This is a genomic window from Flavobacterium sp., assembly GCF_035456085.1.
In the GTDB taxonomy this organism is placed as follows: Bacteria; Bacteroidota; Bacteroidia; order Flavobacteriales; family Flavobacteriaceae; genus Flavobacterium.
The window spans coordinates 1-57,671 of sequence record NZ_DATIDY010000101.1; the positions used below are offsets into that span (position 1 = coordinate 1).

General features: G+C 34.0%; 41 protein-coding genes and 1 tRNA gene. 26 read left to right on the plus strand and 16 right to left on the minus strand.

Annotation, left to right across the window (positions count from 1 at the left end; genetic code table 11):
* The 3 genes from VLC96_RS07610 to VLC96_RS07620 all read left to right on the plus strand — a co-directional run.
* A partial coding sequence (locus VLC96_RS07610; protein ID WP_325261848.1) for an O-antigen ligase family protein occupies positions 1-1,111 on the plus strand: 1,111 nt, incomplete at its 5' end.
* Between the two features lie 47 nt (positions 1,112-1,158).
* Positions 1,159-2,166 (plus strand): glycosyltransferase family 4 protein, encoded by a 1,008-nt coding sequence (locus VLC96_RS07615; RefSeq protein ID WP_325261850.1) that lies wholly within the window; start codon positions 1,159-1,161, stop codon positions 2,164-2,166.
* Positions 2,167-2,208: 42 nt separating this feature from the next.
* Positions 2,209-3,603, plus strand: a complete 1,395-nt coding sequence (locus tag VLC96_RS07620) for an exopolysaccharide biosynthesis polyprenyl glycosylphosphotransferase (RefSeq protein ID WP_325261852.1) — start codon at positions 2,209-2,211, stop codon at positions 3,601-3,603.
* Between the two features lie 131 nt (positions 3,604-3,734).
* Here the strand turns inward: VLC96_RS07620 and VLC96_RS07625 are convergent, their stop codons facing one another.
* Together VLC96_RS07625 and VLC96_RS07630 are read right to left on the minus strand one after the other, a co-directional pair.
* Complete coding sequence (locus VLC96_RS07625) at positions 3,735-4,874, minus strand: lipoprotein N-acyltransferase Lnb domain-containing protein (protein WP_325261854.1); 1,140 nt, start codon at positions 4,872-4,874, stop codon at positions 3,735-3,737.
* 44 nt (positions 4,875-4,918) lie between these two features.
* Positions 4,919-5,989: a putative type IX sorting system protein PorV2 gene (locus VLC96_RS07630; protein WP_491700817.1), complete on the minus strand. Its 1,071-nt coding sequence runs from the start codon at positions 5,987-5,989 to the stop codon at positions 4,919-4,921.
* 188 nt (positions 5,990-6,177) lie between these two features.
* On the opposite strand from VLC96_RS07630, the gene VLC96_RS07635 reads away from it, so the two are divergent.
* Together VLC96_RS07635 and VLC96_RS07640 are read left to right on the plus strand one after the other, a co-directional pair.
* Complete coding sequence (locus VLC96_RS07635) at positions 6,178-6,900, plus strand: CDP-alcohol phosphatidyltransferase family protein (RefSeq protein ID WP_325261855.1); 723 nt, start codon at positions 6,178-6,180, stop codon at positions 6,898-6,900.
* Positions 6,901-6,908: 8 nt separating this feature from the next.
* Complete coding sequence (locus tag VLC96_RS07640; protein WP_325261856.1) at positions 6,909-7,751, plus strand: glycoside hydrolase family 25 protein; 843 nt, start codon at positions 6,909-6,911, stop codon at positions 7,749-7,751.
* An 8-nt stretch (positions 7,752-7,759) separates the two neighbouring features.
* Here VLC96_RS07640 and VLC96_RS07645 read toward each other — a convergent pair whose 3' ends face one another.
* From VLC96_RS07645 to VLC96_RS07665, 5 genes are all read right to left on the minus strand, one after another.
* Positions 7,760-7,996: a hypothetical protein gene (locus tag VLC96_RS07645; protein ID WP_325261858.1), complete on the minus strand. Its 237-nt coding sequence runs from the start codon at positions 7,994-7,996 to the stop codon at positions 7,760-7,762.
* Positions 7,997-8,053: 57 nt separating this feature from the next.
* Complete coding sequence (lptB, locus tag VLC96_RS07650) at positions 8,054-8,794, minus strand: LPS export ABC transporter ATP-binding protein (RefSeq protein WP_325261860.1); 741 nt, start codon at positions 8,792-8,794, stop codon at positions 8,054-8,056.
* A gap of 173 nt (positions 8,795-8,967) precedes the next feature.
* Positions 8,968-9,315 (minus strand): carboxymuconolactone decarboxylase family protein, encoded by a 348-nt coding sequence (locus VLC96_RS07655; RefSeq protein ID WP_325261861.1) that lies wholly within the window; start codon positions 9,313-9,315, stop codon positions 8,968-8,970.
* Positions 9,308-10,123 carry a twin-arginine translocase subunit TatC gene (tatC, locus tag VLC96_RS07660; protein WP_325261862.1) on the minus strand — a complete coding sequence of 272 codons (816 nt, stop codon included), beginning with the start codon at positions 10,121-10,123 and terminating at the stop codon, positions 9,308-9,310. The genes VLC96_RS07655 and tatC overlap by 8 nt, the downstream gene beginning before the upstream one ends.
* Positions 10,123-11,088 carry a KpsF/GutQ family sugar-phosphate isomerase gene (locus VLC96_RS07665; protein WP_325261863.1) on the minus strand — a complete coding sequence of 322 codons (966 nt, stop codon included), beginning with the start codon at positions 11,086-11,088 and terminating at the stop codon, positions 10,123-10,125. The genes tatC and VLC96_RS07665 overlap by 1 nt, the downstream gene beginning before the upstream one ends.
* A gap of 85 nt (positions 11,089-11,173) precedes the next feature.
* On the opposite strand from VLC96_RS07665, the gene recQ reads away from it, so the two are divergent.
* The 21 genes from recQ (at position 11,174) to VLC96_RS07770 (ending at position 49,132) form a co-directional block, all read left to right on the plus strand.
* Positions 11,174-13,369, plus strand: a complete 2,196-nt coding sequence (gene recQ, locus VLC96_RS07670; RefSeq protein ID WP_325261864.1) for a DNA helicase RecQ — start codon at positions 11,174-11,176, stop codon at positions 13,367-13,369.
* A 149-nt stretch (positions 13,370-13,518) separates the two neighbouring features.
* Positions 13,519-14,646, plus strand: coding sequence for a BT3233 family polysaccharide utilization protein (locus tag VLC96_RS07675; protein WP_325261865.1), 1,128 nt, complete (start codon positions 13,519-13,521; stop codon positions 14,644-14,646).
* Positions 14,647-14,687: 41 nt separating this feature from the next.
* Positions 14,688-15,920 (plus strand): glycoside hydrolase family 88 protein, encoded by a 1,233-nt coding sequence (locus VLC96_RS07680; RefSeq protein WP_325261866.1) that lies wholly within the window; start codon positions 14,688-14,690, stop codon positions 15,918-15,920.
* Positions 15,921-16,667: 747 nt separating this feature from the next.
* The gene (locus VLC96_RS07685; protein ID WP_325261867.1) at positions 16,668-19,763 is read left to right on the plus strand and encodes a SusC/RagA family TonB-linked outer membrane protein; all 3,096 of its coding nucleotides are present in this window, start codon (positions 16,668-16,670) and stop codon (positions 19,761-19,763) included.
* Positions 19,764-19,778: 15 nt separating this feature from the next.
* Entirely contained in the window at positions 19,779-21,725 is a 1,947-nt protein-coding gene (locus VLC96_RS07690) for a RagB/SusD family nutrient uptake outer membrane protein (protein ID WP_325261869.1), read from the plus strand.
* Positions 21,726-21,932: 207 nt separating this feature from the next.
* Positions 21,933-24,641 carry a beta-galactosidase GalB gene (gene galB / locus VLC96_RS07695; protein WP_325261871.1) on the plus strand — a complete coding sequence of 903 codons (2,709 nt, stop codon included), beginning with the start codon at positions 21,933-21,935 and terminating at the stop codon, positions 24,639-24,641.
* A gap of 111 nt (positions 24,642-24,752) precedes the next feature.
* On the plus strand, positions 24,753-27,281 hold the full coding sequence (locus tag VLC96_RS07700; protein WP_325261873.1) for a glycosyl hydrolase 115 family protein: 2,529 nt from the start codon (positions 24,753-24,755) through the stop codon (positions 27,279-27,281).
* Positions 27,282-27,654: 373 nt separating this feature from the next.
* Complete coding sequence (locus VLC96_RS07705) at positions 27,655-28,695, plus strand: LacI family DNA-binding transcriptional regulator (RefSeq protein WP_325261875.1); 1,041 nt, start codon at positions 27,655-27,657, stop codon at positions 28,693-28,695.
* Positions 28,696-28,971: 276 nt separating this feature from the next.
* Positions 28,972-31,134 (plus strand): alpha-glucuronidase family glycosyl hydrolase, encoded by a 2,163-nt coding sequence (locus VLC96_RS07710; protein ID WP_325261876.1) that lies wholly within the window; start codon positions 28,972-28,974, stop codon positions 31,132-31,134.
* Positions 31,135-31,149: 15 nt separating this feature from the next.
* Positions 31,150-31,887: an SDR family NAD(P)-dependent oxidoreductase gene (locus VLC96_RS07715; RefSeq protein WP_325261877.1), complete on the plus strand. Its 738-nt coding sequence runs from the start codon at positions 31,150-31,152 to the stop codon at positions 31,885-31,887.
* A 28-nt stretch (positions 31,888-31,915) separates the two neighbouring features.
* Entirely contained in the window at positions 31,916-33,085 is a 1,170-nt protein-coding gene (gene uxuA / locus VLC96_RS07720; protein ID WP_325261909.1) for a mannonate dehydratase, read from the plus strand.
* Between the two features lie 47 nt (positions 33,086-33,132).
* Entirely contained in the window at positions 33,133-34,248 is a 1,116-nt protein-coding gene (locus tag VLC96_RS07725; protein WP_325261878.1) for an endo-1,4-beta-xylanase, read from the plus strand.
* A 248-nt stretch (positions 34,249-34,496) separates the two neighbouring features.
* The gene (locus VLC96_RS07730; protein ID WP_325261879.1) at positions 34,497-35,930 is read left to right on the plus strand and encodes an MFS transporter; all 1,434 of its coding nucleotides are present in this window, start codon (positions 34,497-34,499) and stop codon (positions 35,928-35,930) included.
* Positions 35,931-35,962: 32 nt separating this feature from the next.
* Entirely contained in the window at positions 35,963-36,985 is a 1,023-nt protein-coding gene (locus VLC96_RS07735) for a glycoside hydrolase family 43 protein (RefSeq protein WP_325261881.1), read from the plus strand.
* Between the two features lie 59 nt (positions 36,986-37,044).
* Positions 37,045-37,755 carry an NUDIX hydrolase gene (locus tag VLC96_RS07740; RefSeq protein ID WP_325261882.1) on the plus strand — a complete coding sequence of 237 codons (711 nt, stop codon included), beginning with the start codon at positions 37,045-37,047 and terminating at the stop codon, positions 37,753-37,755.
* Positions 37,756-37,855: 100 nt separating this feature from the next.
* A complete protein-coding gene (gene xylA, locus VLC96_RS07745) occupies positions 37,856-39,181 on the plus strand; it encodes a xylose isomerase (protein WP_325261883.1) in 1,326 nt (441 codons plus the stop codon).
* A gap of 127 nt (positions 39,182-39,308) precedes the next feature.
* Complete coding sequence (fsa, locus tag VLC96_RS07750) at positions 39,309-39,965, plus strand: fructose-6-phosphate aldolase (RefSeq protein ID WP_325261884.1); 657 nt, start codon at positions 39,309-39,311, stop codon at positions 39,963-39,965.
* A gap of 682 nt (positions 39,966-40,647) precedes the next feature.
* Positions 40,648-43,812 carry a SusC/RagA family TonB-linked outer membrane protein gene (locus VLC96_RS07755; RefSeq protein WP_325261886.1) on the plus strand — a complete coding sequence of 1,055 codons (3,165 nt, stop codon included), beginning with the start codon at positions 40,648-40,650 and terminating at the stop codon, positions 43,810-43,812.
* An 11-nt stretch (positions 43,813-43,823) separates the two neighbouring features.
* Positions 43,824-45,461, plus strand: a complete 1,638-nt coding sequence (locus VLC96_RS07760) for a RagB/SusD family nutrient uptake outer membrane protein (RefSeq protein WP_325261888.1) — start codon at positions 43,824-43,826, stop codon at positions 45,459-45,461.
* Positions 45,462-45,476: 15 nt separating this feature from the next.
* Positions 45,477-46,850, plus strand: a complete 1,374-nt coding sequence (locus tag VLC96_RS07765) for a glycan-binding surface protein (RefSeq protein WP_325261890.1) — start codon at positions 45,477-45,479, stop codon at positions 46,848-46,850.
* 68 nt (positions 46,851-46,918) lie between these two features.
* On the plus strand, positions 46,919-49,132 hold the full coding sequence (locus VLC96_RS07770) for an endo-1,4-beta-xylanase (protein WP_325261892.1): 2,214 nt from the start codon (positions 46,919-46,921) through the stop codon (positions 49,130-49,132).
* A 219-nt stretch (positions 49,133-49,351) separates the two neighbouring features.
* On the opposite strand, the gene VLC96_RS07775 is transcribed toward VLC96_RS07770, so the two are convergent.
* The 9 genes from VLC96_RS07775 to VLC96_RS07815 form a co-directional block, all read right to left on the minus strand.
* A tRNA-Ser gene (locus VLC96_RS07775) sits at positions 49,352-49,436 on the minus strand.
* A 157-nt stretch (positions 49,437-49,593) separates the two neighbouring features.
* The gene (gene ribB, locus VLC96_RS07780) at positions 49,594-50,727 is read right to left on the minus strand and encodes a 3,4-dihydroxy-2-butanone-4-phosphate synthase (protein WP_325261894.1); all 1,134 of its coding nucleotides are present in this window, start codon (positions 50,725-50,727) and stop codon (positions 49,594-49,596) included.
* Position 50,728: 1 nt separating this feature from the next.
* Complete coding sequence (locus tag VLC96_RS07785; protein WP_325261896.1) at positions 50,729-52,180, minus strand: LptF/LptG family permease; 1,452 nt, start codon at positions 52,178-52,180, stop codon at positions 50,729-50,731.
* A gap of 7 nt (positions 52,181-52,187) precedes the next feature.
* Positions 52,188-52,829: an outer membrane lipoprotein periplasmic chaperone LolA1 gene (gene lolA1 / locus VLC96_RS07790; RefSeq protein WP_325261897.1), complete on the minus strand. Its 642-nt coding sequence runs from the start codon at positions 52,827-52,829 to the stop codon at positions 52,188-52,190.
* Between the two features lie 403 nt (positions 52,830-53,232).
* Positions 53,233-55,683: a DNA translocase FtsK gene (locus VLC96_RS07795; RefSeq protein WP_325261898.1), complete on the minus strand. Its 2,451-nt coding sequence runs from the start codon at positions 55,681-55,683 to the stop codon at positions 53,233-53,235.
* A gap of 18 nt (positions 55,684-55,701) precedes the next feature.
* Positions 55,702-56,076 (minus strand): diacylglycerol kinase family protein, encoded by a 375-nt coding sequence (locus VLC96_RS07800; protein ID WP_325261899.1) that lies wholly within the window; start codon positions 56,074-56,076, stop codon positions 55,702-55,704.
* An 8-nt stretch (positions 56,077-56,084) separates the two neighbouring features.
* Positions 56,085-56,582 carry a thiol peroxidase gene (tpx, locus tag VLC96_RS07805; RefSeq protein ID WP_325261900.1) on the minus strand — a complete coding sequence of 166 codons (498 nt, stop codon included), beginning with the start codon at positions 56,580-56,582 and terminating at the stop codon, positions 56,085-56,087.
* 365 nt (positions 56,583-56,947) lie between these two features.
* Positions 56,948-57,205 (minus strand): DUF6952 family protein, encoded by a 258-nt coding sequence (locus VLC96_RS07810; protein ID WP_325261902.1) that lies wholly within the window; start codon positions 57,203-57,205, stop codon positions 56,948-56,950.
* 84 nt (positions 57,206-57,289) lie between these two features.
* Positions 57,290-57,598, minus strand: a complete 309-nt coding sequence (locus tag VLC96_RS07815; protein ID WP_325261903.1) for a thioredoxin family protein — start codon at positions 57,596-57,598, stop codon at positions 57,290-57,292.
* Positions 57,599-57,671: the final 73 nt, after the last annotated feature.

The following is a 57,671-nucleotide window of genomic DNA, read 5'->3' on the forward strand; positions in this document are numbered from 1 at the left end:
GAAATATTCAGTTCTAATTTTTATGTTCCTTGGTATGATTTATTCCGGATTTTCAAAAAATGCTTTTTTGTATTGGCTTTTTTTATTGTTATTGATTCCAGGAATTATTGTAGCAACCCTCACTTTTGATTTGAATACAGACGTTAGAAAAGCAATAGCATTTAATTTATCTGGACCTGTTTGTTTAGGCTTTAGTGCTATTTATTGTTATCAAAGAAAAATATCTTTTGACCGATTGCTAGATGTAATTACAGCATTTAGTATGCCGTTAATTTCAATACTTGTTTATCTATTTTTGTATACCCCTAGTGTAAGAGACGTGGTGACGGGTACTACATCTAATTTTGAGACATCAGGAGGTTTTGGTCCTAATCAAGTTTCGACCATATTAGGGTTAGGGGTTTTTGTTTTTTTTGTTCAAATGGTATTTAATTCTAAGAGCAAATTATTGCAAGTTATAAATGCAGGATTGGTTATGTTTTTTGCTTTTAGAGGAATTGTAACCTTTTCCAGAGGAGGAATTATGACGGCAATAGCAATGATTTTTATTCTTTTGACTGTCATGTATTTTCAAACGAATGGTAAAACAAGACCTAAAATTGGAATGATTATTATGTTATCATTACTAGCAGGTTTGGGAGTTTGGAGTTATAGTTCTCTTCAAACAAATGGGTTAATTAATAAACGTTATGCTAATCAAGATGCCAGAGGAAGGGAAAAGAAAAGTAAATTAAGCGGTAGAGAAGATCTTATTGCTTCGGAATTACAAATGTTTTTGGATAATCCTATTTTGGGCGTTGGAGTTGGCAGGAATAAAGAAATTAGAGAGAAAGAAACAGGAATTATCTCGGCTTCTCATAATGAAATCACCAGAATGCTAGCGGAACATGGTTCTTTAGGTTTAACAGACTTACTTATTTTAGTATTAACACCTATAGTTTTATTTATAGTGGATAGGCGGAATATTTTTGCGCTTTCATTTTTAGTCTTTTGGTTGCTGACAATCAATCACGCTGCTATGCGATTGGCAGCTCCGGCTTTTGTGTATGCCCTTTCATTGTTAAAAGTTTATATTGTTGAAATCGACAGGATTCCAAAACAAAAAAAATAGTGAAGAATGGCGATACCATGTTCCGCTAAAAGAAATATTATCTTCACATGAAAAACCTGCTCTACATAGGAAACAAATTATCTAAACACGGAGTTACACCAACCACTATAGAAACTCTTGGACCGCTTTTAGAGCAAGAAGGTTTTAATGTTTGGTATAGTTCTTCACAAAAAAATCAATTGCTGCGGTTTGCTGCGATGCTATGGAGCGTACTCAAACATAGAAATGTCGATTATGTGCTTATTGATACTTATAGTACGGCCAATTTTTGGTATGCATTTGCAATTTCTCAATTATGTCGTTTATTGCGATTAAAGTACATTCCTATTTTACACGGAGGAAATTTACCTTTTCGGTTGATGAAAAATCCTAAAATTTGTAAAATGATTTTTAGACATTCTTTTCAGAATGTAGGGCCTTCTCTTTTCCTTATCGATCAATTCAAAGGTTATGGTTACGATAATGTAATTCATATGCCAAATGCCATTGAATTAGAAAAGTACGCTTTTTTGGAACGGAAAAAAGCAGCTCCTCATTTATTATGGGTTCGTTCTTTTGCCAAAATATACAATCCCATACTAGCTGTTGAAGTCTTCGCTATTTTAAAAAAGAAATATCCAGAAGCTACTCTTTGTATGGTTGGTCCTGAAAAGGATGGTAGTTTATTAGAAACCCAACAAAGAGCTGCAGCTCTAAATGTTGAGGTAAATTTTACCGGAAAATTATCTAAACAGGATTGGATTGATTTATCTCAACAATATTCTGTTTTTATAAATACGACCCATTTTGATAATATGCCAGTAAGTGTGATTGAAGCGATGTCTTTAGGTTTAGCTGTAGTTTCAACGGATGTTGGCGGAATTCCATTTTTAGTAGAAAATGAAAAAGAAGCATTATTAGTGCCAGATAATGATGTTGATAAAATGGTTGAGGCTATTGAAAAACTAATTGAAAACTCAGATTTGTTTTATAAAGTTACTTCCAATGCAAGAAACAAAGTACAACAATTTAAATGGCATGACGTTAAATTAAAGTGGTTGACTATTCTAGAATAGCGGCTTTATTATCTATAATACAATTTAAACTTTAAAAAAATAATGAATAATTCCAAAAAAATGCACTTCGAAATTTCTGAACGTAAAGTTCTTTTACGAATTTTTGATGTGCTTTTTGTATTATTGGGTTTGTGTTGTTTAGGACTTATTCCTGGTTTCAACTATTTTCAATTTTCACTGAACAATTATTATTGGATTATCGTTTTAGCCATTTATATTAATGTATTTGGAGCTATTTTCGAAATGTACAATCTCCAGGTAGCCAGTGACCATTTTCAAGTATTGCGGAGTACCATTTTAACAGCTACTGTTACCGTAATATTTTATTTATTGACACCTGTTTTTTCTCCTCAATTGCCTGACAGTCGTTTGCAATTATTGCTTTTTTATATTATTTTTTTTCTGTCCCTATACATTTGGAGAATGATTTATGTTCGGTTTTTAGCATCGAATAGGTTTGTTCAAAATGTGCTTTTGGTTTGTGATAGGGAACAAGTGGAAGAATTGGTTTTGGGATTAGAAAGTGTTGATCCTCATTATAGAATTATAGGCTATGTGAATTCAGATAGCTATTCGGCTTCTGATTTTGAATATCAATATGTCGAGCATGTCAATGTAGAAGACCTAACCCTATTTGTTGCTAAAAAAAGTATTTCTGAAATTATAGTAGCTTCGCAAAAAACAGATGGAATTACCACTGATTTATACCATCAGTTGCTTTATTTATTAGAATCAGGGAAGAGCATCAGAGAGTATACTCAAGTCTATGAAAGCAAAACGCAGCGAATACCTGTCCAGTATATTTCGAGAGATTTTTATCGGTTTTTTCCTTTCAGCCGCAGTAATCATAATAAATTGTATTTGTCTTTTATCCGATTATTAGAAATTATATTGTCAATAATTGGGTTAAGTATCGGTCTTGTTTTAATTCCAATAATTCTGTTGGGGAATATTTTCTGGAACGAGGGAAAATTGTTTTATACTCAGGAAAGAGTTGGTAAAGACGGGATTGCTTTTAAAATAATTAAGTTTAGAACCATGGTAAAAAATGCCGAAAAACACGGTGCAGTTTTTGCCACAACTAATGATACCCGAATTACTAAGTTTGGTAAATTTTTAAGAAAAACCAGAATAGACGAATTCCCACAGTTTATTAATATTTTAAAAGGAGACATGGCTGTTATTGGACCTCGACCAGAACGACCAGAATTTGTAGCTAAAATTGCTGAAATAATGCCTTTTTATGAAACACGTCATATCATTAAACCGGGGCTTACCGGCTGGGCTCAAGTTAATTTTTCGTATGGTGAAAAACTGGAAGATAGTCTGATCAAATTACAGTATGATTTATACTACATCAAACACCGAAGTATTTATTTGGATTTGGATGTGGCTTTTAGAACGATTTCCACTGTTTTGTTTTATAGAGGACAGTAAATGTAGTTTTCAGTTTTCTGTTAACAGATTTTAGTTAACAGATATCAGTAATCTGTGTGGGTAATATTGTTGGGCAATTAGTTATGAGTCGCGGGTTATGGGTTATGCACTCAACTCATAACTCTCTTGAATTAAATAATTATTGGGATTGGCTTTTTGTTTCTAATGGCTAATCGGGTTAGAACAAATAAGTTGGTTACTATTATTGGTGAGACGATCAATAAATGAATTTTTGTTATTATAATCGGGATATAAATTGCGATCATAATAATACTTACTGAAGCTAGCTTGTACGTCCATTTATTGTTTTTCGTACTCCAAAAATACAACACTACTAATAGAATTGGGTTGATTAGCAATATGTTGTAATTGTATTCTAATTCGTGATGAAAAGAATAAAATCCTAAAAACACAAATAAAACACCCAATAAACCAATTGTCAGTAAATAAATAAAATCGACAGTTTTGTTGTTAATAAGGGTTACAAATCCCAAAATAAAGAGGAAGGTATAAACGTTATTCCATAAAGAAGTTGGTGCTTCTTCTTCAAAATTCAATATGGTTTGATTTTCTTTACACAACGGCTTTCCTTGGAATTGAATGAGTTTTAAATTTTTTTGTAATTCAAACGGCAAAAATATTTTAGTTCCCATTTGATCTACTTTTGTTCCAAAAACAATACTTGTTCCTAATTTTTCATAAAAATGATTATCGAAATAAGGGAACAAAATGGATCTATATGTTTGATCTGTATCTACTTTCTTGGTGATTACTTTAGCTTTTAATGTTTTATTAATCACATCTACTACCTTCGAAGTGCAATTGTTATCAATGAATTTGTATTGGTACAAACGCTCATCAGACAACATTGAATTAGCTAAATTTTCAAATAATTCTTGTTTGAGATTTAATGGAATGTTTAATTCCTGTTCGTAAACATCTCTTTTTTCATAACTGTATTGGCTGATAAAATCAATGTAACGATTGTTGGTTATGAAATAATCCAAATCTCCTTTGGTAAATTTCATTGCAAAATTGGGTGTGTCAAAATCAAATGCACCATAATTATAAACCACATCCAGATTATTCTGCACGTCGCGAACTCTTATGGCCGTATGACCAAATAAAGAATACAGTTCGTTTCCAAGCCCACATGTCATTACGCTAATTGTCGCATTTTTGGATAAAGTAATTTGCTGACCAAATGAATTATATATTGAACTCAATAAAAGAATGCAAAAGAATATTTTTTTAAGAAGTGTAGTTTTCATTTTGCTAATTATTTTAGAATTTAATGTGTTTTGAATAATCAAAGTTAGTTTCTAAAAAGAGATAAATCAATTTTTAATGAAAATACATTAGAATACATTGCGGTACTTTGATTTCCTAAGGCGGTTAAAGCATAATCAATCGCAATTCCTTTGTATTTAAATCCGAGACCAATGTTGGGCTGAAAACCTATAGTTTCGGAATTGTCCAATTGGGTTACATGTTGGAAATTTCCAACTCCAGCTCTCAAAAAGGCTAATTCGGTATACCCAAATTCCAAACCAATTGCCGGATCGATACTCACAAACTTACCCGAAATTAAATCGTTGGTTTGTGTAAACTGCATATTCATATTTGTGGTTGCCAAAAGAGTATAATCATCATGGAAAATAAATTTTTTAGCTACGCCTAATTGTGCTTTTGGAAGTGTAATCTCAGTACTTTCTGGTACTTCATTATTTTCACCAGGAATGGCATCAGCTATTTTTTGGTACGCTTTTTCGTCGATGTTCCAAACATTATAGGTAGTGGTAATGTCCCGGAGCATTAATCCATATTGCCAGTCATTTTTTTCAAATTGTAAACCAAAGTCAAATCCAAATCCCCATGAAGAGGCAAAATCGCCAATTATTCTTCGGATGATTTTAGCATTCACTCCATATTGAAAGCCAGGAACTGGTAATTTTACAGCATACGAAAATGTAAATCCATAGTCCGCTGTTGAGAAAAGTTTAATTCTGTTGTAATCGATGTTGCCTTCATTGTCAATTAAATCGGTTGTATTCATGATGTCATCAACACCAAAACGAATCAGCGAAATTCCCCAAGCGCTTCGATCATCAATAGGACTGGCATAAGCTGCATAATCATATTTAGCAATATTAGCGAAGTAATTGGAATGCATTAAGGAGACTTGGTTGTCTTCTAAATGTATCAAACCAGCTGGATTCCAATAACAGGAATTGACATCAGCTGAAGACGCTGTAACAGCATTAGACATTGCCAGAGCCGAAGCATCTACACCGATATTCATAAACTCATTCGAATATTTTCGAACGGTTTGTGAGTAGATACTGTTCACAATAAAAAGGTAAAAAATAAGATGTATTTTTTTCAAAGGATATTATTTGCGGGCTAAAAGCGTTTTAATTATTTTCCAAAAATAAAGTTTTTTGATGATGTAGTAACTTCAATTTAATTAAATACTGATTTTTGTTACTAAGAAATCGAAATCTCTCAGCAAAAACGGGTATCACTTTCACTGAATGTATTAAATTTGCGAGCTTATTATTCAATTAAAATACTATGAACATCAAAAAACACATTCCAAACACCATTACATTGTTAAATCTTTTATGTGGTTGTATCGCATTGGTATTTGTAAGTAAAGACCAATTTGAAATGGCATTTTATTTTGTTTGCCTGGGAATTTTTTTAGATTTTTTTGATGGATTTTTCGCCCGTTTGTTTAAAGTTTCCGGACCATTAGGCTTACAGTTGGATTCATTGGCAGATATGGTTACCAGTGGAGTAGTGCCAGGATTTGTAATGTTCAAAATGATGCTTTCGAGCAATGTTAACATGACCGAAGGCTATCTTCAATTTTTTCCTTATTTGGGATTTATCATCACTTTAGGCTCTTGTATGCGTTTGGCAAAATTTAATATTGATACGCGTCAAACCGATTCATTTATAGGCTTGCCAACTCCTGCTAATGCATTGTTTATATTAAGCCTTCCGCTTGTTCTTGAATATTATTCGGCTAATTCGTTGATGGTACTTGAAATTTTGACAGAGAAATGGGTTTTGCTCGTTATCACCTTATTTAGTGCTTATATCTTAAATGCCGAAATTCCTTTGTTTTCTTTAAAAATTAAAAAGTTCAATTTTAAAGACAATGCGCTTCAAATCATTTTTCTTGCTATCTCTCTTTTGTTGTTGGTTTTGCTCAACTATTTGGCTATCCCGTTAGTAATTATTTTTTATGTTTTGCTTTCTGTAATAAACAATAAGTTTCTAAAGAAGTAATTTTTTGGATGGGAAGCAAGACTACAAGAACTAATTATGGTAGAAAAACGAAAAGAAAGAGTTCCCTTTTCGCTAAAATTTCGAGTTCCTTTAAAATTGGTTTTCTAATTTTGATTATTGGAATGATTGGTTACCATTATCGTTCTGGTCTTGCGCATTATTTGGGTTTTAAATCAGAGTTTGCAACAAAGACAGATGTTTTTTCTGAAGCAAGAAACTTAAAAGTTTTAGAAAAAAATGATGGTAAAGTAGTTGGTATTGATGTGTCTGAATATCAGGGTAAAATCCGCTGGTCTTACGTGGACACTTTGGAACAAAAATATCCGCTGAATTATGTTTTTATCCGCGCTACCGTGGGATGCGACCGCGTAGATCGTCAATTTAAAAAAAATTGGCTTGGAGCTCAAAAAAATAAAATGATTCGTGGTGCTTATCATTATTATCGTCCAAATGAAAATTCTCTCGATCAGGCTGAACTTTTTATCAAAACGGTTACTTTGAAAAAAGGGGACTTACCGCCTGTTTTAGATATCGAAAAATTACCCAAAAATCAGTCTATTGAACGCTTGAAAATTGGTTTAAGACGTTGGCTCAATGCAATTGAAAAACATTATGGGGTAAGGCCTATAATTTATACTGGCGAAAAATATTATGATGATTTTCTGAAAGAAGAATTCAGCGATTATCTTTTTTGGATTGCCAATTATAATTTTTATAGAGAAGAAATTCAGGACGAGTGGCTTTTCTGGCAGTTTACCGAAAAAGCTGTAGTTCCTGGAATTGATACCAAAGTTGATGTAAATATTTATAATGGGGATTTAGAGCAGTTGCGGTTTATTACGGTGGAGTAGTTTTTGGTTTACTTACTACTAAAAATAAAAAAAAGTACCATCGCAAAAAAAGCAAAAGCTGCTAACAAAACCAATATAGATTTTGGGTTTGCAAAGTTTAAAGTTGTACCCATTACTTCGTTTTTCTTATCGACTAAAATGCGTTTATCTTCTTTGTTAAAATAAAAAAATCCTAAGCATTTCCAGTTATTGGGATTATTTTTCCAATCGTTATAATCTTTCTGAGTTGGCATTTTCGAAGTCATTTTACTTTTATTAATTTGAGAAAACTGAACATTCTATACTAAACACTAAATGCTTTCTTAAAACTCTAGTTTCTTTTTTCTTAATTCAAAATTCTGACCAAGATATACACGGCGTACCATTTCGTCTTCAACCAGTTCTTCTGGAACACCAGCTTTTAGAATTCCACCTTCAAACATAAGATATGTTTTGTCAGTAATGGCCAAAGTTTCCTGAACGTTGTGATCGGTTATTAAGATTCCGATATTTTTATTTTTTAATTGCGCAACAATTCTCTGAATGTCTTCAACGGCAACTGGATCAACTCCTGCAAATGGCTCATCCAATAAGATGAATTTGGGGTCAGTAGCCAGACAGCGGGCAATTTCGGTACGTCGACGTTCTCCTCCGGAAAGTAAATCTCCGCGGTTGGTACGAATGTGTTCCAAACTAAATTCGGCAATCAAACTTTCCATTTTGGCAATTTGTGCTTCTTTTGAAAGTTTGGTTAATTGTAATACACTTAGAATATTATCTTCGATACTTAGCTTTCTAAAAACTGAAGCTTCTTGTGCCAAATATCCAATTCCCTGCTGGGCTCTTTTGTACATTGGATAATCGGTAATATTTAAATCGTCGAGATAAATATTACCCGAATTTGGTTTGACCAAACCTACAATCATATAAAAAGAAGTTGTTTTTCCAGCACCATTTGGTCCCAAAAGCCCAACGATTTCGCCTTGATTTACTTCAACGGAAATCCCTTTTACAACGCTTCTGCCTTTGTAGGTTTTTATTAAATTTTCTGCTCTTAATTTCATTTTTTAAAGTTGCTAAGTGTCTAAGTTTCTAAGATTCTGAGTCACTAAGTTTATTATTGCAAAGAAACGAATTTCGTCTGTTTGGTTTTAGGTTTTAACTTCAATTTTGGTTTTAACTAACTTCTAAAATTAGCGAAACGATTTACTGCTAACTAATTTCTGCCAACTGCCGACTATTTTCTTTCTTCCAGTGCTTCCCAAAATTCATAAGCTCTACGCAAATGAGGTACTACAATTGTTCCGCCTACAAGGGTTGCAATTCCCATGGCTTCCATCATTTCTTCTTTGGTAACACCTTCTTTGTAGCTCGTTTCTAAATGGTATTTTACGCAGTCATCGCATCGTAAAACTGCAGATGCCACTAGTCCTAAAAGTTCTTTAGTTTTTACATCTAAAGCTCCTGCTGCATAGGCATTGGTGTCCAGATTAAAAATGCGCTTTACAATTTTGTTATTATCAGCTAATAATTTCTCGTTCATTTTAGAACGATATTCATTGAATTCTTCTACTATATTAGGCATTTTCTTTGATTTTATTTCGTGTTACAATTTTTGAAATCAAGATACTTATTTCATAAATACCCAACATTGGGACAGCGACAATAGTTTGACTCACAACATCTGGAGGTGTAACAATTGCGGCTACAATCAAGATGATTACTACGGCATACTTCCAATAAGTTCTTAAAAATGTTGGTGTCACTAAACCTAATTTGGTTAAGAAATAAATAATTATTGGTAATTCGAAGAACAACCCACTGGCCAAAATACTTGTTTTTACCATTCCGATATAAGAGTCGAGTGTAAATTGGTTTTTGACAACATCACTTATCGTGAAAGTCGCCACAAAGTTCACTGACATCGGGATAACAACAAAATATCCGAATAAAACACCCAAAAAGAAAAGCAACGAAGAAGTGAATATAAAAACTTTCGCATTTTTCTTTTCTTTTTCATACAAAGCCGGACTGATGAATTTCCAGATTTCCCACAAAATATAAGGGAAACTTAAAATAAAACCAGCCAAAATACACATCCATACAAAAATATTAACCTGACCTTCCATTTCAGTATTCTGAATGATGAAAGGCATTTCGGTTATACAAAGACCTTCGGCAAATCCCAATTGGTGTGATAACTCACAAAAATAACGATAGGTAAAAAAGCTTGCTCTTGTAGGTCCGAATATAATAGTGTCAAACAAGTAATCACTTATAAAATAAGTTATAAAAGCCATAATAAGTACAGCAGTTGTGCTTCTCACTAAAAGCCATCTTAATTCTTCAAGATGGTCTAAAAAGGACATTTCGCCCAGATTTTTCTTTGCCATTATACAATTCCTTCTTTTAAAATATCATGTAAATGTAATACTCCTTTGTATTCGCCATTGTCAACAACTATTAATTGAGTAATAGAATAATCTTCCATAATATTGAAAGCATCCACAACCATATCTGTAGAGCGTATTGTTTTTGGACTTTTAGTCATAATGTCTTTGGCAGTTAATTCGGCAAAAGTGTCTCTGTCATTTAACATTCTTCGGATATCTCCGTCAGTAATGATTCCAACAACTTTGTTATTTTCAACTACAGCAGTTACACCTAAACGTTTTTCTGAAATTTCAAAAATCGCTTTTTTTACAGGTGTATCAGGGGTAACTTCAGGTTTTAGAGTATGCTCTAACATGTCTTTTACACGAAGCAATAATTTTTTGCCTAAAGCACCACCAGGATGATACACAGCAAAATCTTCAGCTTTGAAATCCCTCATTTCCATTAAACAAACTACCATAGCATCACCCATAACTAATTGTGCTGTTGTGCTATTAGTTGGAGCCAGATTTAGCGGACAAGCTTCTGCATCAACGGTTGTGTTCAAAACATAATGAGAACCTTTGGCTAAAAAAGAAGTTATGTTTCCAGTCATTCCGATTAATGTATTGCCAAAACGAGTTAAAAGTGGAACTAAAGCTTTAATTTCCGGGCTATTACCGCTTTTTGATATACAGATCACCACATCGTCTTTTTGTAACATTCCCAAATCGCCGTGTATAGCTTCGGATGCATGTAAAAAAAGTGAAGGTGTACCAGTCGAATTGAACGATGCAACCATTTTTTGTGCGATAATTGCGCTTTTACCAATCCCAGTTACAACTAATCTTCCTTTAGAATTGTAAATGCATTGCACTGCTTCGACAAAAGTTTCGTCAATAAATTCTATTAATTTTGATATTGATCGGCTCTCGGATTCAATTGTTTTCTTAGCACTGGCTGCTATTTTTTCTTTCGTAATCAAAACTGATAATTTAAAATTTGTAAGTCTAAAAGAAAGTTGTATCTTTATGTGCCGCAAATTTATATAAAATACCACATATTAAAGAATGAATTCAGACGAAATTGAAATAGGTAAAGAATTAAAGAAGTATTTTGGATTTAGCAAGTTCAAAGGCCTACAAGAAAATGTTATAAAAAGTTTGCTTAACAAGCAAAATACATTTGTGATTATGCCTACAGGTGGAGGAAAATCATTATGTTATCAATTACCAGCTTTAGTTCAAGAAGGGACCGCCATTGTCGTGTCTCCCTTAATAGCGTTAATGAAGAATCAAGTAGATGCTATTAGAAGCCTTTCTTCCGAAAACGGAATTGCCCACGTTTTAAACTCCTCACTTACCAAAACAGAAATTGCCCAAGTTAAATCCGATATTTCAGCGGGTATAACGAAGCTATTGTATGTTGCGCCAGAATCGTTAACTAAAGAGGAATATGTTGCATTTCTTCAAACAGTGCCGATTTCATTTGTTGCAATTGACGAAGCGCATTGTATTTCGGAATGGGGTCATGATTTTAGGCCCGAATACCGAAATCTTAAAAATATTATTAAGCAATTAGGTGAGGTTCCTATTATTGGACTGACTGCTACTGCTACTCCAAAAGTTCAGGAAGATATCCTGAAAAACTTGGAAATGGCAAATGCAAAAACATTTAAAGCCTCATTTAACAGGGCTAATTTGTTTTATGAAGTTAGGACAAAAACTAAAAATATAGAATCCGATATTATTCGGTTTATAAAACAACACAAAGGTAAATCAGGAATTATTTATTGCCTGAGTCGTAAAAAAGTGGAGTCAATTGCTGAAGTGTTGCAAGTAAACGGAATTAGCGCCGTTCCATATCACGCAGGGTTGGATGCCAAAACAAGAGCCAAACATCAGGACATGTTTTTGATGGAAGATGTAGAGGTTGTTGTAGCTACAATCGCTTTTGGAATGGGGATTGATAAGCCCGATGTGCGTTTTGTGATTCATCACGATATTCCGAAATCATTAGAAAGTTATTATCAGGAAACTGGTAGAGCCGGACGTGATGGAGGAGAAGGACATTGTCTCGCTTATTACTCTTATAAAGACGTAGAAAAATTAGAGAAATTTTTATCAGGAAAACCAGTTGCTGAACAAGAAATTGGTTTTGCTTTATTGCAGGAGGTTGTAGCTTATGCTGAAACTTCAATGTCGAGAAGGAAATTTTTGCTTCATTATTTTGGTGAAGAATTTGATAGTGAAAATGGCGAAGGCGCCGATATGGATGACAATGTTCGTAATCCAAAAACTAAAATTGAAGCTAAAGATGAAGTCCTTAAATTATTGGAAGTTGTCAAAAAAACAAAACACATCTATAAATCCAAAGAGATTGTTTTTACATTGATTGGTCGTGTAAATGCTGTTATCAATGCACATAAAACAGATTCTCAATCCTTTTTTGGATGTGGTTCGGATCATGATGAAAAATTTTGGATGGCATTATTGAGACAAGTTCTCGTAGCTGGTTTATTGAAAAAAGACATTGAAACTTATGGTATTATCGAAATTACCAAAGAAGGGTTGGCTTTTATGAAAAACCCAGAATCTTTTATGATGTCTGAAGATCATGAATATAACGAGTCCGAAGACGAAGCTATAGTAACTGCTGCAAAATCATCTGGAACTGCCGATGAATTATTGATGTCTATGTTGCGCGAATTACGCAAAAAAGTAGCTAAAAAATTAGGTGTTCCTCCGTTTGTAGTTTTTCAAGATCCTTCTTTAGAAGATATGGCTTTAAAATACCCAATTTCTCAGTCTGAATTAATAAATATTCATGGAGTTGGTGAAGGAAAAGCCAAAAAATACGGTAAAGAATTTTTGGAATTAATAAGCCGTTATGTTGAGGATAACGATATTATTCGTCCAGACGATTTGGTTGTAAAATCTACCGGAGTCAATTCTGTCAATAAATTGTATATTATTCAAAATATTGATAGAAAATTAGCTTTAACAGATATAGCTTCTGCAAAAGGATTAAAAATGGACGATTTGATTAAAGAAATGGAGCAAATTGTCTATTCTGGAACCAAACTGAATATCAAATACTGGATTGATGAATTGCTCGACGAAGATCAACAAGAAGAAATCCATGACTATTTTATGGAATCTGAATCAGATAATATTGAGAAGGCTCTGAAAGAATTTGATGGTGATTATGATATTGATGAATTGCGTTTGATGCGTATCAAGTTTATAAGCGAAGTAGCAAATTAAATATTTAAGATAATTTAATTTTGACTTTATTTATACAAAAATAAAAAAGGGGATTTCACGGTTGTGAATTCCCCTTTTGTTTTATAGTTTTTGATTGCTACTAAAACAATAATTTGATTGAAATAATACTTTAAAATAATGCCTAACTAATGAAATCACTTCAATTATTTTTTTTATTTGCCTTTATATTGCCTTTTGGACTTTTAGCACAGAAACACAGCATTAGTATTCAGAATACTACTGCTTTGGAACGAAAAGATGCTGTTGTAGCTATACAATGGGAAACTATTCTATCGCATTATCCTCAAATTGACACAACAAATTTTATTGTAATTAATGAAGCTACTAAAAAGCAAGTCCCTTTTCAATTAGAACATCATGGAAATAAAACAATTCAGAATTTATTGGTACAAGTAAATGTAAAAGCAAAATCTGCAGTACAGCTTTCTATACAAAAAGGCAAACTTTCTGCTTTCGAAACCAAAACCTATGCTCGCTTTGTTCCAGAACGCCTAGATGATTTTGCCTGGGAAAATGACCGAATTGCATTTAGAGCTTATGGAAAAGCCATAGAAAATTCAAAAGAAAACGCTTATGGATTTGATGTTTGGGTTAAAAGAACAGATAAAATGATTGTGAATGAGCGTTATAAATTAAGAGATTACCATGTCGATCATGGAAACGGATTGGATTATTATCAGGTTGGATTTACATTAGGAGCTGGTAATATGGCACCTTATGTTAAAGACACAGTTCGTTATTCTGCTAATTATCACTATTGGAAAGTATTGGATAATGGTCCTTTGCGTTCTACTTTTAGATTGGAGTATGATACTTGGGATGCGGGAGGCATTAAAGTAAAAGCCACAAAAACAATCTCATTAGATGCAGGTTCCCAGTTAAATCGTATTGAAAATGTATATATTTATGATGGTGATAAACCGTTAGAGGCTGTTGTTGGGTTAAGCAAAAGATTAGAAGCAGGCGTCCTTTCCTTAAATGAACAACAAGGCATAATGGGATATTGGGAGCCAACACATGGACAAGATGGCACAACAGGTGTTGGTGCAATTTTGACTACTGCTGTAAGTAATATTTTTATAGGAACTGCTCAAATTTTAGCAAAAACAGAAGTTAAAAATAATCAACCGATCGTGTATTACTCAGGTGCAGCTTGGGATAAGGCTGGTAAAATTACGAATGCCACACAATGGTTTGATTATCTAAATGCTTTCTCTCGTGAATTAAAAAATCCGCTAATTGTTAGTGTAAAATAAGTTCAGTAGTTTTCCATTTTATGAATAATAAAAACATCCATATGATAAATTTTTATAAAAAATCATTTCAGTTCTTTTTTGGATTACTGTTAATGATTAGTTTCGGAACTTGCGTTTATGCACAAAAAAACAATGCAATTGAACCCAATAAAGCATTGCTGAAAATTATCAATCAAAATTTTGCAGATGCTGATAAGCAATATGAGTTTTTGAAACAACACCTTCCAGAGAATAAGTTCCCAAAAACATATCATCCAAAAACTAATGAGTATGAATTTAGTGATTCGGAGTGGTGGTGCAGCGGTTTTTATCCGGGTTCTTTATTATATATGTATGAAAGAACTAAAAATGAAGCCGATTATGACGAAGCAATTCGAATTATGAAAGTATTGGAAAAAGAAAAAAATAATACAAGCACTCATGATTTAGGTTTTATGATGTATTGTAGTTTTGGTAATGCCGAGCGAATTGCTTCAAAACCAGAATACAAAAATATTTTATTGACTTCTGCAAAATCATTGATCAGTAGATTTAATCCAACGGTGGGTTGTATTAAATCTTGGGACACGAAAGATCCATCTACTTGTTTGGTGATTATCGATAATATGATGAATCTTGAAATGTTATTTTGGGCAAGTAAAATAAGTGGCGATCCATCATTTGCTAAAATTGCCACAACTCACGCTGATACTACAATGAAAAATCATTTTAGGAGTGATTATAGCTCTTATCATGTTGTCGAGTATGATGCGCAAACAGGAGCAGTGAAAAAAAGACGTACGGCTCAAGGTGCAGCAGACGAATCGGCATGGGCGAGAGGGCAAGCTTGGGGTTTGTATGGTTATGTGGTCATGTATAGAGAAACTAAGGATAAAAAATATTTAGACGAAGCCAATCACATAGCATCGTTTATTTTAAATAATCCTAACTTTCCTGCGGATAAAATTCCGTATTGGGATTTTAATGCACCTAGTATTCCAAATGCTTTGAGAGATTCTTCAGCAGCTGCTATAATGGCATCAGCACTTTTAGAATTATATCAATATGTTGATGTAACGACTGCAAAAAAATATGTTGGTGTTTCTGAAACAATTCTTAAAAATTTATCGTCTCCAAATTACAAAGCTACTTTTGGTACTAATGGAGGATTTATTCTTCAGCATGGGGTTGGGCATATGCCTGCAGGAACTGAAATTGATGTGCCTTTAACCTATGGCGATTATTATTTTATTGAGGCCATGTTGCGTTATCAACAACTTGGAAAATCAAAATGATTTAATTAAACACTCCTTAAATAATATTTTAACCCGTTGAGCAAAATTTTTTTTAACGACATAAAAGCATAGAATTTTATAGTTTTTCAAAAGAATTTTGATAGCCGTTTTACTTTTCACATACGATCTATGTGAAAAGTAATGGTATTTCTATTCATTCCTTTAATATTTAGACACAATTTCATCAATGGGTTTATCTTATTGATTCATAAAATTTATTTGAATCTATTGATGATTTTGTATTCATCATTAAATAATTTATTGCGATTTGAATTCACGACTTAGTTGTAAAAATTTTTCATTATTTTATAATAACAACTTTTTTTTTGCAGTAATTCTACTTTTTTTATTTCCTTTTTGTATAGATAAAAAATCAATTTTATACATAAAATCAGAAAATTTAGACAATCGATTGCATTGTTTAATTTTTTTTATCCTTATAACAATAATTTTTTCTTCTAAAACCCTTTTTTAGAAAGGATTGTATTTTGATTGTTTTTCGGGGAAAGTGCTGAATTATTCTCAAATAAATAAAATCAATTATTAACATTTGTATGAATTCAATAAAATTTTAATGTAATTATTGATTATGTTTTTTTTATTGGTAGCTATTTTTTTGATATCAATAAAAAAATAATTACACAACCGATTGTGTGTTTTATTTTTTTATTTACATTTGTCTTGACCACATTTCAAAAACGGATGTGGTATCAAACTAACCAAACTTAAATTTTTAAACTAACTTTTATGACTAACTATTTTGTTACAAGTAGGTCAAAGCATTTTAAATGTTTTGCTTTTTTGATCTTATTGTTTGTGGTATCACTCCAATCAAGTGCACAAACAGTTATCACAGGAAGAATATCGGATAAAAACGGTCCTATTCCTGGTGCGAATGTGAATTTAAAAGGAACTACTAACGGAACTAGTTCTGATTTTGATGGAAAATATACTATCAAAGACGTGCCTTCAAATGGCGTACTTGTTTTCAGTTTTGTAGGTTACCGTTCAAAAGAAATTTCGGTTGCTGGGAGAAGCACAGTAGATGTGTTTCTTGAAGATGAATCGAATACCCTTAAAGAAATTGTTGTAATTGGATATGGTGCCGTACGTAAAGAAGCCGTAACGGGATCTGTATCTACAATTGGATCAAAAGAATTAGGTGAATTTGCAACTGGAAACGTAACTCAAGCGTTACAGGCAAGGTTACCAGGGGTTGAATTAACACAAACTTCTACAAAACCAGGAGCTTCAATGCAAATTCGTATTCGTGGTACAAGATCACTTACGGCTAGTAATGATCCATTGATTGTACTTGATGGAGTTCCTTTTGCTGGTCAAATTGGAGATATTAATCCAGTTGATATTAAGTCTCTTGATATTTTGAAAGACGCATCAGCAACTGCAATTTACGGATCGCGTGGAGCCAATGGTGTTGTCTTAATTACGACTAATAAAGGACGTAAAGGCCAAAAAGCTAAATTTACTTATAATGGTTTTGGCGGTGTAAAAAATGTTTTTGGTGAATATGATATGATGAACGGAGACCAGTTTGCTAAACTCCGTGATATTACCAAATTATATGCAGATGGTAGAGACGAGGTAAGAGGCCAAAATACAGATTGGCAAGGTTTGTTATACGACTCAGGGCAAATAATAAGTCATGATATTGCTGTTGCTGGAGGTTCTGAAGGGGGTTCTTATACAGGCGGTTTAGGTTATTATAAAGAAGAGTCAGTTTTGCCACTTCAATCTTACGAGCGTTTTAATCTTAGAGCATCATTAGATCAGGAAATTGGAACATCTTTCCGTATTGGCCTTACTACTAATAACAACTATGCAGTTACAAACGGAGATAATATAGGACCAGGTGCTGCTTTGGGTATGTCACCTTTAGTGAATCCTTATGATGCAAATGGTAACTTGAAAAGAGTTGTAAACATGGGATTGATAGATGATAAATGGGTTTATACAAGAGAATCTCTTAATGCTTTAGGTGAAGGATACATTAGTTTAAACAGAGCATTTAGTTCTTACAACAATATTTTTGCTGAATTAAAAATTCCTGGTATAGATGGATTAAAATACAGATTAAATTCTGGATTAAATTTTCGCGCGACAAACAATGGATATTATGAAGGTCAAGGTGTTTTTGATGTAAACGTTACGACTTTATCTAATGCTTCAATTAGTAATCTTATGTCAACACAGTGGTTGCTTGAAAACTTGATTACTTATGATAAAACTTTTGCTGAAAAGCATACTATTAATTTCGTGGGATTATATTCTAACGAAAGTTATACAGGAAACAATTCAAGAGTAGCAAGAAACGGAATTACTTCCAATGCTTTTCAATTCTATAATTTAGGACAAAGTGAGGAGCCTATCACAATAACACCATCCGAGCAAGATTATACAAAATGGGGGTTACGTTCTTATATGGCAAGGTTAATGTACTCTTATGATAATCGTTATTTTATTTCAGGAACATTGCGTTCTGACGGATCTTCCAGATTAGCTGAAGGAGAAAAATGGGTTACTTATCCAGCGGTTTCTGCAGGGTGGACTATTTCTAACGAATCATTCATGAAAAACACTACTTGGGTTAATTCATTAAAACTACGTGTTGGATATGGTGAAACCTCAAACCAAGCGGTTAATCCATACGCTACTTTAGGAGCTTTGAGTACAAGACCTTATAATTTTGGAACAACTAATGCTACGGGCGTGTACGTTACCGAATTGCCAAATCCAGCTTTAGGATGGGAATATTCTAAGACTATGAATTATGGTTTGGATTTTGGATTTTTGAATAATCGTATAAGTGGTACCGTAGAATACTACGATACAAAGACCGAAAATTTATTACAAAGGGTACAATTGCCTACAACATCTGGTGTTAGCGGTTATACAGCCAATGTTGGTGCAACTGAAAATAAAGGATATGAAATCTCTTTAAACGGAGTAATATTAGATAACCCAAATGGTTTGACCTGGACAGTTGGTTTCAACTTGTATGCTAATGATAATAAAATCGTTTCTCTTGCATCTGGAAAAGATAGAGATGAAGGAAACTTGTGGTTTGTAGGTCATAATGTAGCTTCTATTTATGATTATGAAAAAATCGGACTTTGGCAAGAAGGAGATCCGTTTATGAGTAGTTATGAAGCTGGTCCGACAGGTGTAAATCAAGCGGGAACAGTTGTAGGATCTATCAAAGTAAAATATACTGGTGATTATAATCCTGATGGTTCTCCAACTCGTAAAATTGATGCTACTGACAGACAAGTTTTAGATACTGATCCAGATTTTCAAGGAGGTTTCAGTACGAATTTAACTTACAAAGGTTTTGATTTTAATGCTGTAGGAGCATTCAAAAGTGGCGGAATTTTGGTAAGTACACTTTACGGAAGTGCCAGTTATTTAAACTTACTTAACGGCCGTAGCAGTAACGTGAATGTAGATTACTGGACTCCAACTAATACTGATGCTGAATTCCCGAATCCAAATGGTGTTAGAAGTGGTGATAATCCAAAATACATGTCAACTATGGGATACTTTGACGGTTCTTATTTAAAAATCAGATCCATAACTCTTGGTTATACTTTGCAACAGGATTTTATGAAAAAAGTTGGTATTGATAAATTAAGAGTATATACTTCAGTTCAAAATCCATTTGTTTTCTTTTCTCCTTATCATGATATGTCTGGCATGGATCCGGAAACCAACTCGTATGGTGATCAAAATCAGGCAGTAAGTTCTTATCCAAATAGAATTTTAGTTATAGGTACAAATACACCATCAACCCGTAACTTTTTAATGGGAGTTAACTTAACATTTTAATAAACAGAAATAATTATGAAACGATATATATACAAGAATATAATTATAGGATCAGTAGCTTTGTTTAGCTTGGCGGGTTGTTCCGATATATTAGAAGAAAAACCACATGATTTTTATGAGCCAGGCTATTTTAAAACAGAGCAAGGTGTAATTCAAGGGTTAACCTCTCATTATGCTAATTTGCGTTGGTTGTATGGAAATGCTTATTTCTATAATTCATTAGAAACAGGAACAGATGAGGCCACTTATGCACAAAGTGCTGATGGTAATTTCAAAGACCATGATTTATCAGGTGTTGGATCGATTACTCCAAGTTCAAGCCGTTCAGATGTATTATGGAATAACACTTTTTCGGATATTAATACAGCCAATGGAATTATTGAAAACGGAGCGGCTGTAGGGGTTGCTTCGAGTCTTATTGCAGAATCCAAATTTTTCAGAGGATTTGATTATTTTCTATTGGTGCAAACTTTTGGGGGCGTGCCTTTGGATTTAGGAACTGGTGAATTAGCTTTTAATAGTAAACCATCAAGATTTTCTGTTCGTAACACAGTGCCACAAGTGTATACCAAGGCTATTTTCCCTGATTTAAGAGCAGCTGTTGCTGAATTGCCAGACGCATCTAGATTAACAGGAACAGCGACAAAAACATTGGCACGTTTATATTTAGCAAAAGCTTACCTAACATACGCCTGGTGGTTAGAAAACCCAAATAATATTCCAACTTATCCAGATACTCCGCGAACTGATCCAGACGGGCATAATGCGCAATGGTATTTTCAGGAAGCTTATAATATTGCTTTAGATGGTATTAATAATGCGGGATCAAATTTTTCTTTGTTGCCTTATTACTATGATGTTAATTTAGGTTCTAATGATCGTAATAAAGAGATGTTGCTTTATGCTGACCATACCGAAACCAATGAGTATTATAATGGATCCAGCCTTACGTACGCTAATGGTGGTGGTGCGGATAACTTCGCTGGGTGGATGTTTACTTGGAATTATACTGCTATCAAAAGTAAAAATGCAGCTGGGGCTTTAGTATCACCTGTTCAACGTGAAGCTGCTCAACCATTAGGACGTCCATGGGTTCGTATGGCGCCACCTATTGAAGTTGTTACAAATACATTTGCTGATAAAACAAATGATTCACGTTATGATGGAACTTTTACAACTGTATATCGTGGTAATTGGAATTTAAAAGGAACTGGATTAACAGATGTAACTACATTATATAATGCAAATTCATTGCCAGTAACTTCTAAAGATGCAATATTATCGTTTTTAGATACCGAGCCTGCTACTCCTATTACATATCCTTCTGGAGGAGGAGATAGTGGTGTTGGAGCCGGGGTTTTACCAGGCAGAGCTGATTATGTAGTTTCTCCAAATGGAATTAGCAGAATTGTTTATCCAGGACTTTGGAAATTAGGACCATATCGTACAGACAATGCCGGTACTTTAGGTCAACCAAATGCTGCAAGTACAAGACCATTTCCAATTGCAAAATTCTCAGAGCTTTATTTTGTTGCTGCTGAAGCTGCTGTAAAAGGAGCTACTGGACCAAAAACCGCAAGAGATCTTATAAATGTTATTCGTGCTCGCGCAGGGAAATGGCGTTGGAGTAATAGCGGAAATGTTGCAAAAAATGTGGATAATAGTGCGGCAATTGTTGCAGCAACTCCAGCAACTATCGATATCAATTATATTTTAGCAGAACGCTCTCGTGAATATTTTGGTGAAGGATACCGTTGGTACGATTTAGTTCGTACCCAAAAATGGAATGAATTAGCAGGTACTTATACAATTGGTGGAGCAAGTTATGGCAATCATACTCCTACAAAAGTAACAAGAACGATACAGCCATATCATTATTTAAGACCTATCCCAACCGGACAACTTGATGGTATGGAGATGACGGACGCAGAAAAAAAGGCGTACCAGAATCCAGGATACTAAGCAATTTTATTAAAATTTTGGTTGCCGATTATAAGTGTAGTTTTTACAGGATAACACATAATTGGTTTAGATTTTGTTTAGTTAGTAGCCGAGAGTAATTTACTCTCGGCTTTTTTTCAATGTTTTGAATTTGATTAATGTTTTTATAAAAAAAAAATTAAGTAATTTAATTTGTTTATAGGCTATTAACCATAAAATAATAATTCAATGTTCCAAAAACAGTACATAATTTTATTGATTATTTTTCAAGGACTATTGAATGCGCAAACTAATAAAAATAGTGTACTGAGAGAACGCATCAATTTCAACAAAGATTGGCATTTTATGCGTTATAGCAAAAATCCAGATAAGCTAATGTATGATGTTCGTCCTAAAATTGAGGATGCGAACGATAATAAAGTAGCCGATTCCAAACCAACGGAAGCTGTAAAAGTTGAGTCGACTGATGCTGTTTTGAAAAATTGGATTCTTCCAACGGGTAATAATTTCATAAAAGATCCTGCTAAGAAGCACATTCGTCCCAAAGGAGACCCAGGATCGGATTTTGCGTTTGTAAAAGCTGACTTTCAAGATAGCTCTTGGGAAAAAGTAAACTTACCTCATGATTGGGCAATCAAAATGCCTTTTTATGTCGGTGAAAATCCTGAAGTTGGAGGAGGAATGGGGCGTTTGCCAAGTCAAGGAGTTGCTTGGTATCGCAAACAACTAAGTTTATTAACTACAGACAAAGGAAAAAACATTTATTTAGATATTGATGGCGCCATGTCCTATGCCATAGTTTGGTTAAATGGTCATTTAGTAGGGGGCTGGCCTTACGGCTATAATTCCTTCCGATTGGATTTAACACCATATTTAAAATTTGGAGAAAAAAATCAACTAGCTATCAGAATCGACAACCCAAATTATTCGGCAAGATGGTATCCTGGCGGCGGAATATACCGCAATGTTTGGCTAACCAAAGTTGCTCCCGTACATGTCGTGCAATGGGGAACTTTTGTAAAAACACCTCAGGTTTCTGATAATGAAGCCACTGTCAATTTAACTGTTAGTATTGAAAATAAAACAAATTCATCACAGGCAGTTAAAGTAGCAACACAAATCTATGAAGCCGATAATTTAGGGAAACCAAAAGGTAAAGCAATAATATCATTTCCTGCTGTATTTCTTTCTTTAAAAGCAAATGATACACAATCCAAATTGACTGAAATCAAACTTCAAAACCCAAAGTTATGGGGAGTCTTTCCATCGCAACAGCAAAATTTATACATAGCCAGAACCACTGTTTTCATTGATAATAAATCCGTAGATCAATACGATACTTCATTTGGAATCCGTAAAGTTGAGTTTCATCCAACTCAGGGATTATTGGTAAATGGCAAAAAAATAAAAATTCAAGGAGTTAATCAACATCATGATCTAGGGGCTTTAGGTGCAGCTTTTAATGTGAGAGCCGCGCAACGACAACTGGAATTATTGCGTGAATTAGGTTGTAATGCGATTCGTTTATCACACAACCCTCCAGCACCAGAATTATTGGATTTGACTGACCGAATGGGTTTTTTAATTATCGACGAAATATTTGATAGTTGGGAATTAAAGAAAACACCGCACGATTTTCATCTCATTTTTCCCGATTGGTACGAAGCCGATACACGTTCTTTTATTCAACGCGATCGCAATCATCCATCTGTTATTGCGTGGAGTTTTGGTAATGAAGTTGGAGAACAATACACTGATGTTGATGGAGCCAAAATTGCTAAAAAACTACACGATATAGTTCGTGACGAAGACCCAACCCGTTTAGCTTCGGCATCACAAAATTATGCCAAACCTGAAATGCCATTTTCAGCAGAAATGGATTTTATCAGTATAAATTATCAAGGAGAAGGTATTAGAGATGCTCCGGCTTATGCTCATCTTAAAGGAATTCGAACTACTCCTTTGTATCCCGCTTTTCAGAAAAAATTCCCTGAAAAAATGATTGTTAGTAGTGAAACAGCTTCAACATTAAGTACAAGAGCGGCTTATTTGTTTCCTGTAGCAAAAGAAAATTCTGCTCCAATAAGCGATACAACTGGCGGAAATCCTAAAACAAAGGAAGTAAGTGCATATGAACTTTATACTGCACAATTTGGTGCTTCACCAGATAAAGTTTTTGCAGCTCAGGATCAACATCCTTTTGTTGCTGGCGAGTTTGTTTGGAGCGGTTGGGATTATCTCGGCGAACCAACACCTTATTATGATGCCCGCAGTTCGTATTGCGGAATTATCGATTTGGCTGGATTCAAGAAAGATAGATTCTATTTGTACCAATCCCGTTGGAAACCAGAATTGCCAATTGCTCATATTTTGCCGCATTGGAATTGGCCAGACAGAGTTGGAAAAATAACACCTGTTCATGTTTTTACTTCAGGTGATGAAGCGGAGTTGTTTTTGAATGGAAAATCTTTAGGCAGAAAGAAAAAGAATCTCTACGAATACCGTATTCGCTGGGATGAGGTAGTTTATGAACCCGGAATACTAAAAGTAGTGACCTATAAAGATGGAAAACCGTGGGCAAATGATGAGGTAAAAACTACTGAAAAAGCCAGCAAACTTTCTCTTCAAGCGGATAGAAAAATAATTAAAAATGATGGACAGGATTTATCATTTATTACAATAAAAGTTTTAGACAAAAATGGTGATTTAGTAGCTGATTCTAAAAATGAAATTACTGTGGAAGTAAAAGGATCAGGCGAACTCGTCGCTACTGATAATGGTGATCCTGCAGACATGAATAGTTTTATTTCTAAAAAAAGAAATGCTCTCGGCGGATTAGTTTTGGCAATAGTTAAAGCAAATCAAAAAGGAGCTATCAAAATAAAAGTAAGTTCAAATGGATTGCAAAGTAATGAAATTGTAATAAATGCTAATTAGTTCTCGGGTTTCTTCCTAACGGTTTTCAAAAACTGTTAGTATGACAAGCAAGAATATATAACAGAGTTGCTGCTTTTCATTAAAGCAGTAATAATATAAACCAAAAGCAATATGAAAAATTTTCTAAAACGCATTTTAGCTATAATTACGGTATGTAGTTTCTGTTCTTTAAAAGCTGCACAGCCTTTTATTTCAACAGAAAAAAAATCGGATGTGATTGTTCTTAAAGAAAAAACTGTGCAGCTTTCATTTTATGTAAATGAAAAAATGGATGCCGGGATTTTAAGGGCTGTCAAAAATCTACAGTCTGATTTTACTAAAGTAACAGGAGACCAACCGACGATTTTAAATCAAATTCCAAATACATCGTCACCTTTGGTTATTATTGGAACAATTGGAACTAATTCGGTTATTGACGATTTAATAAAACAAAAGAAAATCGATGGAAAAGAACTGAAAGGTAAAAATGAAAAATTCATTATTCAGAATATTAAAAACCCATTCAAGGGAGTTTCAGAAGCGATTGTAATTGCAGGAAGTGACAAACGCGGAACGATTTATGGAATATATGAATTATCTCGTCAAATTGGTGTTTCGCCTTGGTATTACTGGGCTGATATACCTGTTATACAAAAAGAAAATCTTTATTTTAAAAATGGAATATATACCGATGGTGAACCAGCTGTGAAGTATAGAGGGATTTTTCTCAATGATGAAGCACCGGCTTTAAGCGGTTGGGCTAAAGCTACTTTTGGTGGTCTCAATAGTCAGTTTTATGAAAAAGTTTTTGAATTATTGCTTCGCCTGAAAGCAAATTATATGTGGCCTGCGATGTGGGGAAATGCTTTTTATGATGACGATACTGCCAATGGACCTTTGGCAAACGAAATGGGAATTGTGATGGGAACTTCGCACCACGAACCAATGGCTTTGGCACAACAAGATTGGAAACGCTATATCAAAAAAAATAATCTTCCGAGTATTTGGGATTATTCTAAAAATAAAGAGGTTTTAGACGAGTTCTGGAAAACGGGAATCGAACGTAGTATGAATTGGGAAAAATTAGTCACTATCGGAATGAGAGGCGATGGCGATGAGGCAATGAGCGAAGGGACTAATATTAGTTTGTTAGAAGATATCGTAAAAAATCAACGTCAAATTATTGAAAAAGTAACAGGACAAAAAGCAGAAAAAACGCCACAGTTATGGGCTTTATACAAGGAAGTTCAGGATTATTATGATAAAGGAATGCGTGTTCCGGATGATGTAACTTTGCTGTTTTGTGATGATAATTGGGGAAATGTACGCAAACTTCCAGATCCTACAAAACCTTTGCACAAAGGCGGCTACGGGATTTATTATCACTTTGATTATGTAGGCGCTCCAAGAAATTCAAAATGGATTAATATTAATCCGATTCAAAGAGTTTGGGAGCAAATGAATTTGAGTTATCAGCATGGAGTAGATAAAATTTGGATTGTAAATGTTGGTGATCTTAAACCGATGGAATTCCCGATCAGTTTCTTTTTGGATATGGCTTGGAATCCAAAGCAATTCAACTCTCAGAATCTTTTTGAATTTACTGAAAATTGGGCAGTACAACAGTTCGGGAGTCAACACGCAAAAGAAATTGCACAACTGCTAAATACCTATCCAAAATATAATCGTCGAGTTACTCCCGAAACACTAACTAGCAAAACATACAGCCTTGAAAATTACAACGAATTTGAAACGGTTGTCAACGATTATAAAAAATTGGCACTTGATGCCTATCGAATCTATGATGAAATTCCGAAGCAATATAAAGATGCTTATTTTCAGTTGGTGCTTTATCCGATAGATGCATGTAGTAATCTCTACGAAATGTATTTTGCTCAGGCAAAAAATAGAAAGTTGGCAGCAGACAAAAATGTACTTGCCAATGAATATGCCGATAAAGTAAAAAAATATTTTACCCGTGATTCCATTCTTCAAAATAAATATAACAATGAAATTGCTGGCGGAAAATGGACTCACATGATGGATCAAATGCGAATTGGATACAAAAGCTGGCATGATGAACCAAAAAATATTCTTCCAGAAGTTACCTATATTTCAGAAACAGAAAAGCCAAGTCACAAGGTTTTTAAAGAAAATGATGGTTATGTTTCGATAGAAGCAGAACACTTTTCTACATTAAATAATTCAAAAGAAATCCATTGGGATGTAATTCCGGATTTTGGAAAAACAAAATCAGGAATCACTACTTTTCCGCAAAATAGTTATCCTAAAGTAGATGACAATCTTTTTATCGAATATGAAATCGAGTTTGTTTCTGCTGGAGAGTTTGAAGTACAATTGCTGTTAGCTCCAACGCTCAATTTCAATAGTAACAAAGGACTTCGCTATGAAATTTCTTTTGATGGAGAAAAACCTCAAGTAGTTAATTTTAATGGAGGATATCGCGGCGAATTAGGAAAATGGCAAGCCGAGCATATCATTAAATCGATCACAAAACATACTATTTCAAGCACAGGAAAACATACATTACGTTACCGTGTTTTAGATCCGGGAATTGTTTTAGAAAAGATTTTGGTCAATACAGGAGGATTGCAGCCTTCTTATTTGGGAGCACCCGAAAGTGATTATATTTACCGGTAATAGTTTAATTTTTTATAGGATGATATTGACCCGAGAGATAGCGAAATGTCATTAAGTTAAGGATTTTTTGATAAGCTTTTTTTAATATAGCTCTCGCAAAGTCGCAAAGAAATCGGTTCCAAACTTTTCGCCTTTGCGCCTCTGCTAGAAAAGACAAGGCTTAACTTAATGACATTGAGTGATAGCAAACGGGCGAAGCATTACATAATCGGAGCAATTGCTTTTTGTATAATGTAATTCTCTAATTTTGAATGTTTAATGTCAATTTCGGATTGATATTTTTTTTAAATAATAAAATTTTAATTCAAAAAAATAAAATGCACTTAGGGAAGTAGTTAAAAATATTATATTTACTGATCATATTAATGATTTCATGGAAGAAAATAAACATATAACGATTTACGATATTGCTAGAAGGTTGAATCTGGCTACTTCGACAATTTCAAGAGCTTTGAAAGATCATCCAACAATCAGTAGTAAGACCATTAAACTGGTAAAAAAAACTGCCGATGAGATGGGATTTGTTCCCAATACTTTAGCTGCTGGTTTACGAGGTAATAATACTAAAACCATAGGAGTTTTGATCCCTACGGTTACCCAACCTTTCTTATCTTCATTAATTAGTGGAATTGAAATTGCAGCTCAAAAAGCCGGTTATACCGTAATGATTATGCAGTCGCATGACTCCTATTTGGAAGAAGTGAATATGGCGAAATCATTATACAGTAACCGTGTAAGTGGTGTTATTTGTTCGTTAGCTATGGAAACTAGTGATACTTCACATTTCCATCAATTTTCCAATAATAATATTCCGCTTGTGTTTGTGGATAGGGTGCCTAGAGATTACAGCACTTTTAGAGTTGTGATTGATAACTATGCCTCAGGTTATAAAGCCACTAAACATCTTATAGATCAGGGTTGTGTTCGGATAGCACATTTAACCGCTGGATTAGAATTAGGAAACATTTATAGCGAAAGGAAAAGAGGTTATATTCAGGCCTTAAAAGATCATAATCTTCCGATAATTGATGAGTTAATCATTAATCTAAAAGAAGTAACTTACGGAGATGGATTAAGAGCTAGTAATTTGCTATTTGATTTGGATCCAATTCCCGACGGACTTTTTGCTCCCGGAGACATAATCGCAGTAAGTGCTTTGCAAACAGCTAAAAAAAGGGGAGTAAAAGTGCCAGAAGAAATCGCTATTATTGGTTTTAATAATGACCCAATTTCAGAAATAATAGATCCTAATTTATCTACTATTACACACCCAGCCGAAAAAATGGGTAAAGCATCTGCTGAGATCATCATAAAAAATCTGAAGTCTTCAAAAAATGATGAGGTCAAAGAAATAACTTTCTTAAATACTGAAGTACTTGTTCGTGAGTCTTCTAATAAAAAGAAATTATCTTAACAGGTTTCTAAAACCTGTTAGGTTTTGATTTCCATTTTCTATCTTATTATACTAAAAATCTGTTTTGTGTAAATCTATTTTACATTGAACAGATTTTTTTTTAAAAAGATGATGAATTATTTTTTTTATATATGATAAAATTATATTTTTACACAACCGATTGCAATAGTTGTAAAAATAATAATAACTTAATTTTTTAGCTTTAATTTTATTAAATATATTTTTAAAACAGAAATGTACGAATTATATTTAAATTGAAAAAAAGCAGATTGTTAAATGAAATATCTAAAAATAACCTTCTTAATAATCATTATCTTTTTTGGATTTTCCTGGTCTGCTTTAGCTCAGAAGGACTATAAATTGTGGTTACAATATGATAAGATTGCCAATGCTGAAACTAGAACAAAATACTTAGCTGATTGTAACGGAATTGTTTCTTTTGGAAGTTCGGAAACCATTACTATTGCTGCCAAAGAATTGCAATTGGGTTTGAGTAATATGTTGGGCAATACAATATCCGTTAATACTAAAGTTATTGATTCTAATACTCTTATAATTGGCTCACAATCTTCTTTAAATCCAGAAATTCAAAAGGCAATTGCTGCCGAATTGAATAAAATCAATGAAGAAGGATATATTATAAAAACAATTTTATTAAATAATAAAAATCACATTGTAATTAGCGGAAAAAAGGATGTAGGCGTTTTGTATGGCGTTTATAGTTTTTTACGATTGATTCAGACTGACAAATCCATCAAAGATTTAAATATAGTTGATTCACCAAAAACCAATATTAGAATATTAAATCACTGGGATAATTTGAACCGAACCGTTGAAAGAGGATACGCGGGATTTTCCCTTTGGAATTGGCAAAAACTTCCCGATTTTATAGATCAGCGCTATATAGATTACGCCAGAGCCAATGCTTCAATAGGTATTAATGGTACTGTTTTGACAAATGTTAATGCGAATGCTTCTATACTGACACCACAATATTTAGAAAAAGTTGAAGCTTTAGCCAATGTTTTCAGGCCTTACGGAATTAAAGTTTATTTAACCGCACGCTTTTCGGCACCAATTGAAATTGGCGGATTAAAAACAGCAGACCCAAAAGACCGCAACGTCATCAATTGGTGGAACGCCAAAGCGAAAGAAATATATGCAAGGATTCCAGATTTTGGAGGATTTTTGGTTAAGGCAAATTCAGAAGGTCAACCAGGCCCGCAGAACTATGGCAGAAATCATGTCGATGGCGCTAATATGCTGGCTGATGCAGTAGCACCTTTTGGTGGGATTATAATGTGGAGAGCTTTTGTTTATTCAGAACATGATGCCAATGATCGCGCGAAACAGGCGTATGCTGAATTTCAACCTTATGATGGAAAATTTAAAGATAACGTTATTGTTCAGGTAAAAAATGGCGCTATTGATTTTCAGCCGAGAGAACCTTTTCATCCATTATTTGGAGCGACTCCCAAAACACCTTTGATGATGGAGTTTCAAATTACTCAGGAATATTTAGGATTTAGTACGCATTTAGTCTTTCTACCAAAATTATTTCAAGAGGTTTTAGAAGAAGATACTTTTCAAAAAGGCAAAGGTTCTACTGTTGCAAAAGTTGTAGATGGTTCTCTATACAAAAATAAAATTACCGGAATAGCTGGCGTTTCTAATATCGGAAATGATTTAAATTGGACCGGTCATCCTTTTGCGCAAGCGAATTGGTATGGTTTCGGGAGATTGGCTTGGGATCCGTATTTAAAAGCAGAAACAATAGCTGATGAATGGCTTCGATGTACTTTCTCGAATGATCAAAACTTTATTGAGCCTGTAAAAAAGATGATGCTCGAATCGCGCGAAGCGGTCGTTAATTACATGACGCCTTTGGGACTACATCATATTATGGATACAGGCCATCATTATGGACCGGGTCCTTGGGTAAGCGATTTATCCAGACCAGAGTGGAATCCGGTATATTATCATAAAGCCGATGCAAACGGTATTGGTTTTGACAGATCAAAAAAAGGTACAGATGCCGTTTCACAATACGCGCCAGAAGTTGCCAAGATTTTTGATAATTTAGAAACATGTCCAGAAAAATATCTACTTTGGTTTCATCATGTTTCATGGAATTATAAACTAAAAGATGGGCATACGCTTTGGGACGGAATGGCACTGAAATATCAAGAAGGAGTAGATCAGGTAAAAAATATGCAGGAAATATGGAATAAAACTAGCAAATATGTTGATCAGGAGCGTTTTCATGAAGTGCAAATGCTGTTGAATATTCAGTACAAAGAGGCAAAATGGTGGCGAGATGCTTGCTTACTATATTTTCAGCAATATTCTCATAAGGAACTGCCTGCATCTGTGGAGAAGCCTAGTCAATCTTTAGAATATTTTAAATCTTTGAAATTTCCATTTGCACCTGGAAATTAAATTAAATAAAAAATAATGAGCACAAAAACGGCAATTGTAACGGGAGGGAACTCTGGTTTGGGTTTTGCAACAGCGAAAAAATTATGTGATAATGGCATCACAACTTATATTATTGGAAGAACAAAAGAGAAAACGGAAGAAGCTTGCAAAGAAATAGGCGAGAATGCAATTCCTGTTTTGTTTGATTTAAATGATATCGCTGGAATTCCAGCAATGATTGAGAATTTAACTAAAGAGAGACCAATTGATATTTTGGTGAATAATGCTGGAATTAATTTGAAAAAAGAATTTTTAGACGTAACCGATGAAGATTTTTTATCTATAATTCATACCAATCTTTTGAGTGTTTTTGCTGTTAGTAAAGCAGTTGTAAAAAACATGAAAGAAAATAATGGCGGAAATATTGTCAACATTAGTTCAATGGCGTCGCAATATGGAATTCCAAAAGTTATTGCTTATTCGGCTAGTAAAGGAGCAATCGAATCAATGACAAGGGCTATGGCTGTTGAACTCGCTCCGTTTGGTATTCGTGTAAATTGTGTTGCTCCAGGTTTCATTAAAACAAAAATGTCTGCAAAAGCGCTGGATAGTGATCCAGAAAGAAAAAATAAAGTACTTTCGAGAACACCAATGGGAATCTTAGGTGAACCATCTGATATTGCTGATGCCGTTTATTATTTTGCATCAAGCGAATCTAAATTTACAACAGGAACAGTTTTACCAGTTGATGGTGGAAACAGCATCGGATTCTAATCTTAAAATTAAAAGTATAATGATTAAAATGCAGCAGACAATGCGTTGGTTTGGCCCACAAGACAGCGTAAATTTAATTGATATCAAACAAGCCGGTGCAACAGGAATTGTAACCGCCTTGCACCACATTCCAGTTGGTGATGTTTGGGAAGTTGAAGAGATTCAATTAAGACAGGAAATAATTAAAAATGCTGGTTTAGAATGGACTGTTGTCGAAAGTTTGCCCGTTCATGAGGAGATTAAAAGAGCCACAGGAAATTATTTGCAATACATTGAAAACTATAAAATAAGTTTAAAAAATCTAGCCGAATGCGGAATTAAAGTGATCACTTATAATTTTATGCCAATTCTGGACTGGGTTCGTACCAATCATAATTTTGTCAACAAAGACGGGAGCAAAGCACTATTATACAACCAGGAAGCTTTTACTTATTTTGATGTCTTTTTATTAAAACGCCCTAATTCAGAAAATGATTATTCTGATTTGGAGAAAGAAAAAGCATTGGAATTTGGAAACACACTCTCGGAATCAGAGAAAGAATTGCTTTTCAAAAATGTATTGTTGGGACTTCCTGGGAGCAAAATAAATTTTACTGCAGAACAAATCCTTTCATTATTGGATAATTATGCTTCAATTGATAATGCAAAATTGCGTGAAAACCTGATTTTCTTTTTATCAGAAGTCGCTCCTGTTGCTGAAAAGTATGGATCGAAATTAGCGATTCATCCCGATGATCCACCATTTTCTGTGATGGGACTTCCACGAATTGTTTCGACTGAAGATGATCTAAAAGCCATTTTCGAAGCGGTGCCTTTGCTAGCAAATGGTTTGTGTTATTGTACCGGCTCATTGGGAGCAAATACTCAAAATAATCTTGAAAAAATTATTGATGATTACGGCGACCGAATTCATTTTCTACATCTAAGAAATACCATTAGAGAAAACGAAAATATTTTTAGAGAATCAGAACATTTGTACGGAGATGCCAAAATGGAAGTGATTATAGAAAAAATTTTGTTGTTAATGAATACAAGAAAAATAGGTTTACCAATGCGCCCTGATCACGGATTCCTACATGCAATTGACGAAGGAAAAGAACAATATCCAGGTTATTCTTTAGTTGGAAGACTCAAAGGTCTCGCCGAATTAAGAGGCTTGGAAATGGGGATTGCTTACAAATTAGGCAATGCAATTTAAGCCAAACCCGAACAAATAATTTAACTATTACCTAAAAACTATAAACTATGAAATTGATTAATAACTCTATGCTACTGGTGGTTCTTTTTGCGCTGGGCAGTTGTAATGCGCAAAATAAAAACTCGGCAGCGACCTCTTTAAAAAATAATTTTAAAGGAGATTTTTACATTGGTACAGCTTTAAATGTTGACCAGATTGAAGAAAAAGACCCTAAAGTTGATGCATTAATCCGAAAAGAATTTAATGCTATTACTGCTGAAAATATTATGAAATCGATGTTTGTTCATCCTGCAAAAGACAAATATGACTTTGCTATGACAGATAAATATATCGCTTATGGAGAGAAAAATGATATGTTCATTCATGGGCATACTTTGATTTGGCATAGCCAATTAGCACCGTGGATGACACAAATTAAAGATAGTACCGAAATGAAAGCGTTCATGAAAGACCATATTTCTACAATTGTTTCGAGATACAAAGGCAGAATTGATTCGTGGGATGTGGTTAATGAAGCTTTAAATGAAGATGGGACTTTGAGAAAATCAGTTTTTCTAAATACTCTTGGTGCAAGTTATCTTCCAGAAGCTTTTAAACTGGCAGCAAAAGCAGACCCAAAAGTGGATTTGTATTACAACGATTATAATATTTGCGAACCAGCAAAACGTGAAGGCGTGATTAAATTGGTTAAAGATATTAAAGCAAATGGCGGGAAGATCGATGGTGTTGGTATTCAGGGACATTGGAGATTGGAAAGTCCTACAATAGAGGAAATTGAAAAAAGTATTTTGGCTTATTCTGCACTTGGCTTGAAAGTTGCTTTCACTGAGTTGGATATTACGGTATTACCAAATCCTTGGGATTTAAAAGGAGCTGATGTAAATCAAAATTTTGAAGGCAGTGCAAAAATGAATCCTTATCCAAAGGAACTTCCAGACTCTGTTCAAAAGAAGCTGGCAGACCGTTATGCAGCTGTATTTAATTTGTTTTTGAAACATAAAGATAAAATTAGCCGTGTAACTTTTTGGGGAGTTCACGATGGACAATCATGGTTAAACGACTGGCCAATAAAAGGAAGAACAAATTATCCATTATTAATTGATAGAAATTTAGCTCCAAAAAAAGCGTATCAAAGCGTAATACAATTAAAAGAAAAGAAATAAACAATTTAGAAAGACTAAAATGGCTCTTTTTTGAGGATTTTTATCATAAAGAGCTTTTTTTTACAAATTTAAATAATACTGCGGTCAAAATTTGCGTATTGTATTTTTTTATCTATTTTTACACAACCGATTGCGTTATTGCATTGTTTTATTTCACTGTATACGAATGGAATAGGTTAATCAGTAAAAGAACAACATTATAACTATACCAAACTCTATTATCAAAATTTAATCAATTCTATCATCTAATGACTCAAACCTCACAAAAACTATCAATTAAGGAAAAAATTGGATACAGCTTAGGCGATTTGGCAGCTAATTTAGTTTTTCAAACATTGATTACTTATCTAGCCTATTTTTACACTGATATTTACGGATTATCACCAACAGATTCCTCAATAATTATGTTGGTAGTGGGATTAATAGCGGCCTTTGTTTTTAATCCTATAATAGGTGTTTTAGCTGATAGGACAATTTCTAAATGGGGTAAATTCAGACCTTGGATTTTATTCACTGCCATACCATTAGGAATTATAGCAATATTGGCCTTCTCTACACCAAATTTCTCTTATCAGGGAAAAGTAATATATGCAGTAGTAACATATATGTTTTTGCTATTGCTTTATGCGGGTAATAATTTGCCTTATTCAGCTTTAAGTGGGGTAATTACCGGCGATATGAGTGAGAGAAACAGTATATCGTCATACCGTTTTGTGGCAGTTATGTTTGCTCAGTTTTTTGTTCAGGTTTTTATGTTGGGAATCATCAAAAGTGCTGGAAATGGAGACAAAGCAGTCGGTATCGAAAAAGTAATGACAGCATTGGCAATCATAGGTACGATCATGCTTTTAATCACATTTTTGACGACAAAGGAACGCATTATTCCTAAACCAGAACAAAAATCAAGTGTTAAGGAAGATTTAGTCGATTTGATGAAAAATAAGCCGTGGTTAATCATGCTTTCGTTGACAACTTTGGTGTTCGTTACTTTGGCTATGAAAGGTGGTGCTTATGTTTACTATTTTGAGAATTATGTAGACAAACAGCAATTGACCGCTTTTATTCAGCCAATCTTAGATTCATTAACACAAATTGGGCTAAATCATTTTGGGAATGACCCTGTTTCTGCTGGATTTGGGCTTTTCAATGCTGGCGGAATTATTTTCATGATTGTTGGAATTACGCTTTCGAAAGGTTTAGCTAATAAATATGGAAAGAGAAATATATTCGGAATATTTCTATTTATTTCAACGCTGTTCATTCTTGGATTTTACTTTTTGCCTCCTACAAGCATCAGTTTAATATTTCTTTCGCAAATACTGCATGGATTTTTCTACGGAATAACTATTCCAATCCTTTGGGCTATGATCGCAGACGTTGCCGATTATTCAGAGTGGTTAAATAACAGACGTGCCACTGCAATCATTTTCTCGGCGATGATGGTTGGTTTGAAAGCGGGTTTAAGTATTGGAGGAGGGTTAACAACACTTTTTTTAGGGTATTTCCATTACGTTGCCAATGCAGCCTCACAAACTGAAACTGCTATAACCGGAATCAAATTATTAGTGAGTGTTTTTCCAGCAATACCATTTCTAACAGGATGTTTTTTATTGTTTTTCTATAAAATCAATAAAGAAATGGAAGTTAAAATTGAGAAAGAATTAAAAGAAAGAAGAAGTTAATAAAACAATAATAAGACAAAAATAAAGACAGTATGCCAGAAGATAATATTGAAAACATTGATTTTAAAGAAATTAATGAGCTTGCCATTTCAGATCCTTTAGTAACTCATATTTATACGGCAGATCCTTCTGCGCATGTATTTGACGGAAAAATTTACATTTATCCATCACATGATATAGATGCAGGAATTCCTTTTAATGACAATGGTGATCATTTTGGAATGGAAGATTACCATGTGTTTTCTATGGATTCTATTGATTCAAAAGCTGTAGATAACGGTGTTGCGTTACATGTAAATGAAGTTGCCTGGGCCGAAAAACAAATGTGGGCACCAGATGCAGCCTGCAAAAATGGAAAGTATTATTTGTATTTCCCTGCAAAACGTGCAGACGGAATTTTTCAGATTGGTGTAGCTGTTAGTGATTCGCCTGTTGGGCCTTTCAAACCAGAAAAAGAAGCTATCAAAGGAAGTTATAGTATTGACCCGGCCGTTTTTGAAGATAAAGATGGTAAACATTATATCTATTTTGGAGGGATTTGGGGCGGCCAACTTCAGAAATATAGAAATAATAAATTTGATAAAAATCATGAAGAACCACTAGCTCACGAAGCCGCATTAGGTCCTATCGTGGCTAGGCTAACGGATGATATGTTAGAATTAGATGAAACTCCAAAAGAAATTAAAATTCTAGACCAAAACGGTAAAGTTCTTTTGGCAGGAGATAATGAACGTCGTTTTTTTGAAGCCTCATGGGTACACAAATACAATGACAAATATTATTTTTCATACTCTACCGGTGATACTCATTTTATTTGTTATGCAATTGGAGACAGCCCTTACGGTCCATTCGTTTATCAAGGAAAAATATTAAATCCAGTAGTGGGATGGACATCTCATCATTCCATTTGTGAAGTAGATAACGAATGGTATTTATTTTACCATGATTCGAGTTTGTCAAAAGGAGTAACCCATTTAAGAAGCATAAAAGTTACCAAAATAAATTATTTACCAGACGGATCAATCCAGACCATTGATCCTTACAGGAAAGAGTAGTAAAGTAAAATTTTTCATTTTTTGAATTGAGTAATTTACCGTATTAGTTCTAAAATTTTATGAGTAAAAAAGACGAAAAAGAGAAAATAACCTTCAATAACTATGTAAAGCATTACATAGAGATAAATTGTGTGATTTTTAATCTTCAGAATGACGGTCTAAAATTTTTACTTGTTAAAGAAATAGATGATAACAATTTAATCCATTGGAGGCTAGCTCACGATTGGTTAAAAAAAGATAAAACGATACAAGAAACGGCTAGTACTATTTTAATAAGATGTGGTTACAATAATTTCTATCTTAAACAGGTAAAAGCTTTTGGTTTTACTTCGTCTTCATCTTTAAAAGAAGATATTTCGATTGGATTTTATGCTTTTGTACAAAATGTTTCAAATGACTTAAAAAATCATATTGCTGCTGGTACTATGAAATGGGTCGGAATCAATGAAATCGCGGAATTGAATCGTAATGATGTGGAGATATTGAATTTTTGTCTGCAAGAGTTGCAGGATATTATTCGTAAAACTGCGGTAGGTTTTAACTTGCTTCCCGAAAAATTTACATTAATGCAGATTATTCGGCTTTATGAAGAGATTTTAGGTATAGAAATTGATAAATCTAATTTCCGAAGAAAGATTCTTAAAATAGGATTATTGTGCGATTTAAATGAAAAAGAAGAAAATGTATCGCATCGTGCAGCTAGATTCTATAAACTTAGTTCATCACAACATGATTTTTTGCTTGAGAAAGAGCTTAATTTTCAAATTTGAATAAACGATAAAAGATAAGTCTTTTTTTAAATCTGAAATTGAACATTTATAGAGTTGAACAAGAATTAGAACATATTATAAATAAATAAAACAATAACAAATGGCAATTATAGGCAACAAAGAATACTTTAAGGGTATTGGCGAAATTAAGTTTGAAGGAAAAGAATCAGATAATCCATTAGCATTTAAATATTACAATCCGGATCAGGTTGTAGCAGGAAAAACCATGCGCGACCATTTTAAATACGCAATCGCTTACTGGCATACTTTCTGCGGACAGGGAGGAGATCCTTTCGGACCGGGAACACAACATTTTGGTTGGGACCAGTCATCAGATCCTTATCAGGCAGCAAAAGACAAAGCAGATGCAGCTTTTGAATTTATCAGCAAAATGGGATTTGACTATTTCTGTTTTCACGATTACGACTTGATTGCTGAAGGACCAACTTTCGCAGAATCAGAAAAACGTTTGTCTTTCATTACAGATTATCTAAAAGAAAAGAAAGCAGCATCAGGAATTAAATTGCTTTGGGGAACTGCAAACTGTTTTTCGAACCCAAGATACATGAACGGTGCGGCTACCAACCCGGATTTCAACGTTTTGGCCAGAGCAGGAGGACAAATAAAACTGGCTTTGGATGCCACTATCGCATTGGGCGGAGAAAATTACGTGTTCTGGGGAGGTCGTGAAGGGTATATGTCATTGCTAAATACCGATATGGGAAGAGAATTGGATCACATGGGACAATTTTTGATAAAAGCAAGAGATTACGCAAGAGCACAAGGTTTCAAAGGAAACTTTTTCATTGAGCCAAAACCAATGGAACCAATGAAACACCAATATGATTTTGACTCGGCTACGGCTATCGGATTTTTGCATAAATATGGTTTAGAGAAAGATTTTAAAATCAATATTGAGGTAAACCACGCTACATTAGCACAACACACTTTTCAACACGAAATTGAAGTGGCTGCCAATGCCGGAATGTTAGGAAGTTTGGATGCCAACCGTGGAGATTACCAAAATGGTTGGGATACAGATCAATTCCCGAACAACATCCAGGAAACCACAGAAGCGATGTTGGTATTCCTAAAAGCAGGCGGATTGCAAGGTGGAGGAATTAATTTTGATGCCAAAATCAGAAGAAACTCAACCGATATGGAAGATGTATTCTTGGCGCACATTGGCGGAGCAGATACTTTTGCAAGAGCATTGATCACTGCCGATAAAATCATCACTTCTTCTCAATACAATAAATTAAGAACAGAGAGATACAGTTCATTCGATTCTGGAAACGGAAAAGCTTTCGAAGAAGGAAAACTGGGATTAACTGAATTATACAAAATCGCTCAGGAAAATGGAGAACTTCAATTGCAGAGCGGAAAACAAGAATTGTTTGAAAACATTATCAATCAATACATCTAAAATTTTGCTAATTAGTTATTTGTAAAATGATAATAGGGTTGAGAATAAATTTTTCAGCCCTGTTATTTACAACAAATGGATTAATTATTCTAAAATAATAACTTTTAATAACCAAAAAACTAACCAAATGAAATTTTTTATTGACACTGCTAATTTAAATGACATTAAAGAAGCGCAAGCTTTAGGTGTTTTGGATGGAGTAACCACAAATCCATCCTTAATGGCTAAAGAAGGAATATCTGGCAGACAGAATATTTTGCAACATTACGTTGACATTTGTAATATCGTGGATGGCGATGTTTCTGCCGAAGTTATTTCTACCGATTACGACGGAATGATTAGAGAAGGAGAAGAATTAGCGGCTTTGCATCCACAAATTGTGGTAAAACTGCCAATGATTGCTGATGGTGTAAAAGCATGTAAATATTTTTCGGACAAAGGGATCAGAACCAATGTGACTCTGGTTTTTTCTGCTGGACAAGCCATTTTAGCTGCAAAAGCTGGGGCAACTTACGTATCGCCTTTTTTAGGAAGATTGGATGATATTTCTACTGATGGAATGCATTTGATCTCTGAAATCCGTGAGATTTATGACAATTATGGGTTCGAAACTCAAATTCTTTCAGCATCTATCAGACACACTATGCATGTTGTAAATTGTGCCAAAATCGGATCAGACGTAATGACTGGGCCTTTATCAGCTATCAAAGGATTGTTGAAACATCCATTAACTGATATTGGTTTGGCTCAATTTGTTGAAGATGCTAAAAAAATGAATTTATAATTACGAAATCAAGTGAATGTGCAAATTGATGTATAAATATTAATCGAATAGCGCACAAATACTGTCCCAAATCGTATTCTAAATAAAATAATTTTAGACAATATTATAGAGATTACTCAAATTAGATGAGAACTTTTTGGCTTAGGGAGTTCTTGTCGGTTTGTAGTTAGATTTATAATTATTTCCAGGGGCATCAAAGTGATGTTTCTAGAATATCTTTTAAATTTTTTTTTTCTTTTCAGGACTTTATCTTTTTAACTATAAATCACACAAAAACAATGTTTTATCTGTGGGTCATTTAATTATGGTATTAAGGTATTTGGTTATGCTTTATAATTTAAACTTCTTTATTTAACACCCGTACTAAACACTCTTAAAACGGTTTCAAAACAATATATTTTACTATCGAATTAACTAATATGCTGTAAAAGACACAGTAACAAATTTCTTTTGCCTTTTTTTTGCGATATATTCATGTATTTTATATTTTTTTTGTTTAATGTAAAATATATGTTTAATTATTTTTAATAATATTTAAAAAATAATTAACACAACCGATTGTGTGTTTCATTTTAATATATATATTTGTCCAATACGCTATAACAAAATATTAACAAAAAGAATGAATTAAAAATCTTAAAAACTAAGCCAAAAAACTAACAATTAATTTAATTAACTATTTATGACTAACTTTTTACTTTTTAAAAGCGGACATATTAAGCAACTTGGACTCACTATCCTGATGCTTGTATTTTACGCACACACGAATGCCCAAACAACAGTTACTGGTGTTGTTTCAGATGCAAAGGGCCCTTTACCAGGTGTAAGTATTTCGATTCTAGGAGCAAAAAGCGGAACAGCATCCGATTTCGACGGAAGCTATACTTTAAAGAATGTTCCTGAGAAAGCAATGATTACTTTTAATTTTATTGGTTACAAAACTCAAACGATTTCGGTAGCAGGTAGAACAAAGATTAATGTAGTATTGATCGAGGATATGAAAACACTTGATGAGGTAGTAGTTGTTGGATATGGAACAATGAAACGTAAAGATTTGACAGGTTCAATATCTACAGTTAATAGCAAAGCAATTACGCAAACTGTTACTACATCGATTGAGCAAGTATTGCAAGGACGTGCTGCTGGGGTTCATGTATCACAAAATAGTGGTGCTCCAGGGGCTTCATCTAATGTTAATATTCGAGGTATTAGTAGTATAAATGGTGCTACACAGCCTATTTATGTAGTAGATGGTGTTGTTATAGACAGTAACAATGGAAATTTAAACTCGAATCCTATTTCAGTAATTAACCCTGCAGATATTGTTTCTATTGATATTTTGAAAGATGCTTCAGCTACAGCAATTTATGGATCTCGTGCATCAGGTGGAGTAATTCAGGTGACAACTAAACGAGGAAAAAAAGGTGATTTATCTTTAAATTTTGATAGCTATGTAGGTTGGCAAGAGATTCCAAAAGAATTGGATGTACTAAATCTTAAAGAATATGGTACTTTAAAAAATACACGTTCAGATTTAGGAATCGTAGAAAGGGATGCTAATTTTATTCGTACTGATTTATTGGGAAAAGGTACTGATTGGCAAAAAGAGTTGTTTAATCAAGCATTGATGCAAAATTACAATTTGTCAGCTTCTGGAGGTTCTGATAAAAGCACTTATTATTTAGGAATTGGCTATATGGATCAAGAAGGTATAGCTGAGGGATCAATGTTTAGCCGTTTTAATTTGACTAGTAATTTAGATTCTCAAGTAAAAGATTATCTTAAAGTAGGTGTGAATTTTGCTTTAAGTGAAACTAAACAAAATACTACTATAAACGATGGGGCTTTAATTCTTACCGCATTAAAACAAACTCCAAATGTGGCTGTTCGTAATGCAGAAGGATCTTTTGATGGACCTGATACCGATCAATTTGTTCAAAATAATCCGGTTGGATTAGCTTCGATAAGAGATAATAATAATCAGGGAGTAGGTTTGAGAGCCAATACTTATGCAGATATTACTATCACAAAGGGATTGACATTCAAAACACAATATTCTTTGGATTATGGTTTTACAAATAACTATACTTTTGATCCTTCTTATACTTTTGGTGCTATTGAAAATGATATTCGCCAAGGTACACGTTCTAAAAGCAATAGTAAAAACTGGATATGGAATAATGTATTGAACTATACTAATACTTTTGGAAAACATTCCGTAAATGCTATGTTAGGGCAAGAGGCACAAGAAAATCATTGGGAAAATTTATATGGATATGTCTCAGGATATTTAACTAATAGCTCTACAGATTTATCTATGGGTGATCCAACTACTGCTAGGGTTACAAATAATAGTAATGGTAGTTCATTGAATTCTTATTTTGGAAGAGCATTTTATTCATTTGATGACAAATATTTATTAACAGGAACTATACGTCGTGACGGTTCTTCTAAATTTTATGAAGATAATCGATGGGGCTGGTTTCCTTCAGCAGCTTTTGCTTGGAAAGTTTCTAATGAAGCATTCTTAAAAGATAATAAGGTTATCAATAACTTAAAACTTCGTTTAGGTTGGGGGGCAGTTGGAAATCAAAATGTTCCTAATTATGCTTATACTTCAACTTATAATTCAGTTGCTACTGCAAATTGGGGAACAGGATTATTGGCTTCCAACACAGCAAATAAAGATTTGAAATGGGAAACTACTTATTCATCTAATGCTGGTATAGATTTGGGACTTTTTAATAGCCGAATCGAGTTAGTAGCAGATGTATATTACAAAAAGACGGATGATTTATTAAATCAATTGGCGTTACCTGCATATGTAGGAACATCAGGACAAGGATCAACTTCAGCTCCTTGGTATAATATTGGATCACTTGAAAATAAAGGATTTGAACTTAGTTTGAACACAATTAATTTTAAAACTTCTGAATTTACTTGGACTTCTAATATTGTTTTTTCAATGAATAAAAACAAAGTGTTGTCATTAAATAGTGAATCTGGGCATTATGATGGTACCATTCAAGAAGGTTCGGATGTAACTGTAGTTACTCGTACTGCTGTGGGACATCCAATTAGTCAATTTTATGGATATAAAGTGATTGGACGTTTTGAGAAAGCAACTGATTTTTATTATAAAGATGGCTCTGGAAATGTGGTACCTACTGCTTTGCCTAAAGGTATGGCAATTGGAGAAAATGGAGTTTGGATTGGAGATTATATGTTTGATGATGCCAATAAAGACGGTATAATTGATGATAAAGATTTACAATATATTGGGAATCCATTACCTCAGTTTACTTTCGGTATAGGTAACACATTTTCTTACAAAGGATTTGATATGAATATTTTTCTAGATGGATCTTATGGAAATGATGTAATGAATTACCAACGTCGTTGGTTAGAAAATCCTGCTTCAAACACCAATTTATTAGATACAGCTTTAGGATATGCTCAATTAGATTTAATTAATCCTAATGGACCAAATGATTACAGAAATGTTCATATCGTAGGCGGAGATCCTTATATGCCACGTATTGCTGCATCATCTGCATCATCTTCGTCAAACTTCCGTAATAGTGATCGTTTTGTAGAAGATGGGTCTTTTGTCCGCATCAAAAATATATCAATAGGATATAACTTGCCAACTTCTTTAGTTTCAAAAATTGGATTAGCAGGACTAAAAGTATATTCTAATATGCAAAACATTATGACATTTACTAAATATTCAGGATACGATCCAGAAGTAGGTACATTAAATAATAGTGCACTATATTCAGGTATTGATAACGGACGTTATCCTTCACCACGTATTCTTACTCTAGGAGTAAATGTTAAATTTTAAACATAAAAAATATGAAAAAAATACATATTAAACGCATTTTTCTTTTTGTTGCATTGACTTTTTTGGGAACAAGTTGTAGTGATGAGTTTCTTAATAAGGAGCCAAATGATTTGATAACCAAAGAGAACTTTTTTAAAACAGAAGATGATTTTAAAGCAGCTACTGCTCCTTTATATAACAAAGTATGGTTTGATTTTAATGATAAATTTTATTACGGATTAGGCGATGGTCGTGCTTACAACTTATATGCTCCTTATTCAGATTATATTTATCCATTTGCTGATTTAACTGAAACTGGATTAACAGGACCATTAGTGTCTGCTTGGGGTTCTTTGTACAACGTGGTACAACAATCTAATAATGTTATCCTTGGAATTGAAGGCAGCAGTATTAATCAAAATATTAAAAACAAATATATAGCTGAAGCTCGTTTTATGAGAGGAACTGCTTATTGGTATTTGACTTCTTTGTGGGGAAATGTGATAATTTCTACAAATCCAGCAGATTTAGTAAAAAATCCTGCAGTTAATACCAATTCTGCAAAAGATGCTTATGAATTTGCAATCCGCGATATGGAATTTGCTGCAAAATTTCTTCCTGAAACTGCTGGGCAAACAGGACGTTTGACAAAATATAGCGCTTTCGGAATGTTGTCCCGTTTGTACTTGTCAGTTTCTGGTTTAAGCGATAATCCTAATTCGGGAACTAGAAGTCAGGAATATCTTGATCTTGCGAAAAAAGCTGCTGAAAAAGCAATCACCGAAGGGCCTTATTCCATTTTAGAAAACTATGCAGATTTGTTTAAAGTAGATAACAACAATAATTCTGAATCAATGTTTGCTTTGCAATGGGTGCCAAACGGTACTTATGGAGTAACTAACACGCATCAGGCATATTTTGCTTTGGGATCTGATATTACTGGCGATGATGCTGCTTGGGGATATTGGACAAGAGCTTCTAATGATGTTTTGTATGAATATGAATCTAAAGATAAAAGACGTCATGATACTTGGATGGCCGATGAGGATTTTTATCCAGAAATTAATAAAGCCAATGGTGGTTATACGGTTGATCATGAAAATACTTTTGTGAATGTCAAAAAAGGAGTGGTGGGTTCTACCAAAGACAATCCTAAAATTTCTAAGCAAAATTCAGCTTTAAACACCTATATGTTACGTTTGGCAGAAGTATATCTTAATTATGCAGAAGCAACTTTAGGTAATAATGCAAGCACTTCGGATGCAACGGCTTTAAGCTATGTAAACGCACTAAGAAAAAGAGCGGGATTGGATCCAAAAACGTCATTAACGTATGAAGATATCAGACACGAACGCAGAGTAGAGTTGTGTATGGAAGGTCAATATTGGTATGATTTAGTGAGAAGATCTTACTACAAACAACAAGAAGTAGTTAATTATGTTACTGGACAAAGCAGAGGAGTTATTGTGCCAATTACTTATGCTGCAGCTACCAACACAGTTTCAGTTGATGCTACGAGAGACAGTTCTCCTAGAGCAATAGGAGCGATAGACACTTCAATCTTTTTATTGCCTTACCCAGAATCAGAAGTAATTCAGAATCCATTATTAAATGAAGCGCCTGTTCCTTATGAATTCAAGGATGAAAAAATAACTGATTTATTTAATTAAACTGAAAACACGAATATGAAAAAATATATTTTAGATAAAAAGTATGGCGCAGCTATTACAATTATACTTGTAATGTTTGTTTCATTGTTGTTCAATGCTTGCGAGAACAGCGATAGTTCAAATGGTGGGCCAATAACTATAAGTAAAGTTTTTTTGGAAGATGTTAATTCGTCTGTTCCAGATAGAGAAGTTTCTTTTGCTCGTTTAGGGCAGTTAATTCGTATAGAAGGAGCTGGTTTTAATGGATTAAAAAAAGTGTACATCAACGGTTTTGAAACTTATTTTAATGTAGTGTATGTTTCCAATACTTCGATGTTAATAAACATTTCAGAAGATACACCTACAATAGATGCAGATCCATCGGTTCGTAATACAATTCGTTTTGTGAATGATGGGAATGAAGTTACATTTCCTTTTCAGATTCGTTCTGGAGCGCCTGTAATTACCGAAATTTCGAATACGATGCCAAATGTAGGTGAAACGATTACCGTTCACGGAACAGGTTTGACAGAGGTTAAAAAAGTAATTTTCCCAGGTAATGTCGAGGTTACAACAGGAATTGTTTCAGACGAAAAAGGAGAATTTTTTACGGTAGCAATGCCAGCTGGAGTTTCGCCAGACGGAGGTTCAATTTTGGTTGAAAGTTCAAATGGTGGAGTTTATTCACCTGCTTATTTTAATTTCAAAAAAGGAGTAATTCTGGATTTTGACGGAAACGGAACTCAAGGTTTTTGGGGAACTTCTACAAGTATGCTTAAAGACACTGATTTAGAATCAGCTTTATTGGGAACAGGAAATGTTTCTCAAGGACAATATGTCCCACATCGTCCCGCTAGAATTGCATCTTTTGCAGCAGCAACAAATCGTTGTACCGAAGTTTGGACTGCAGGGAATGGTGTAGATAACTGGAGAGGTCAATTGACGCCTTATATTCCAGCTTCAACTCCATTGGATAAAGTCGCTTTTCAATTTGATATTTATGTGCCAAATGTATGGAAAGACACAGGTTTCTTGAAAATTTGTTTGATTAACAATTTTAATGGAGGTGAGTGGACGGGAGCTTGTTATAATTATGTTCCTTGGATTGTTAACGGAAAATCGGTTGGAGTTAGTACAAAAGGCTGGATAACTATTACAATTCCATTGAATAAATTGTACAGTTTTTCAAAATCAGCCTACACTTTTGATGATGTTCTTAAATTCAGAGAGGCGGCTACATATCAAAACTTCGGAATTTATTTCGAAAACTCAGATGTTAAGTTAAGTAACGTAACTGGCGAAAGCACTGAGGTAGAATTCCCTTCGTCAGCTACTTCTGTAAAAGTATATACTGATAATTGGAGAATAGTTTCGTTGAATACTCCAACGTATAGTGATTTCCCTAATTAAGGAATAAAATACTATTGTTTTTGAAAGCTATAGCTGAGAATAAATCAATTAACTCAAAAAAATATAAAATGAAATATACCAAAATATTACCAGCACTTGCTTTGTCCTGCTTGCTGTTTTCATCTTGCGATGATCAAATTATGGAATGGGGAAAAGACCCTTCACACGGTGACATAACATCTGCAGAACTTCCATTGGAATTGGCAGAAAAAATCGGCAGATATGAGCCGCTTAAAAAATATACTGACTTCAAACTTGGAGTTGGAATAGGATTGGACGAATACATGACTATTGATGCTTATCGTAATCTTGTAAATGAAAATTTCCATGAAGTTACGGTGGGTTATGCAATGAAGCATGGGCCAATGGTAAATTCTACTGGAGAACTTAATTTTGCTAAAGTTGATGCTTTTATTGCCAAAACAAAAGAAGCAGGTTTATCTGTTTTTGGACATACTTTGGTTTGGCACCAAAATCAAAATGCAAGTTATTTGAATAGTTTAATTGCGCCAACAATTATTCCAGGAACTAGCGGTCCGAACATAATGAATGTAGCAGGTTTAAAAGATGGTTCTTTTAGCGGAGGCTGGGTAAGAAATAATCCAGGAGCAGGAATTTCAATTGTGGACGGAGCTGGATTGTCAGCTAGTACAAAAGCGATTAAATTAATTTCGAGTGCTACTTCAGCACAGCCTTATAGTTTACAGTTAACTTCGCCGACAGTTCCAATTGTAAGCGGACACAAATATGAAATTTCGTTTTTTATCAAATCAGATGTTGATGGCAAAGGACGTATTTCGTTTGGATCTACTTTAAACAATTCATATCCATATATGGATTGGTATGCTACAGGCGGAACCTGGACAGAAGCTTTCGCAACTACTTCTCAATGGAAACAAGTGAAGATTAAATTAAATGCTACAGATTTTAAAACGGCAAGTACTAATTTCAATTTCAACTTAGATTTGGGATATTTACCAAATGTTACTTATAGTATTGATGTGAATAGTTTTGCTGTAGTCGATTTAGATGCTGTTCCAACAATAGTAAATCTTGTTTCAAATGGTAATTTTAATACAGATATTACGGGATGGTCAAAATACAATGGCGCGACTGATGCTTTAAGTTTAGCTTCTTCGGCAAATGCTTATGAAGGAAATGGTGCTATGAAAGTTGTAAACGCTACTTCGGATGCAGCAAATCAATGGAAAACACAAATCCACTCCGACTTTACCGTGTCCAAACTAACTTTAGACAAAGAGTACACAATTTCTTTTATGATTCGTTCAGATGCTGCGGGATCTGTGCGTTGCTCAACTACTGGAACAACAGCTCATTACCAAGGAGATCAAACAACTTCGTCAACGTGGAAATTGGTTGAATGGAAATTTACAGGAAATGGAACTGAGACTGGTTTAAATTTTGACTTAGGTGGAGTAGCAGGAACCTATTATATTGACAATGTAGTAGTAACTGATGGAGCAACATCTGGAGGTGGCGCAGGCACACCTGCAATCACAATAGAAAAAACAGATGCTGAAAAAGCGACTCTTATCGGAGGTGCAATGACAAATTGGATTTCTAAAATGGTAGGTCACTATAAAAACGATGTTCACGCTTGGGACGTTGTAAACGAACCAATGAAAGAAGGCGGTAGTTTACGTGATGGAAACGTAACTGATCCTGCTAGTGATGAGTTTTACTGGGTAAAATACCTTGGTAAAGATTACGCTGTTACTGCTTTCAAATTAGCGCGCCAGTATGGAAATGCTACTGATAAATTATTTATCAATGATTACAATTTAGAATCTAGTTTAGCTAAATGCGATGGTTTGATTGAATATGTAAAATACATCGAAAGCAAAGGAGCTACTGTTGATGGTATTGGTACACAAATGCATATTTCTTTAAGTACAAATAAAGAACAAATTGCTCAAATGTTCCAAAAACTAGCTGCTACTGGTAAGTTGATAAAAGTATCAGAACTTGATGTGAGATTGGGAACTAATTCTCCAACTTTAGAGCAACTAGCAAGCCAATCGGCTATGTATCAATATGTAATTGATTCGTACAAACAATATGTTCCTAAAGCACAACAATATGGAATTACAATTTGGGGTATTTCAGACAATAAAGATGAACATGTAAACTGGTTGCCAAATGAATCTCCAAACGTTTGGGATGCTGAATACAAACGCAAACATTCTTACAAAGGTGTTGCTGATGGTTTAGCTGGAAAAGATGTAAGTAAAGACTTTACAGGTGATATTATTATCAAATAACGCTTAAATATATTTTGAAACGGAGAAATCCCTTTCAATGCGATTCAGCAATGAATTTGCATTGGAAGGGATTTTTGTTTTATGTATAATTTGTATTGTTGTTTTGTGATTTTTTGCAATGATTTGAAAAGCAATGAATAATTTGGTTATTTGGTGAAAAGAAAAAACCCTTTAAACGTTGAGTTTAAAGGGTTTTGATTCATTTTGAGATTCACTCAGCGGAGAAAGAGGGATTCGAACCCCCGGACCTGTTACAGTCAACAGTTTTCAAGACTGCCGCATTCGACCGCTCTGCCATTTCTCCAGTATGTTGCTATCATTTCCTGATTGCGAGTGCAAATATAATAACCTTTTTTGGATCTGCAAGCGTATTTTTAGAAAAATTACAGCTATTTTTTTAAAGGATTTTTAATTGTTTCATTTGCTTACATTTAGCAACAAATAAAAAATTAAAAAAAATATTAATAGCGTACGTAATCCGTAATTTCTAATCCATATCCAATCATACCCACTCTTTTTCCCTGTTCCGTATTTGATACCAAACGGATTTTTGAAATATCGATATCATGCAATATCTGTGCTCCAATTCCATAATCTTTGGTGTCAATAACAATTTTTGGAGCTTTCATAGTTCCTTCAGATTGGAGTGCTTTCAATTCAGAAATTCGATTTAGCAAATTCACTGCTGTCATATCTTGATTGATAAATATTACAGCTCCTTTACCATTATCATTAATAATCTTGAACATATCATCCAATTGTTGATCCACATTATTGGTTAGTGTTCCTAATAAATCATTATTAACCTGTGAAGAATGAATACGAGTTAATATAGCTTCCCCAAGATTCCACGTTCCCTTAGTTAAGGCGATATGAATTTGTTTGTTGGTCGTTTGTTCATAAGCTCTTAATCGGAAAGTACCAAAACGAGTCTCTATATCAAAATCTTCTTTTTTTACAATTAAACTATCATGCTGCATTCTATAAGCTACCAAATCTTCAATTGAAACTAATTTTAAATTGAATCGTTTAGCGACTTCGGCCAATTGTGGTAAACGTGCCATTGTTCCGTCCTCATTCAGGATTTCGCAAATAACACCAGCAGATTTAAATCCTGCTAATCTGGCAAAATCAATCGCAGCTTCTGTGTGACCAGTTCTTCTTAAAACACCACCTTGTTTGGCAACCAAAGGGAAAATATGTCCAGGACGTGCTAAATCGTGTGGTTTAGTATTGGGATCGACCAAAGATAAAACGGTTTTGGCTCTATCAGCGGCTGATATTCCAGTAGTAACTCCATGTCCTTTCAAATCAACAGAAACAGTAAAAGCAGTTTCCATATGATCGGTATTATTGCTCACCATTGCTCGTAAATCCAGCTCTTTACAGCGGCTTTCGGTTAATGGGGCACAAATTAATCCACGGCCATGCGTGGCCATAAAGTTGATCATATCTGGGGTCACTTTATCGGCTGCAGCCAAAAAATCTCCTTCATTTTCGCGATCTTCATCATCAACTACTATGATTACTTTGCCTTGGCGAATGTCTTCAATAGCTTCTTCTATAGTGTTGAGTTGTATTTTTGTGGCAGACATTTTATTCTTTATTTTGAGATGGAATTATTTTTTGAAATATTTTTTGAAATGCTTTTTGGACAGGAGTAATTATTACGTCCATATTGATTAAACCAATATCATTCGTAGCACGATACGTTAAAAGTAGTGCCAATGGAGTGAGAATTATCGAAGACATCCAGGCACCAAAGAAAGGAGCCATTCCATCTTCTTGTGAAATCCTTTTACCAAAAGTATTGATAAAGTGAAACGATATGAAAATCAATACAGCAAATACGATTGGCAAACCAATACCTCCTTTTCGAATAATTGCACCCAGTGGAGCTCCAATAAAAAACATTAAAAAACAGGCATAAACAATAACAAATTTGTCATACATTGATAAAATGTGGCTGTTTATGTTTTTCTTTTTATTGTCTAATTCAGTTTTGGTTGCATCGATATTGTACAAAGTAGTCTGAATACTGCTACTTGCAGCATTTAGAATCGTACTTTTTTCTTTGTTGTTGTAAACGGATAATAAGTTTTTTAACAACGGCTTTTTCTTGATTGGAGTAGGTGTATTGTTTTGTGTTAGAGTTGCAAATCTTGTTGCAGAACTTTCAGAAAATGAGATAATATCAGCATTTCTGTTTTTTTCAAGCGAATCCAAAGTGTATTTTAAATCATTAACATTTAACATGTTATTGGTGTTGGAAACCGATTCGTCTTTAGTGTCCACTTTGTTCAATTGCGATAAATCTATATTGATGCGATACTTTTTAAAATAACTTTTCGCAAATGGTAATTTTTCTTTGTCTTGATAATTTTTTGGAACAATGTCTTGATAATAGTTACCGTCGTTCAAAATCAGTTGTAGCAGGTTTGTGTTTTCGTTACTTACCAATTCTCCATTTGTAGCACGAATAACAGTTTTGCTACCATCGCCGTTTACTGATTTTTGATGGATAGTAATACCTGTCAAGTGATTTCCGTTTTCTCCGGATTTTTTATTAACCTTGATATTATAAGTACCAACATCGCTAAATTGTCCTTCAGTGATGGCCAAAGCCGGTTTGGCCTGAGCAATATTTTTTCTGAAATTGATAAACTTAAATTCAGCGTACGGAATCACATTATTGGCAAACAAAAAGGCGATAAAACTCAATATTGTTATTGCAATCGTCAAACTTCTCATTGCCCTTTGCAACGAAATACCCGAAGATTTCATTGCGGCAAACTCATAATGTTCGGATAAATTTCCAAAAGACATTATAGAAGCCAATAATATAGAAAGCGGTAATACTAATGGCACAATCCTAGGCATCGAAAAGGCCAAGAATTTTACGACCATCATAAAATCCAAATCTTTCCCGGCCAATTCGGCAATAAATAACCAAACTGTTTGTAAAATGAACACGAAAAAAAGGATAACAAATACCGTAGCAAATGTTCCTAGAAATGTTTTTAATAAGTATTTGTCTAAAATCTTCACCTAATAATTAATCTAATTTATTGATTGTATAATTGGGATATTTACTAGCGACAAAGGTAAATTGATTTTTCGGCAATGCCTGATTTGTTTTAAAAGAATTAACGGTCAATGTAGTTTTAGTTCCTTTTTTGGCAATTTCAATTACATTGTAAATGTTATTCGTTTTAGAATCAATACCCACCAAAATCTCTTTTCTTTGATCTTTAGCATTAGTCGGAACCAATTTTATGTACTGAATTTTTTTACCGCCTACATTCTGAACAATATCCATCGAAAAATTATAGCCTTTGTTAAAAAAAGTCAACATTTTTGAAGGCGTAATAGCCGAATCATCTTTTTCGTTTACTGTAGAAACAGTAATTTCCTCATCTTCTGGAACTATTGTATACGTTTTTTTACCATCAAAAAGCTTCGTAATTCCCATGAAATTCAACACATATTGATTCCCTTTCATCACCACCGACCCTTTACTGTCCTGATTAATATTCTCCTTGGCATTATTCAAAGAATATTTAAAATCGATCGAAATGTTGTCGTAACTTTTTACTTTGGCAGTAACCTTATCCAGTAAATCTTTAGCTTTTTTATCCTGTGCCTGTGTTGAAAATCCAATAAAAATGGCCATTAAAAGACCCAAAATTGTTTTCATTCCTATTTTATTTTGTAATATCATTATTTTTCTGTTTAGTTGTATGCTTATTGTTTTTAACTATGTTTTGTAATTATTTTACTTCGTTAGCTCGCAAAAGTTAGTTTGGGCGTGACCCCGTTGAGCAAAGGGGCTTACCAATAGAACCGCTTACAAAGCCCCTTTACTCAACGGGGTCGGGCTATCCGCGCTACTTCGGTAGCTAGCTTCTATCCCTCACGCGCGTTTCAAATCGAGTTTTCAGTTATATAAGAACTTTTTTTTATTAACCAAATTATGTGTAATTGTGTGAAAACTGAATAGTGCTTAAGTACTTGATGTCGGCAGAAAAATAATTTTACGAACCAAAATTTTCGTCATGGTAAGCATTAAATATTACTAATCACCAATATCAAAAAATTACCTAAGACTCATTATTAAAAAATTGATCCAGCGCTGCAAGATCCTGTATATTCACACTTCTGGCTTTACTGCCTTCAAAGGGACCAACAATACCAGCGGCTTCCAATTGATCAATCAATCGACCTGCTCTGTTGTAACCCAGTTTTAATTTTCGTTGTAATAAAGAAGCAGAACCTTGTTGTGCATTTACAATAACTTCAGCAGCTTCTCTAAATAAGGTATCTCTTTCAGAAATATCCATTTCTAAGCTTGGTCCACCATCTTCACCAATAAATTCAGGAAGTAAGTAAGCGGTTGCATATGCTTTTTGTGAACCAACAAAATCTACAATTTTTTCAACTTCCGGAGTGTCGACAAAGGCACATTGTACCCTTACCACATCATTTCCATTAGAATAAAGCAAATCTCCACGACCAATTAATTGATCTGCTCCCTGAGTGTCAAGGATAGTTCGCGAGTCGATTTTTGATGATACTCTAAAAGCAATTCTCGCAGGGAAATTGGCTTTGATTAAACCCGTAATTACATTTACCGATGGTCTTTGCGTAGCGATAATTAAGTGAATACCAATGGCTCTGGCCAATTGTGCCAATCTTGCAATAGGCATTTCCACTTCTTTACCGGCAGTCATAATTAAATCGGCAAACTCATCGACAACCAGTACGATATAAGGTAAAAATCGATGTCCATTTTCAGGATTTAATTTTCGGGACTTGAATTTTTCGTTATACTCTTTAATGTTACGAACCATCGCATCTTTCAGAAGATTGTAACGATTGTCCATTTCTACACAAAGTGAATTCAAAGTGTTTACTACTTTGGCATTATCGGTAATAATAGCATCGTCAGTATCTGGAAGTTTGGCCAAATAATGTCTTTCAATTTTATTAAAAAGTGTTAGTTCGACTTTTTTAGGATCGACCATAACAAATTTAATTTCAGCTGGATGTTTTTTGTAAAGTAACGAAGTGATTACCGCATTCAATCCAACTGATTTTCCTTGTCCAGTAGCACCCGCCATCAACAAGTGAGGCATTTTGGCCAAATCGACTACAAATGTTTCATTCGAAATGGTTTTACCCAAAGCAATTGGAAGTTCCATTTCTGCTTCTTGAAATTTGGCCGAACCAATCACACTTTTCATCGAAACCATTGTAGGATTCTTGTTTGGAACCTCAATACCAATCGTTCCTTTTCCAGGAATAGGAGCAATGATACGAATCCCTAATGCCGAAAGTGACAAAGCAATATCGTCCTCTAAACTCTTAATTTTTGAAATACGAATCCCAGCTTCCGGCACAATTTCATACAAAGTTACTGATGGACCAACCGTTGCTTTAATCTGTGCGATTTCGATTTTGTAATTGCGAAGCGTTTCAACAATTTTATTTTTGTTTTCTTCTAATTCTTCCTGATTAATTGTAATACCGCCAGTCGAATATTCTTTTAATAAATCAATGGTTGGGTATTTATAATTGGACAAATCCAAAGTTGGGTCAAATAATCCAAAATCGGCAACTAGTCGAGAAGCTAAGTTGTCTTCAATGATGTCTTCTTCAACGGCTTTTTCAATCACAAAAGCTTCTTCTTTTATGGGTTCTGCTTTTGGCAAAATATCCATTGGAAGAGGCTTAAGCATCGGCTCCAAATTAATTTCAGAAGAACTTGAAATCGTTGGTTTTAATGCTTCTTTATTAATTTCAAATTGTGATCCTGTTGTTTTTAAATGAATTTCGTCTAATAATTCATCATCTGTTTCTTCAGGTTCTTCTACTGCAAATTCTTCCAGATTATAACTAGGATCGTTTGATGATACTACCGGACGAATTGTGATATCTTCATTTATTTCCTTTTTGTTTTTTTCAAAAAAGGACTGTACTTTTTCTGGTGATACCTGTATTTTGAAAATTAAATAGATAATCAAATTGAAAGCAAGAACTAATAATGTCCCGGTTTTACCAAGGTAATCCTGTATGTACAAATTAAGTTCATACCCAATAGTTCCGCCTAATTCTGGAACCGAAGTGGCAAAGAATCCAAATAAAATGGAGATAATGATAATGGCAAATAAATCCCAAAACCAGGTGCTTTTTAGTTTTTTGATCGAAAGATCCAAAACTAAATACATTCCGGTGATGAAAAATAAGCGTACAAATAGGAAAGAGGCAACTCCAAAACCTCGGTAAATGAATAAATCCGCTAGATAAGCGCCAAATTTACCAAGCCAGTTCTGAACTACTTCTTTGCGATCGGTTAATTCATAAACAGCACTTTGGTCTATTTGTCCATAGATGAAAAAGGAAACAAATGCAACCAATAATGCTATTGAAAACAAAACCAGTAGCGCACCCAGAACAATTCTGTTTTGTTTGGATAATTCCCATGGTTTTAGTTTATTAGACTCCGATTCATTCTTTTTATCTAAAGTATCTTTTTTTGTGGATTTTGCCATTCTTGAATTTACTTGTTCTTATAAAAATTTTGGGATATAAATGATAAGACCAATTGCGATAGCTGTTAATGCTGCAAAAAATACGGCGCCAGCTGCAATATCTTTGATAAAGCCAATTCGTTCGTGATAATTTGGGTGAATAAAATCAGCAATTTTCTCGACTGCTGTATTCAATCCTTCAATGCTCATTACCATTCCAATTGCCATGGTCTGGATAAGCCATTCAGTAGAAGAAATATGATAATAAAAACCTGCAATCGTCATAATGATTCCAATTGAAAATTGAACCATAACGCTATGCTCAGTCGTGATTAATTTTAGAGCACCTTGATAAGCATATTTAACGCTTTTCAATCTGCCTGTAAGTAATGTATTGTCTTTTTGAAATTCCATATTGATTTTTAAAGGGCAGCTAAAGCAGCTTCGTAATTAGGTTCGTGAGCAATTTCTGCTACTTGTTCTGTGTGAGTTACAACTCCGTTTTCATCGACAACGATGATAGCGCGGGAGTGTAATCCTTTTAATGGTCCGTCAACAATTTCTAAACCATTGTTTTTTCCGAAAGTCCCTTCTTGGAAGTCCGATAAGTTGATCACATTTTCAAGACCTTCAGCTCCACAAAAACGTTTTTGTGCAAACGGTAAATCTCTTGAAATACACAAAACAGCAGTATTAGCTAAATTACTAGCACTTTCGTTGAATTTTCTAACAGAGGTAGCACAAGTTCCTGTGTCAATACTAGGAAAAATATTCAATACTAATTTCTTGCCTGCAAATGTACTTAAGTCTGCAATTGATAAATCGTTTTGAACTAGTTTAAAATCAGCTAGTTTAGAACCTACTTTTGGTAGCTCACCTGAAGTGTGCACTGGATTTCCTCCTAATGTTATAGTCGCCATATTATTTGTTTTTTTGTGAGGTTCAAAAGTAAGGATTAATATTTGAATCTAAAAGTATTTGTGAATGGGTAAATGTTGTTTAGGTTTTACAATTTTATGGTTTAAAAATTGGCTTCTTAGAACCTGTTGGCCCGCGAGAGGGATAGAAGCAAACTACCGAAGTAGTGCGGATAGCCCGACAGCATCCTGATAAAAGGGCGTATCACCGCAAAGTAAGTTGAGCCCTTTTGTCAGGATGGTGTCTCGCCCTGATTGTCTTTTTTGGATAGTATTAAAAAACAAAAAACGCACTCTGTAGGGGGAGTGCGTATTTGAATTGTATTTATTCAGGATAATATACAATTGTCTATTCAAACTAAATTTTTTTATTTGTCGATAGAGCCTAAAACTCTTTTCATGAAAGCGTTTAAAGCTTCTTTCTTGTCGGTTCCTTGCTGGGTCATTTTATGAACTTCAAGCGCACCATACATATTTGAGATTAATTCTCCAATTACGTCTAGTTCTTCGTCTTTCAATGAAGGAATTTCAGTCAATGCCTCCAATACTTCGATAGTTTCGATAAGGTAATCTTGATCGTTTTCTTCGATGAATTGGGTCAAGTGTTTTATTACAGGTAATTTCATATGAGTAAATGTAAGGTTAGTTACTAGAGGAAGGGGGGATCTTAAAAAAAAGGGGGTGAATTTAAGAACTAACCTCTAGTACTATTATATTATTTCTTGAACCAATTCAATTAAAACTTCTTGTTTGTTGGTTTGAGTCTCGTTTACCAATTTTCCATTTACGAAAGTAGCAAATGTTGGTAAATTGCTTACGTTTGCTAGTTTTCTTGATTCAGGATTGTTTTCAGCATCTACTAAAACAAATGTGATATTTTCATTTTCTGAAGCCAATTTTTTGAATTTTGGTTTCATAATTCTGCAATTTCCACACCATGAAGCAGAAAATTGAACTACCACTTTTTCATTTTGATTCACAAGTGTTCCTAATGTATCCTCGTTTAATTCTAATAACATTTTTATGAGTTTTATATGTTTTGATTTTTATAAGCTCTAAGTTGCTGAGTCTGAATTTTCAATTAAATTAACT

What these genes read in the sequence shown, in the direction of transcription:
- VLC96_RS07705 (WP_325261875.1), top strand. Translation starts at nt 27,655, where the DNA reads ATGGAAGAAAATAAACATATAACGATTTACGATATTGCTAGAAGGTTG.
- VLC96_RS07680 (WP_325261866.1), top strand. Translation starts at nt 14,688, where the DNA reads ATGATAAATTTTTATAAAAAATCATTTCAGTTCTTTTTTGGATTACTG.
- VLC96_RS07810 (WP_325261902.1), bottom strand. Translation starts at nt 57,205, where the DNA reads ATGAAATTACCTGTAATAAAACACTTGACCCAATTCATCGAAGAAAAC.
- VLC96_RS07730 (WP_325261879.1), top strand. Translation starts at nt 34,497, where the DNA reads ATGACTCAAACCTCACAAAAACTATCAATTAAGGAAAAAATTGGATAC.
- VLC96_RS07655 (WP_325261861.1), bottom strand. Translation starts at nt 9,315, where the DNA reads ATGCCTAATATAGTAGAAGAATTCAATGAATATCGTTCTAAAATGAAC.
- fsa (WP_325261884.1), top strand. Translation starts at nt 39,309, where the DNA reads ATGAAATTTTTTATTGACACTGCTAATTTAAATGACATTAAAGAAGCG.
- recQ (WP_325261864.1), top strand. Translation starts at nt 11,174, where the DNA reads ATGAATTCAGACGAAATTGAAATAGGTAAAGAATTAAAGAAGTATTTT.
- VLC96_RS07800 (WP_325261899.1), bottom strand. Translation starts at nt 56,076, where the DNA reads ATGGAATTTCAAAAAGACAATACATTACTTACAGGCAGATTGAAAAGC.
- VLC96_RS07700 (WP_325261873.1), top strand. Translation starts at nt 24,753, where the DNA reads ATGAAAAATTTTCTAAAACGCATTTTAGCTATAATTACGGTATGTAGT.
- VLC96_RS07755 (WP_325261886.1), top strand. Translation starts at nt 40,648, where the DNA reads ATGACTAACTTTTTACTTTTTAAAAGCGGACATATTAAGCAACTTGGA.
- lptB (WP_325261860.1), bottom strand. Translation starts at nt 8,794, where the DNA reads ATGAAATTAAGAGCAGAAAATTTAATAAAAACCTACAAAGGCAGAAGC.
- VLC96_RS07795 (WP_325261898.1), bottom strand. Translation starts at nt 55,683, where the DNA reads ATGGCAAAATCCACAAAAAAAGATACTTTAGATAAAAAGAATGAATCG.
- VLC96_RS07710 (WP_325261876.1), top strand. Translation starts at nt 28,972, where the DNA reads ATGAAATATCTAAAAATAACCTTCTTAATAATCATTATCTTTTTTGGA.
- VLC96_RS07640 (WP_325261856.1), top strand. Translation starts at nt 6,909, where the DNA reads ATGGGAAGCAAGACTACAAGAACTAATTATGGTAGAAAAACGAAAAGA.
- VLC96_RS07635 (WP_325261855.1), top strand. Translation starts at nt 6,178, where the DNA reads ATGAACATCAAAAAACACATTCCAAACACCATTACATTGTTAAATCTT.
- VLC96_RS07715 (WP_325261877.1), top strand. Translation starts at nt 31,150, where the DNA reads ATGAGCACAAAAACGGCAATTGTAACGGGAGGGAACTCTGGTTTGGGT.
- VLC96_RS07740 (WP_325261882.1), top strand. Translation starts at nt 37,045, where the DNA reads ATGAGTAAAAAAGACGAAAAAGAGAAAATAACCTTCAATAACTATGTA.
- VLC96_RS07625 (WP_325261854.1), bottom strand. Translation starts at nt 4,874, where the DNA reads ATGAAAACTACACTTCTTAAAAAAATATTCTTTTGCATTCTTTTATTG.
- VLC96_RS07735 (WP_325261881.1), top strand. Translation starts at nt 35,963, where the DNA reads ATGCCAGAAGATAATATTGAAAACATTGATTTTAAAGAAATTAATGAG.
- VLC96_RS07690 (WP_325261869.1), top strand. Translation starts at nt 19,779, where the DNA reads ATGAAACGATATATATACAAGAATATAATTATAGGATCAGTAGCTTTG.
- VLC96_RS07815 (WP_325261903.1), bottom strand. Translation starts at nt 57,598, where the DNA reads ATGTTATTAGAATTAAACGAGGATACATTAGGAACACTTGTGAATCAA.
- VLC96_RS07620 (WP_325261852.1), top strand. Translation starts at nt 2,209, where the DNA reads ATGAATAATTCCAAAAAAATGCACTTCGAAATTTCTGAACGTAAAGTT.
- VLC96_RS07760 (WP_325261888.1), top strand. Translation starts at nt 43,824, where the DNA reads ATGAAAAAAATACATATTAAACGCATTTTTCTTTTTGTTGCATTGACT.
- lolA1 (WP_325261897.1), bottom strand. Translation starts at nt 52,829, where the DNA reads ATGAAAACAATTTTGGGTCTTTTAATGGCCATTTTTATTGGATTTTCA.
- ribB (WP_325261894.1), bottom strand. Translation starts at nt 50,727, where the DNA reads ATGTCTGCCACAAAAATACAACTCAACACTATAGAAGAAGCTATTGAA.
- VLC96_RS07770 (WP_325261892.1), top strand. Translation starts at nt 46,919, where the DNA reads ATGAAATATACCAAAATATTACCAGCACTTGCTTTGTCCTGCTTGCTG.
- VLC96_RS07675 (WP_325261865.1), top strand. Translation starts at nt 13,519, where the DNA reads ATGAAATCACTTCAATTATTTTTTTTATTTGCCTTTATATTGCCTTTT.
- VLC96_RS07725 (WP_325261878.1), top strand. Translation starts at nt 33,133, where the DNA reads ATGAAATTGATTAATAACTCTATGCTACTGGTGGTTCTTTTTGCGCTG.
- VLC96_RS07645 (WP_325261858.1), bottom strand. Translation starts at nt 7,996, where the DNA reads ATGACTTCGAAAATGCCAACTCAGAAAGATTATAACGATTGGAAAAAT.
- tatC (WP_325261862.1), bottom strand. Translation starts at nt 10,123, where the DNA reads ATGGCAAAGAAAAATCTGGGCGAAATGTCCTTTTTAGACCATCTTGAA.
- VLC96_RS07615 (WP_325261850.1), top strand. Translation starts at nt 1,159, where the DNA reads ATGAAAAACCTGCTCTACATAGGAAACAAATTATCTAAACACGGAGTT.
- VLC96_RS07685 (WP_325261867.1), top strand. Translation starts at nt 16,668, where the DNA reads ATGACTAACTATTTTGTTACAAGTAGGTCAAAGCATTTTAAATGTTTT.
- tpx (WP_325261900.1), bottom strand. Translation starts at nt 56,582, where the DNA reads ATGGCGACTATAACATTAGGAGGAAATCCAGTGCACACTTCAGGTGAG.
- uxuA (WP_325261909.1), top strand. Translation starts at nt 31,916, where the DNA reads ATGCAGCAGACAATGCGTTGGTTTGGCCCACAAGACAGCGTAAATTTA.
- xylA (WP_325261883.1), top strand. Translation starts at nt 37,856, where the DNA reads ATGGCAATTATAGGCAACAAAGAATACTTTAAGGGTATTGGCGAAATT.
- VLC96_RS07765 (WP_325261890.1), top strand. Translation starts at nt 45,477, where the DNA reads ATGAAAAAATATATTTTAGATAAAAAGTATGGCGCAGCTATTACAATT.
- galB (WP_325261871.1), top strand. Translation starts at nt 21,933, where the DNA reads ATGTTCCAAAAACAGTACATAATTTTATTGATTATTTTTCAAGGACTA.